The organism is Accumulibacter sp. (assembly GCF_029255145.1).
Classification (GTDB): Bacteria; Pseudomonadota; Gammaproteobacteria; order Burkholderiales; family Rhodocyclaceae; genus Accumulibacter.
In genome coordinates, this window is record NZ_JAPUVQ010000139.1 from 1 (window position 1) to 53,738 (window position 53,738).

The following is a 53,738-nucleotide window of genomic DNA, read 5'->3' on the forward strand; positions in this document are numbered from 1 at the left end:
CGTCGGCTTCTACAACAGCACCCGCCTGCACTCGAAACTCGGTTACCTGCCGCCGAATGTCTATGAACATCAAATGGCAGAAAAACAACCTATCCCGGTGTCCGAAATTACTTGACCACTACACGTGCAACTGGGTCGGGTGCGAGAGGCGATCAAGCAGAGCTACGCCGACCTGGGTTGGGCCGTGGGTACGCGTGGGAAAATCCCACCTTTTTGCACTTTCTACGATCTGCTCAAGGCCGAGGTCAAGCCGGACAGGGGGCTGATGACCCGGCTGGCAGAACTGGCGGATTACGGATTGTTCGAGGCCACTGTGGGTGCGCCGAGCCTGCTCGACAGCGCGACGCCGGCCCTGGTGCAAATCCACAGTTCGCAGAACGAAGTGCTGCAACGGGCGTTTTCCACCTTCGTGTTGCATCACCTCTACCAGTCGATGTTCCGGCGCGGCCCGCAAGACCGCATCACCCATGCTGTGATCTTCGACGAGGCGCACCGCGCGGCGCGCTTGAAGCTGATACCGACGATGGCCAAGGAATGCCGAAAGTATGGACTGTCTTTCGTCGTGGCCTCGCAGGAGGCCAAGGATTTCGATGCGTCCCTGTTTACCGCCGTGGCCAACTTCCTGGCGCTGCGGGTCAGCGAGCCCGACGCCAAATTGATGGCGAAAATCTTCGCCCCCTCGGACAAGCTGACGCTGTACACCGACCGGATCAAGCAGATGGCCAAGTTCAAGGCCTGGTTCTATTCGGAAGGGATGCGGGTGCCGATGCCTGTTGCATTGAGCACGACGCGACCCGATTGAATGCTGCCCTCACCCCGCTGTCGCAGCGCGGTCGCTATCGCCGCCGACGATACAGCAGCCAGCCATACACAGCAAGATTGACTGCCACCACCAGCGCCGCCAGTCCGAGTTGAATACCGCGTGTCAAGCCGGCCGGGTAGACGATCGGCAGCAGGTACTGCTCGACGAAGCTGCCGTCGTAACCGGCGGCACCCGCCGCTTGGCGCAGGCTGTTCTCCAGCGGCGTCAGCGGGCAAGCCCAGCCGCTCGCTTCGATGACCGCGCCCCAGCATGCGGCCGGGATGTGCACCAGCGCCAGCTTAGGCCAGCGTAGCGCCGCGAAGCCCCCGAGAATGACGAAGGCGACGAACAGCAGATGCAGCGCGACGACCGCGTCGGCCAGCAAGCGGTAGATCATGCGGACCTCGCCGGCCGCCGGTCAGGCGGGCAAACGCTGCTGGTCGTCGAGCGCCAACAGCAGGCGGGTGCGCTCGGTACGCGCAACCTGCTGCCAGGAAAGACCGGTCAGCGCGCCTTCGAGAGCCCACAGCAGGTTCAGGCTGGCCCGGTCGCTGACGGCCTTGACCCGGAGGTAGGCGACAACTGTGCCGACCTCGCGCAGCTGCTCGACCGAATCGATGCCCGCCAGAGCCAGCATCGCGGTCGACTTCGGGCCGAGATTCGGCAATCCGCCGATGGTCTTGATCGGGGTCATCGCGACAGCCTCCTGCGCCTTCGGCGCCAGCGTGGAAATGGCCGTACCAGAAAACGATCGGGAAGCCGGCCCGCGGCGGATAGTATCGCCGCCAGTGCTCGCCCGGTCAAACACCCAGACCGGCTGGAGCCGCTTCAGCAGTTGTCGGTGAAAACCCGGATCAGCCGCCGTGCCTTCTTGGTTGGTCGACCGCGCAGATCACTGCCCGGTGCCGGCGCGAGGCGCCTCGCCTCTTGTTGCGCGGCGCGTCGCTGGTGGCTCTCGACGGTCTCTTCGTAGAGCCGCTGCGCCTCGACCGCCGGCCGGCGTTGCGCGTTGAGGCCACGCACGACGATCTTCCAGACGGTGTCGCCGACGCCGATTTCGAGCTCGTCGCCCGGACGCAGTTCGCGGGCGGCCTTGACCGTGTGCCCGGCAAGTTTGACGTGGCCGGCGGCGACCGCCTGCGCCGCCAGCGAGCGCGTCTTGTAGAAGCGTGCCGTCCACAGCCACTTGTCGATCCGCATGCTGGCCAGCGCGGCTTGCCCGATCTGTTCCACGGCCACTCGCTCACTCCCTCACCGGCCGTTTGCCGAGCTTGCGCTGCAGCGTGCGGCGGTGCATTTTCAGCGCCCGCGCGGTCGCCGAGACATTGCCCTGGTGCTCGGCCAGGACGCGCTGGATGTGTTCCCACTCAAGCCGGTCGATCGACAGCGGCGAGCCGGCAACGGGCGTCGCCGAGTCGCCGTCACTGCTCTTGTTGAGCGCGGCAACGACCTGGTCGGCATCGCAGGGCTTGGCCAGGTAGTGAATGGCGCCAAGTTTGATCGCCTCGATCGCGGTGGCGATGCTGGCGTAGCCGGTAAGCATCACGACCCGCGTGTTGGGGTCCAGCTCGATCAGTTTCTCGATCAAGACCAGTCCTGATTCGCCGGGCATTTTGAGGTCGACCACGGCGTACTCGGGAGGCTGCTGCTGGGCCTTGACCATCGCCGCATCGACCGCGCCGGCAACGGTGACCGCGTAACCACGGCGTTCAAGGGCGCGCGCCAGGACGCGGCGGAACACGTCGTCGTCGTCGACCAGCAGCAGCGTCGATCGCTCGTCGTCAGGAGGCTGTGTACCTGGTTCAGGCGTTGCCGTCATGCGTTCGGGCCTTCAGTCGGGTGAGCGGGAGGGTGACGCGCGTGCAGGCGCCGCCACGTGGGTCGTCACGGTTGAAGAGTTCGACCTTACCGCCAAAACGCTCGAGCGTCGCGTTGCTCAGAAACAGGCCGATGCCAATGCCGGCGGTACGCTGCGGCTGATCTGTCGTGTGATCCGTCTTGGTCGTGAAAAAGGCCTCGCCAAGGCGCCGTCGAGCCTCGGCAGCCAGCCCTGGGCCGCGATCGAGGATCTCGATTCGGCAACTTTCCGTAGTCCAGCAGGCAGCGAAGCTCAGCGCTTCGCCGCTGGCGCCGTGGGCGTCGGCGGCGTTGTCGAGCAGGTTCAGGATCGCTTGTGCCAGCGTCCGGTCGGCGACGATCGACGGCGCCGGCTGCTCGCCCTGCAGCGCCACGCCGAGCAGCGCGTGCGGCCGGATCAGTTGCCATTCGTCAAGCAAACGGTGCAGGTAGGCGTCGAGCGCCAGCGGGCGCAGGCTTTTGTCGCGGCTGTGGTCGGTCGAGGCGAGGAGCTGCGAGATCGTCTGCTTGCAGCGATCGACCTGTGCCCGCAACAGCTGCAGGTCTTCGGTCAACTCCGGATTGTCGCGATGGTTCAACTCGATCTCGCGGATCACCACGGCCATCGTTCCCAGCGGCGTTCCCAGCTGGTGCGCGGCGCCGGCGGCAAGCGTGCCCAGCGAGAGAATCTGCTCGTCGCGCAGCACCGCTTCGCGGGCGCCAGCGAGTTCGCGTTCGCGATCCTTGAGGGCGGCGGCCATGCGCGTCAGGAAGAAGGCCACGACGACGACGCTGATTGCGAAGTTCAGCCACATCCCGAGGACGTGCAGGGCAAAGCCGCTGCCATGTCCGGCGTGTTCGGTCGCGTCGCCGGTGGCGCGCGCAAGCAGCGCGTCGAACTGCGCCAGATCGCCCTGCGGCGGCGGCAGCGGCAATTTCCAGAAGACCAGGAAGGTGTAGACGGCCAACGTCAGTCCGGCCATCGCCCAGGCGTGCCGGGCCGGCAGCATCGCCGCCGCCAGCATCGGCGGCAACAGGAACAGCGAAACGAATGGGTTGGCCGAACCACCGGCAAAGTACAGCAGCACGCCCAGAGCGCCGACATCGATCGCCAGATGCAGGAAGACTTCGCGTTCGCTGACCGGGCCACCACGTTCCAGGCGCCATTGGGTGCGCAGATTGACCGCGGCGAGCAGCGCGATGACCGCCGCCATCGGTACGACCTCGAGCGGGATCTTGAGCCAGGCCACCGCCAGCACCAGGACCACGGACTGAGTCAGCACCTCGATCCGGCGCAGCGCGACCAGCCGCACGAGCGGATTCGCGGTACCCGGCCAGAAAGCCTGTGGCTGCTCGTGATCCGTTCGCGACATCGGTCGATGCAGTCCCTTGAAGCAGTCGAAAGCCGCCATAGTACCCTGTGGGCAAGATCCTGGCCGGGTCTGCGGCAATCTGTCGCGAGTGGATCAGGGCGATCGGCAAGCGTCCGGTTTGCGGTACATTTTTTCCGCAGAAAGTTCCGCCAACCCATTCCGATGCGAATGATTCTCATGTATATTGAGAGGGTGGTCGATCGGGTCTTAGCCGGTTGCCGCCGCGCTGACGGCGGCAGAGTTTCGCGAGCCAGGTTCTCGCGGTTTTTTTTGGGCGTTTTCACAGGCGTGCACCTGAAACGGCACGCCGGGGAAGGGCGTAGCTGTCATGAAGCCAATGGAATTGATTACCCTGTTCGAACTGCCGCAGGGGCAGGAAGGTACCGTCAGCACCGGTGCTCTTGCCGGCAGCGGCGACGCTGCCGATCGCGAACTGGCTCTACGGCTGGTCGAGGTCGGTTTTGTCGACGGCGAACGTGTGCGGGTCGTTGCGCGCGGATTTCCGGGCGGCGAACCGTTGGCGGTGCGGGTCGGCAGCACAATGTTCGCTCTGCGCAAGTTCGAAGCCGAACGGGTGCTGGTTGCGCCGCTGCGTGCCGGCACGGTGGAAAGCGCGTGAACACCGCCACTGCCACGAATGTGATGCCTTCGATGAATACCACGATCCCGGCAGGTGCAGCACTGAGCCTGGTTCTGCTCGGCAACCCGAACTGCGGCAAGACCGCCCTGTTCAACCTGCTGACCGGCAGCCGGCAGAAGGTCGCCAACTATCCTGGCGTGACCGTCGACCGCAAGGAGGGGCAACTGACGACCCCCGCAGGCAAGCGCTTCCGGATCCTCGATCTGCCTGGCGCCTACAGTCTCAACGCCGTCAGCATCGACGAGGAGATTACCCGCGACGTGGTCCTCGGTACGCTGGCCGGCGAACAGCGCCCCGACCTGATCGTCTGCGTCAGCGACGCCACCAACCTCAAGCTCAACCTGCGCCTCGTGCTGGAAGTGAGGCGCCTGGGGCTGCCGATGATGCTGGCGCTGAACATGACCGACTTGGCCAGCAAACGCGGCATCGAAATCGACGTAGCCGCCCTGGAGCGCGAGTTGGGCATGCGGGTGGTCAACACCATCGCCGTCCAGCGCGGTGGCGCCAGCGCCTTGATCGAGCAGCTTGAAGGCAAGCTGCCCGACGGTCCGCAACGCGCCGTCGACTGGCTGCCGCCGGATGTCGCCGACGTCGCCGCCACGCAGCGCGAAGTGCGGCGGATCCTGGCCACCTGCATCCGCGAACCGGCAATCGACACCCGCTTCGACGAGCGGATCGATCGCATCGTGCTGCACCCGGTCTGGGGAATGCTCGTCCTCGCGGCAACCCTGTTCCTGATGTTCCAGGCGGTGTTCAGCTGGGCCGCGCCACCGATGGAGCTGATCAAGGCCGGTGTCGAGGCTTTCGGCGCCCTGCTCGCGGCGCATCTGCCCGAGGGACTGCTGCGCAGCCTGCTGGTCGATGGCGTCGTCGCCGGCGTCGGCAGCGTACTGGTTTTCCTGCCGCAGATCCTGATCCTGTTCCTGTTCATCCTGGCCCTCGAGGATTCCGGTTACCTGCCGCGCGCGGCCTTCCTGCTCGACCGTTTGATGGGCACCGTCGGTTTGTCGGGGCGATCGTTCATTCCGCTGCTGTCGAGTTTTGCCTGCGCGGTCCCCGGGATCATGGCGGCACGCACCATCACCAACTGGCGCGACCGGCTGGCGACGATCATGATCGCCCCGCTGATGACCTGTTCGGCGCGCCTGCCGGTGTACGCGCTGATCATCGGCGCCTTCATTCCGCAGACGACGGTGGCTGGCGTCTTCAATCTGCAGGGGCTGGTGCTGTTCATCCTCTACGTCGCCGGCGTGGTCAGCGCGATGGCCGTTGCCGGCGCGCTCAAGCTGACCGTCGCCAAGGGCCTGCAGCATCCGCTGATGCTCGAACTGCCATCGTACCGGTGGCCACATGGCCGCAATCTGGTGCTTGGGCTGATCGAACGCGCCCGGATCTTCATCCGGCGGGTCGGCAACATCATCCTGGCGCTGATGATCGTCCTGTGGTTCCTGTCGACCTTTCCAGCGGCACCCGACGGCGCCATCGGCCCGGCGATCCAGTACAGCTATGCCGGCATGCTCGGGCATGCGCTGGAAGTCATTTTTGCGCCGATCGGCTTCAACTGGCAGATCTCGATCGCCCTGGTCCCCGGCATGGCAGCGCGGGAAGTCGCCGTCGGCGCGCTCGGCACGGTCTATGCGCTGTCGGCCGCTGGCGATGACCTGTCGGCGCAGCTGGCACCGATGCTGGCTGCCGGGTGGTCACTACCGACCGCGTTCTCGCTGCTGGCGTGGTACGTTTTCTCGCCGCAGTGCCTGTCGACGCTGGCGGTGGTCAAACGCGAAACCAATTCGTGGCGCTACCCGCTGCTGATGGCCGGTTATCTGTTCGCGCTGGCCTACGGTGCGGCGTTCATCACCTACCGTGTGGCGCTGCTTTTCGTCGGAGGTGGCCATGCTTGAGGAGTTGCTGGTCTTCGGCGTGGTCGCCTGCGCCGCCACTGTCGTGATCTGGCGACTGCTGCCTGGCATCTTGCGCGACACGCTTGGCGAACGTTGTGCGACGCTGGCGCAGCGTGTAGGTTATGCGACAGCCGACCCCGAAGCCGCGCACCGAAGAGCCTCCGCCAGCAAGAGCCAAGGCTGCGGCGGCTGCACCGGTTGTTCGACCAATCCGACGCCACCCCGGGTGGCGGTCATCTCGCTGAAAGAAAAATAGGATGTGGATGGCAAAACAAGCGCTCGGAGCCGCGCGCGGCGTCATGCTGCTCGCCTCGCTGATCGCCCAACCCATCGCCGCGCGTGCTGCAGCAGCTGACGGTAGAGCCGAAGCGGCCGATTCGCTGGAAAGCGAAACCGCACCCGCAGACGATAGCGCGGCGGCCGATGGCGCCCCGGACTGGCGCGAAACGACCCTCGGCGCCGACTGGGGCGGTGCCCGCAAGCGGCTGTACGATGCCGGCGTGCAAATCGACGCGCTGTACACCGCCGACTACCTGCGCAACAACGGCGGCGGCCTGCAGAGCGGTGGCGCGGCCATGGGTCACCTCGACCTGATCGTCCAGCTCGACGGTCGGAAACTTGTCGGCTGGCAAGGCGGCTCGGCCTACCTGCAAGTGATCGGCAACAGCGGCGGGCGGGTCAATCTGAACTACGTCGGCAGCCTGATGGGCGTCGACAACTTCGAAGCGCCGGTCAACCGCAGCGGCATCTTCCAGGCCTGGCTGCAGCAATCGTTTCTGGACGACAAGGCCTCGCTGCGGGTCGGCCTGTACCCGATCGATTCCGAATTCTACGTCACCGAATCGTCGGGCGTGTTTCTCCACCCGTCGTTCGGGATGGCTGCCGAGGCCGCCGATTCCGGCACCCTGGCCGGTCCGTCGATCTATGCGACGAGCACCTATGGCGCCCGCCTGCGGGTCGACCCCGACCCCGCCTGGTACGCCATGCTGGCGGTCACCCGGGGAGTGTCGAGCGATCGCGTCGCGACCGCCGGACCAAACCTCAGCTGGCAGCAGGGCAGCGGCAGCATGACCATTGGCGAAGTCGGCCTCAGTCCGGCCAAAGCGGGCTGGCTTGCCGACCAAGCGGCGTCGACCGAGCGCCAGGACGACGGCTTCGCAGCGACCAGCAAGCTGGCGCTGGGTGCGTGGCGCTTTACGCCGCAATTTCCGGAACTGGTGGCGACCAATGCCGCCGGCGACCCCCTGCTGACAACCCACTGGGGCGCTTACCTGCTCGGCGAGCAAACCGTCTATCGCGAAGCGGGATCGAATCGGAACCTGACGGCCTTCGTCCGCTACGGAATCACCGACGGCAAGACCAACAACATCGACTACTCGGTCAGCGCCGGTGTCAACTACCGCGGACTGTTCGCCAGCCGCGAGAACGACAGCTTCGGGGTTGCCGCTACGCGTGCGCACGTCGGGCCGCAAGGGCGAACCCTGTTGTCCGAAGGCGCCGGCGCGCGGCTGTCGTCGTCGGCCGAAACAGCGGTGGAAATCACCTATCGGGCGCTACTCGCACCCGGGGTGGTCGTGCAGCCGGTCATTCAGCGCATCTTCAACCCGGGTCTCTACCTGCCGAACACGACCGTCGCCGGCGCCCGTCTGCAGCTGGCACTCTGATCGTCCGCTGCTGCGTGCCGGCAGCTTCCTAAACCAGCGACACGGCTTCCCCGGCCTGCTCGGAAACCAGCCGGGACAGCGCGATCATCAGCTCTTCGCCGCCACGGGTATCCTGCCAGCTGCTGCCGTCCCAGTGGTAGTGGAAACCGCCGGAGCGCGCCGCCACCCAGACTTCGCGGGCCGCGTCGTGTCGATTGACGATGATCTTGCTGCCGTCGGCAAACTCGATTTCGAGCACGCTGTCGCTGATCATCTCGAAGTCCAGATCGGCTGCGCTACGCTCCAGCCCGGCTTCGATGTGCTGCAGCGCCGCGTTGGCGAGCGCGTTGAATTCGCTATCATTCATCCTGTGCTACCATTTTTCGTTTTGGCACCCTGACCTATGCGGCAATATCCTGTGCTGGCCTTGCTGGCGACGATCGCGCTTGGCGCCTGTGGCACCAAGGGATCGCTGCGGCTCCCTCCGAAACCGGTGAGCGCAAGCGTGCCGGCCACCGCGGACGCCGACGTCGTGCCCCCTTCGACCAATCCGTCGACCAACTATCCGGCGCCGGCTGCGGACGATTCTAGCACGGCCGGGGAGCCAGCCCGATGAGCGCCTTTAGCCGCCACGGCGGCGTGCTGCACGCCGAGTCGGTCGCGCTGACCGACGTCGCCGCAGAGTTCGGCACGCCGTGTTGGGTCTACTCCCGACAGGCGCTGGAGAGTGCGCTCGACGAGTTCCAGCGCGAACTGCGCGGCCTTGACGCGCTCGTCTGCTATGCTGTCAAGGCCAACTCCAACCTGGCAGTGCTCGACGTTCTCGCCCGCCGTGGCGCCGGCTTCGACATCGTTTCGGCAGGCGAACTCAAGCGCGTACTGGCCATCGGCGCCGACCCGCAGCGGATCGTCTTTTCGGGCGTCGGCAAGTCGGCGGCAGAGATGGAGCTGGCTCTGACCACCGGCATTCTATGCTTCAACGTCGAATCGGCGGCCGAACTCGAGCGTCTGAATGGCGTCGCCGCGAAGCTTGGCAAGAAAGCGCCGATCAGCCTGCGAGTCAATCCCGACGTCGACGCCGGAACACACCCCTATATCTCGACCGGCCTCAAGGAGAACAAGTTCGGCGTCGCTTACGACGAGGCTCGCGCTCTGTACCGACGGGCGGCCGGCCTGGCCAACGTGGAGATCAGTGGCATCGACTGCCACATCGGCTCGCAACTGCTCGACCCGGCGCCGTTTGCCGAAGCGCTCGACAAGCTGCTGGCGCTGATCGACCAGCTCGCCGCCGACGGTATCGCCGTCCATCACGTCGACCTCGGCGGTGGCCTCGGCATCCGCTATCGCGACAGCGACGCGCTCACCACCGTCGAGGCCTACCTGCAGCCGCTGCTGGCAAAGCTCAAGGGACGGTCGCTGCGCATCCTGCTCGAACCCGGACGGCGCGTGGTCGGCAACGCCGGTCTGCTGTTGACTCGGGTCGAGTACCTGAAACCGGGTGAAGTGAAGAATTTTGCGATCGTCGACGCCGCGATGAACGACCTTGCCCGCCCGGCGCTGTACGGCTCCTGGCACGACATCGTTCCGGTCGTAAGCCGGCAGGGTGCGCCGACCACCTGGGAAATCGTCGGTCCGGTCTGCGAATCGGGCGATTTTCTCGGCCACGGCCGCGAGCTGACGCTGGCCGACGGCGACCTGCTGGCGATCCTGTCGGCCGGCGCCTACAGCATGGCCATGAGTTCGAACTACAACACCCGGCCGCGCGCCGCCGAAGTGATGGTCGATGGCACGCAAGCGCACCTGGTTCGCCGCCGCGAAACCGTCGAGGAACTCTACGCGCTGGAGCAGCGCCTTCCCTGAACAACGACGGCCGCCCTGCGGCGGCCGTCCGGGGTACTGAGGCGCTCTCTGCGAGTTACACCGGTGCGACGACTGGGCGCTACTTGACGACCAGCAGGCTATCGTCCCACTTGGCGTGTTTTTCGAAACCGAGCAGATTGGCGATCGTCGCCGCGATGTTCGAGAGGCCGGCGGTGGGCGTCTGCTGCAGACCCAGCCTGCCGCCGCTGACGTTGTCGTAAAGGATGAACGGCACCGGATTCAGGGTGTGCGCGGTCTTGGCCTTGAATGAGCCGTCGATGTTTTTCGCCGGTTGTTTGGTCTTCTTGTCGATTTCGTACATCTCGTCGGCGTTGCCGTGGTCGGCGGTGATCAGCGCCACGCCGCCCAGCGCGTCGATGACCGGCAGGATCCGCGCCAGTTGCAGGTCCACCGCCTCGATGGCCATCGTCGCCGCCCGGAAACTGCCGGTGTGGCCGACCATGTCACCGTTGGCGAAGTTGCAGCGCAAAGTCCGGTACTGGCCACTCTGCAGCGCGGCGATCATCGCGTCGGCGATCTCGGCGGCCTTCATCCACGGCCGCTGTTCGAAGGGAACCACGTCGCTCAGCACCTCCTGATAGGTCTCGCCGTCGAACTTGTTCGAGCGGTTGCCGTTCCAGAAATACGTCACGTGCCCGAATTTCTGCGTCTCGGAGCAGGCGAACTGGGTGATTCCGGCCTTGGCAAACCATTCGCCCATGGTATCGAGAATCGCCGGTGGATCGACCAGAAAGCGCTTGGGGAGCTTCAGGTCGCCGTCGTACTGCAACATGCCGGCGTAGGTCACCTTCGGCACGCGCAGCCGATCGAACTTGTCGAAAGCCGCTTCTTCGAAAGCGCGCGTGATTTCGATCGAGCGGTCACCGCGGAAGTTGAAGAAGACTACCGAATCGCCGTCCTCGATGGTCCCGACCGGCTGGCCGTCGTTGCCGATCACGAACGGCGGCAGGTCTTGATCGATGGTTCCCGGAAACTTGACGCGCAGCGCCTCGACGGCAGCCGAAGCGCTGCCGTACTGCTCACCTTGGCCGAGGACGTGCGTTTGCCAGCCGTTCTCGACCATCTTCCAGTTCGCCTCGTAGCGGTCCATGGTGATCTTCATCCGGCCGCCACCCGAGGCAATGCGGGCGTCGAAGCCGCCGACGCTGACTTCGGCCAGAAAGGCCTCGAAGGGCAGCACATAGTCGAGCGCGCTGGTCTCCGGAACGTCGCGTCCATCAAGCAGGATATGCACCCGCACGGCCTGCACTCCTTCGTCCCTGGCGCGAACGATCATCGCCCGCAGGTGGTCGATGTGGCTATGCACGTTGCCGTCGGAAAAAAGGCCCAGAAAATGCAGCACGCCGCGCCCGGCCTTGGCGCCGGCGACGACCTGTTGCCACGCCGCCCCCTGCCAGATCGACCCGGCAGCGATGGCGTCGGCGACCAGCGAGGCGCCCTGGCTGTAAACCTGTCCGGCGCCGATGGCGTTATGGCCGACTTCGGAGTTACCCATGTCGTCGTCGGACGGCATGCCGACAGCGATGCCATGCGCGCGCAGGCTGATGTTCGGGTAATTGGCAAACAGGCGATCGAGCGTGGGCTTCCTGGCGGCAGCGATGGCGCTGCCGAGGTCGGACCTGGCAATCCCGTAGCCGTCCATGACGATCGTGACGATAGGGCCCTGAATTCCAGGGAAAGAGGCAGATTTCTGCAACATGATGGGTTCCTGGGGAGTGGAGAGATCAGAAGGAAGGCCGCGAGGAATGAACGTGCAGCGGCGACGCTTGCAGTATACCGCAAGCGGGAGTAGCCGGCTCCGGAACGAAATGGCATTTTAAAACGGATACTTGGAGATAGCCGCTGAATCCAGCCCGGGGATTTCAGGGCGGCCAGGTGGGCCGGGTTGGCAGCGATCGGAGCGCAGCGGCGACGGCCTCGGGCCGATGCACGGCCGCTCAGTGTTGCTGGAGCCGGACTCTGGAGCGCAGCTTGTACCGGGAGCGGGAACGCTTGACCTTGGTCTGTTGGCTGCCGGCGCTGACCCGGTGGGACCGTGACCGCTTCCTGGTCTGCGCAGTAGCGATCATCAGCGCGATCTTGCCGATCACCAGCATCAAGACCACCACCCAGACCAGCGGATAGCGGAGCATGGCGACGACGGTGTTGAGCAACTCGCCCAACAGATTGGCACCCTGCGGCGGCAACTCCTGCTGCGAGCGTTCAGCGTCCAGTTCGGCAACTCGGCGCTCAAGGGAGCCGCCGGTGTCCCGAGTGAGTGCCAGCGTGGTGTCGCCGTGGCCAAGCAACACCGCTCCGTCGCGCGAGGTAAGGTGAAAACCGGCCAGGCCAGCCAGCGAGAAAGTGACCCGGCCGTCGTCGTCGACGCGCGCATCGAGCGCCTCGCGGACCACCTCCGCCAGCGATTCCTCCATCTTCAGGGCCGCCGCGGCGAGGTCCCCGTCGAGTTCCAGGCCAGTCTGCTGGTCGGTACGCGCTGCCCGTGGCGCCGATGAAGCCGCTGCTCCCGCATCGCTCTGGCGATTCACGTTGAGCACTGAACGCAGCACCCTGGCCAGCGGATCGCGTTGCTCGACGCCGGTCAAGCTCGCGTCCCGGTCGCCACCAGGCCGTTCTGCCACAAACAATGAAGCTGATGACTCCTGCTCGACGCCACGCGAAGCGTCTCCAGGCCAGGCGGCACGGCGGTCGTCACTGCCCGCAGACGGCAAGGCGCTGGCTACGCCGTCGTCGCCTAGCTGACGCGGTTCGGCCAGCGCAGGGGTCTCGGCCAGTGCTTCACGGCGGCCGCTGGTGTCGCTGCGCTGTCGCTGCTCATCGTGGTCGATGGGGTGTGCTGCGACGCTGGCCGCAAGTAGCATCATTGGCAGCAAGCCGAGCAATACGCACCGGCGTTTGAAATATCCAAGCATGCGAGCAATCCAGGACGACCAAGTCTGGGAAGCAATAATTGAACCAAGCTAAATAATAGCTTCCAGTCAGCTGGTTAGTGCCAAAGACGAAGAAAACATCTGGCGACTGTCAATTTTTCCGACAGCAGCACGCCGGGCAACGCCGCCGTAGGCGGAGTTTGCGCCTCGCGGGCCAAAGCCGCAACGCGATGCGCGCCCTGCTCCTCGCCGGTCCTGCCGGTTCGCCGTCCGGATTCTCGCGGGGGCGAAAATACCAGCCACAAAGGTGGCGAGCCCGCTGCACTATAATGTAGCGGGCGAACGATGCGACCCCGGGAAAACAAAATGATCCGTAGCAGATGGCGGCAAGAAAGAACCGATCCGGGCGATCGGCTGTGGTGAGCGTGCTCGACCACAGCGCCCGCGGTGCTGGCCGCCTCCGGCGGCTCGACGGTCGGGCAACGGAATGAGCGAGCCACCCGAGCACAACGACTGGCATCACATCGCCGCAGACGAGGCGGCGTCACGTCTGGCCGCCTGCTGCGACGACGGCCTTGCCGAAGGCGAGGTGCTCGCTCGTCGCGCCGTGCACGGTGAGAACCGGATTACCGCAAGACCGGGCAAAGGACCCGTGCTGCGCTTTGCCCTGCAGTTCGTCCAGCCACTGGTCGTGGTGCTGCTGCTAGCCGGCGTGGTCACCGCTTTCCTCGGCGAGTGGGTCGATTCCGGGGTGATCTTTGGCGTCACCCTGGTCAACGCGGTAATCGGCTTCATCCAGGAGGGCCGCGCCGAGAATGCGCTGGCGGCGCTGGCGCGCTCGGTCAGTAGCGAGGTGACGGTGCTGCGCGGCGGCGGCAAGCAGCGTTTGCCATCGACCGAACTGGTTCCTGGCGACGTGGTGCTGTTGGCCGCTGGCGACAAGGTTCCGGCCGACCTGCGACTGTTCCGCGCCAAAGAGTTGCAGGCCATCGAATCCGCCTTGACCGGCGAATCGACGGCGGTCGCCAAGCACGGCGACGTGCTGCCGAAGGAAACCGTCCTTGCCGAGCGCAGCAACATGGCGTACGCCGGTACGGTGATGATCACCGGTCGCGGTGCAGGGGTCGTGGTGGCGACCGGCGACCGCACCGAAACCGGTCGCATCTCGCGGCTGATTGCCGAGGCCCCGGATCTGACCACGCCGCTGACGCGCAAGATGGCGGTGTTCAGCAACTGGCTGCTGATCGCTATCGGCCTGCTCGCGGTGCTCACCTTTGCCGTCGGCATGTGGCGCGGTTCGTCGGCCTTCGAGATGTTCATGGCCGCGGTGGCACTGGCCGTCGGGGCGATCCCCGAAGGGCTGCCGGCGGCGATGACCATCACCCTGGCCATTGGTGTGTCGCGGATGGCCAGGAAACGCGCGATCATCCGCAAGTTGCCGGCGGTCGAAACGCTCGGCAGCACGACGGTCATCTGTTCGGACAAGACCGGCACCCTGACCGAGAACCAGATGACCGTCCGCGAGCTGTACGCTGGTGGCGTGCAGCTCGCGGTCAGCGGTAGCGGTTACTCGCCGGACGGTCAGCTTGGCAGCGGCGAGCAGATCGCCGGCGCGGCGCGTGAATGCCTGCTGGCCGGCGTGCTCTGCAACGACGCCGGGCTGACCAGCGACAACGGGCGCTGGGAGGTCGTCGGCGACCCTACCGAAGGCGCGCTGCTGGTCGTCGCGCGCAAGGCTGGGCTCGACGAGCGCAGCGTCCTCAAGACCTGCCCCCGCCTCGACGAAATCCCCTTCGATTCGGCACGACAGTACATGGCGACCTTGCACCAGATCGAAGGACGGCAGGTGGTCTATTTCAAGGGTGCGCTGGAGCAGTTGCTGCCGCGCTCGGTGCGCATGCTCGACGCTGACGGTCAGACGGTGCCGCTGCGCCAGGACGAGGTCGCCAGCGCCGCCCGCGAGATGGCTGGCGAAGGCTTGCGGGTTCTGGCGATGGCCCGTCTGGTCGGCGGCCCGGCAGCAGTGCTGGACCAGAGCAGCGCGGATGCCGGCCTGGAGTTCATCGGGCTGGTGGGGATGATCGACCCACCGCGCCCGCAAGCCCTTGCCGCGGTCAATACCTGTCACGCCGCCGGCATCGCGGTCAAGATGATCACCGGCGACCATGCCGTCACGGCACTGTCGATCGCCCGCCAACTGGCTATCGCCCAGGCCGGCGAGAGTGCGCTTACCGGCGCCGAACTGGCGGTACTCGACGACCAGCGTTTGTGCGAGGTTGTCAGGACGGTCAACGTCTTTGCCCGCGTCGAGCCCGAACAGAAGCTGCGACTGGTGCGTGCGCTGCAGACCAATGGCGAGGTGGTGGCGATGACCGGCGACGGCGTCAACGACGCGCCAGCGCTGAAGCAGGCCGACATCGGGATCGCGATGGGGATGGCCGGCACCGAAGTGGCCAAGGATGCAGCCGACATGGTGCTCACCGACGACGATTTCGCGGCCATCGAGGCGGCGGTCGAGGAAGGGCGGGGAGTCTACGACAACCTGGTGAAGTTCATTACCTGGACGCTGCCGACCAACTTCGGCGAGGGCCTGGTGATCCTGGCGGCCGTTGTCGCCGGAGTCACCTTGCCGATCACGCCGCTGCAGATTCTGTGGATCAACATGACCACCGCGGTGTTCCTCGGGCTGATGCTGGCCTTCGAGCCGATCGAGGCAAACGTCATGCAGCGCAAACCGCGCCAGCCGGGTACGCCGATTCTCGACCGGGCGCTGGTCTGGCGGATCGTGCTGGTCAGCCTGCTGCTGCTTGCCGGTTCCTTCGGGCTCTTCCTGCGCGAAATCGCGCTCGGGCAGCCGTTGGCCGAAGCGCGCACCGTCGCCCTCAACGTCTTCGTCGTCGTCGAGGCGATGTATCTCTTCAACTGCCGTTCGCTGACGCGCTCCGCACTGCACGTCGGCCTGTTCGCCAATCCTGCGGTGTGGTACGGCGTCGTGATGATGGCCGTCCTGCAGGCCCTATTGACCTACCTGCCGTTGCTCAACCGACTGTTTGCGACGGCGCCAATCGGCGTCCGCCAGTGGCTGGAGATTTTCGCGGTCGGCGTACTGGCCTACCTCATCGTCGGGATCGAGAAGCGCCTGCGGGAGCACCGATGACGCAGGCGGCGACAAGGGGCGAACGCGAGCAATGCTCGACCAGGCGGTCCGAACTCGCGAGCCGGTGCCAGCAGCGCCTCCAGGCGCTCAGCCCGATCGGCGCCCAGGGGTGGGGCGACGATCTCGCAGGGCCGCTCGCGTTCGCCGGGCAGCGGCATGGCGAGGACGACGTTTGCCCGACTCTCGCCGCAAGCGCTGATCGTTCGTTCGGGGAATGCCTCAGGCTGGCGCCATCACGTCCGCCTGCAACGGGCTTGGGCTGGGTGCCACTTGCTGTCGCGGGCGACAGCTCGCCTCACGTTGCAAGCGCAGGCGCTTCAGCCGAATGGCCGCACGCCAAACAGCCAGGCGTGCGCCCAGAACGCGAACACCGCCCAGGCCACCGCGCCCACCGCCACCGTGGCGACGCTGCCGGTCAGGGTACCCGCCGGATAGACGGTGCCAGCGGCGCGATCGCGCTGCCTTGACGAGCGGAAATCGAGCACGGACCAGACCAGCAAGCTGCCGAAAAGTACCAGGTCGGCCAGCGTGTGGTTGGCCAGCAGGTGCGCCAGCGCCCAGACCTTGACGGCCAGCACCATCGGATGGTGCACGCGTGCCTTGATGCCGTTCTGCGGCACATACGCGCCGGCCAGCAGGATGAACGACGGCAGCATCAGGAGCGCCGCGAGATGGCGCGTTCCGATCATCGGAGTCCACAGCTGCACGGGATCAAGCCGTGCCTGCCCGTAACCCCAGACCAGCAGCCCGAAGCCGAGCAGAGAGAGCAGGGAGTAGCCGCCCTTCCAGGCGTTCACGCCGATGCGCGTACGCACCTGGCTGCGCCAGCCATCGGCGAAAATGCGCAGCGAATGCACACCGAGAAAGATCACCAGGCCGAGGACAAGAGTAATCATGACTGGCCCACCACACTCTCCTGCGTCATCAGCAGATCAAAGAAAGCGCTCGCCGCCGGGGACAGCGTGCTGTTGCGCTTGGTGATCATGCAGACCTTGCGTTTGATTACCGGTCTGACGAGCGGGAGGCGGCAAAGGCCATGGTCCGCGCCTTCTTCGAGCGTCGCCGCAGGGAGGATGGCAACGCCGACCCCGGCGGCGACCAGGCCGACCGCGGTCGACCGATGGCGGACCTCGAAGCCGTTGGCATCGGCGATCCGGATGCGATTGGCCTGATGAATCAGCGCGTAACGGCGCATTGATTCCGGCAGTCTGCGCGAAGTCATGGTCGGGATGCAGGCGAGGGTGAATTTTCCGCCACCCTGCCTGGACGTGTCCTTGAGTCGCCCGACGACGCGCGTGACGTCGTCGACGATTCCCTTCGCTTACGGCATGAAATCGCGTCCGGCCGCGGTTCGAGCAGCCGCAGGTCGGGATAGGCTTCCAGCTTCTGCAGGCGGCGCGTCAGCGCCGTCTGTGTTACATGCAGGTATTCAGCCGCCTTGCTGAAGCCGCCAAGCTCGGCAATGGCAACGAAGGCCTGGATGCCATCGAAATCGATCTTCACCTGCGCCGCCTCCTGTTACAACTCTTAACTCTTGCCGATCATCCACGCTTCGACCTGTGTGAGTATCGCATCAATAGAGCAATTCATGGCATTTCCGTATTGCTGATCCGCTTCCTACGATGCAACCAGACCAAGACAACGAGTGGTTTCAGGAGACATACGGATGGAAAGCAACGAGCAGGACAGTCGTGGCGCCGGTCCGATCTCCGGCATTGGCGCCGCTGGCGACAGCAACCGGACCTTCCTGGCTGGGGGTACGCCACAAGTTCCAAGTCGATTCCGTCCATTTGGCCGGACCGGCTCACGGCGATTGCGCGCTGCCTTTCGCATGTCGCCGTGCGCAGTTCGCGACCGACATTGACCGGGCAACGCATGCCGAGGCCGTTGCGGTTGCCAAGTCGACCTGAACGCCGGCAAGACAACCAGCGTCGCAGCGAGCTCGGTGCCGGAGACGTCTTCTGAGCGGAACGCTGCGAGTTGATCCAGCCCAGACTGCGGCCGCGGTCGAGGGTTCGTTGGCAGCAAAGCCGAAGAAGTTGGGGGGCGCCTTGGAACGGTGCCAACGGCGAGGCGTGGCAGAGCCCTCTCGCAGGCGCTCTCGCACGGGTTTTGCACGGGGCTCAGCTGGCGTTGAACGCGCTGTCTTGCTACCGTGGAGGCCTCCATCACGGTGCCACGAAATGCAAATCTGGGTTGATGCCGACGCCTGCCCCGGCGTGATCAAGGAAATTCTCTTTCGCGCCGCACAGCGCACCGGGATCATCACCACCCTGATCGCCAACCAGACGCTGCGCGTGCCACCGTCGCCTTACATCCGTTGTCTGCAGGTGCCGGCCGGTTTCGATGTCGCCGACACGCGCATCGTGGACGAGCTGCAAGCTGGCGACCTGGTGATAACCGCTGACATCCCGTTGGCCGCGCAGGTCGTCGACCGCGGCGCGCACGCCTTGAATCCGCGCGGTGATCTGTATTCCCGCGAAAACATCAGCGAACGCCTGGACATGCGCAATTTCATGGAAGAGCTGCGCGGCAGCGGTGTCAACCTCTCCGGGCCGGCGGCTTTCAGCCAGCGCGACCGGCAAGCGTTCGCAGCGCAGCTTGACCGCTTCCTGGCCAGGCGCGAGCCATAGGCTGCCGGTGTCGCCGCGGCGCTTGGCGCAACTTCCCCATAGTCTGTCGCCGTGACCGATCGGCTACGCGATCGGAGAGAGTCGGGTGGCGAGAATGAATTTGGGGGGTCGGCAGCCATTGGCTCTTGGCGCCGCTGTTGGCGGCAACCAGGGGCGACCCGCTGCCGGGCCCGGCCTCCTTGCGCGACTCCGATCAAGAGCTTTCGAGAGCTCAGAATCCTTCGCGCGATAGGGGCGGGTCCGGCGGCTCAGCCTGATTCACCGCCAGCACGGCTGCGTCGGCGCGACCGCGGTGGAACAACACCGCAATCCTCTGGCCTGGCTCGAGGGTCTGGCTGTCGCGGATGAGCTGCCCCTGGTCGTCGGCGACAACGCTGTAGCCGCGCGCCAGGACCGCCTGCGGGTTGAGGTGCGCCAGGCCGTGGTGCAGGCGGTCCAGGTCGGCGGCCTTGTGTTGCCGGATTTCGTGCCAGGCGCTGCGCAGTCGCGGCGCCAGCGCCGCCAGCCGGCTGGCCTGGCGCCCCGGATCGGGGCGGTTGAGCAGCAGCCGGCGGCCGAAGCTGGCGAGCTCGCCGCGCGCTTGCGCGCTGACCAGCCGCTGGCCGGCAGCGAGCCGCCGCTGCAGATTGCGCAGGCGCTCGCGCTGAGCGGCGAGAGCCTGTGCCGGATGTAGCAGGCGGCGCGCCAGCCAGTCGAGCTGTTGGCTCCGCTGGTTGAGGAGCTGCTCGACCCGGCGGCGCAGCGTCGTTTCGCTGGCCGCCAGACGCGCTAGCAGGGCAGCTCGTTCGGGTGCCGCCAGCTCGGCCGCGGCGGTTGGTGTCGGCGCCCGCTGATCGGCGGCAAAGTCGGCGATGCTGAAGTCGCTTTCGTGGCCGACACCGCAAATCACCGGCAGCCCGCAGGCACGAATCGCCCGTGCCACGAGCTCGTCGTTGAAAGCCCACAGGTCCTCGATGCTGCCGCCACCACGGCAGACGATCAGCAGATCGCACTCGTGGCGCTCGCCGGCGCAGCGAATGGCGGCGGCGATCTGGGCGGCTGCGCCTTCTCCCTGCACCGGCGTCGGATAGAGCACGATGCTGACCTGCGGGGCGCGGCGTGCGAGGGTGCTCAGGACGTCGCGCAGGGCGGCCGCTTGCGTCGAGGTGACGACGCCAACCCGGCGCGGAAACGCGGGCAAGGCGCGCTTGATCTCGCTGGCGAAAAGTCCTTCGCGTTCAAGCTTTTCCTTGAGGCGAAGGAATTGCTCGTAGAGTCGGCCGACGCCACCGCGGCGCGCAGCCTCGACGTTTAGCTGAAATTCGCCGCGTGCTTCGTAGAGTGTGACCAGTACGCGCGCCTCGATCTGCAGGCCGTTTTCCAGGCGCCAGCCGAGGACCTGAGCGCGGCTGCGGAACATCACGCAGCGAACTTGCGCGGCGCTGTCCTTGAGCGAGAAATAAACGTGTCCCGAAGGCGCATGGCTGAGGTTGGACACCTCGCCAGCGACCCAGCACAGCGGAAAGGACGATTCTAGTCTTTCGCGCGCCAGGCGATTGAGCAGCGAAACAGGAATCACCGCGCTGGTCGGGGAGTCGGCTGCGAAGCCGGGTCTGGCGGGGGCGGGATTTGACATCCGCGAATTCTACATGGCTGCTGCCGGTACCCGCACTTCGGGTTGGCTTCTCGCGCCAGCGATCGCGCCGACGCAGTGACCCGCAGCCGGCTTGGCGGCGGTGACTGACCATCTTCCTGTGGTGGCCGCACGTTTCGCTGGCACGCGGAAAAAGTTCTTGTGGACAGGCAGTTTGGCGGCCGTGCCAACAGGCTGCCAGCCGCTTTATCCACAGCTCCTGTGGATTGGCAGAGCGCCGGAGGCCGCGCCAGCACTTGCCGCAATCGCCGTCGCAGGCTAAAGTTCCCCCCTTGAAAATATCCCGGGGTACACCGTGTTTTCCATCCTTCAGGCTGCTGGTTGGCCGATCTGGCCCTTGCTGCTGGCGTCGATCCTCGCTGTTGCGCTGATCATCGAGCGCTCGGTGGCGCTGCGCAGCGCCAAAGTCGTTCCGCCGGGCCTGCTGCAGCGAGTGGTCGCCGAGTTCAGGCAGAACGGCGCCAGTACCGCGATGATCGCCGATCTCGAGGCGCATTCGCCGCTCGGTCGGGTGCTGGCGGCTGGTTTGCGCAACGAGAGCAGTTCGCGCGAGATCATGAAAGAGGCGATCGAGGAGACCGGCAGCGTCGTTTCGCACGACCTCGAGCGTTACCTGACGACGCTGGGCACGATCGCCTCGATCAGCCCGCTGATGGGATTGTTCGGCACCGTCGTCGGGATGATCGAGATCTTCGCGTCGCAGGCGCCGAGTGGCAGCAACCCCTTGCAGCTCGCGCATGGTATTTCGGTGGCCCTGTACAACACCGGTTTCGGGCTCTTGATCGCCATTCCAAGCATGATCTTCTGGCGGCATTTCCGCGCCCTGGTTTCCAGCTTCGTCATCGAGATGCAGCATCAGGCAGTGCGTCTGGTCGAGGTTCTGCACGGCGAACGCAAGTCCTGAGGAGCGGACGATGAACTTTCGCCGTGTTCGCGCCAGTGACGTCCCGGAGATCAACCTGATTCCGTTCATTGACGTGCTGTTGGTGATCATCATCTTTCTGATGCTGACGACCACCTATGCCAAGTTTTCCGGTCTCGAGATCAACCTGCCGACCGCTGATGCCAGCAAGCAGACGGAGCAACCGAACGAGGTCAACGTGACCGTGACCCCTGCCGGTGAGGTGCTGGTCAACAAGGCGCCGCTGGGCAAGGTCAGTGTTCAGGCGATCAGCGAAGCGTTGCGGCGCGCGGTCGGAGACGCCAAGGACCCGGTGGTGGTGATCAATGCCGATGCCAAGGCGACGCACCAGAGCGTCGTCGATATCATGCAGGCGGCGCAGGCCGCAGGCTATCCGCGCATTTCCTTCGCCACCCAATCACCGCGCTGATGGCTGCTGGCGGTGTCGCGCAGTGCCTGCCGCAGCGCTGGTACGAGCGGCGACTGGCTGCGGTGCTGTGGCCATTGCTACCTCTCTCGTTGCTTTTCGGGGTGCTGGTCTGGCTACGGCGCTGGCTGTACCGCTGCGGTGTGCTGCGTTCGTATCGCCTGCCGGTGCCGGTGGTCGTCGTCGGCAACCTGACCGTCGGCGGCAGCGGCAAGACCCCATTGGTGCTGTGGCTGGTGCGCTGTCTGCGCGAGCACGGTTGGCAACCGGGGATCATCAGTCGCGGCTACGGCGGCAGCGACGAGAGCGTGCGAGCGGTCGTGGCCGGCTCCGCCTCTGCGGAGGTGGGTGATGAACCGCTGTTGCTGGCCCGGCGCAGCGGCGCGCCGGTTTACGTCGGCCGCGACCGTGCCGCGGCAGGGCAAGCTCTGCTGGCTGCGCACCCCGAATGCGATGTGATCGTCTCCGACGACGGCCTGCAGCACTATCGCCTGCAGCGCTCGGTCGAACTGGCGGTCTTCGACGGGCGCGGCACCGGCAACGGCTGGCTGTTGCCGGCCGGGCCTTTGCGCGAGCCGTTGCCGCGGCTGGCGGGCGTGACCGCGGTGGTATGGAACGGCCGTCCGGAGCGGTCGCCGTTGGGCGCCGCCGGGGACTTGCCGCAGTTCGACATGCAGTTGATCGGCCAGCGCTTTGTCGCCTGCAGCGGCGAGTCACGCAGTTGCGATGCCGATTCCTTGCGGGGCCGGCCACTGCACGCCATCGCCGGGATCGGCGACCCCGGCCGTTTCTTTCGGCAGCTCAGGGATCTAGGGCTCGCTTTCGAAGCGCATCCATTTCCCGATCACCACCCGTATGACACGGCCGATCTGGCTTTCGCCGACAACGCCGTGCTGCTGATGACCGAGAAAGATGCGGTAAAATGCGCGGCGATTGCGAGCGGCGAGGCCTGGGTGCTGCCGGTCGAGGCGGTGGTCGGCACTCCCCCGGGTCGTGCCGCTCTGTTCGAGACAATTCTGGAGAAACTGCATGGACGCACGCCTGCTTGACATTCTCGTCTGCCCGATCTGCAAGGCTAATCTCGAATACCGCAAGGCCGAATCGGAACTGATCTGCAAACCCTGCCGTCTGGCGTTCCCGATTCGCGATGGCATTCCGATCATGCTCCAGGACGAAGCGCGCCAGCTGACTGCCGACTTGCTCTGACGTCCGGCGCCGCGATGCAAGCCGTGCTGCAATTCAAGGTGGTCATCCCCGCGCGCTACGCGTCGACGCGCTTGCCGGGCAAGCCGCTGCTCGACCTTGGTGGCAAACCGATGGTCGTGCGCGTTGCCGAGCGCGCGCTGCTCGCCGGCGCCGACGAGGTGCTGGTGGCCACCGACCATCCGGAGGTGCTGGCGGCTGCCGAACGGCACGGGCTGCGCGCATTGCTGACCCGCAGCGATCACGCCACCGGTACCGACCGTCTGGCCGAGGTGGCCGCGGTCGCCGGCTGGGACGATGACACGATGGTGGTCAACGTGCAGGGCGACGAGCCATTGATCGATCCCGCACTGATCGCCCGGACGGCCGCGCAGCTGGCCGAGAGTGGTGCCGAGATCGCCACGGTGGCGCATCCGCTGGCCGATGCGGCGGACTTCTTCAACCCCAACATTGTCAAGGTGGTGCGTAATGCCGTCGGCGACGCGCTCTATTTTTCGCGTGCACCGATCCCCTACGCGCGTGACCATTTTGCCCGCGAAGCCGGTGGCGAGACGCTGCCGGCCGCCATGCCCGCGTATCGGCACGTCGGGCTGTACGCCTATCGGGCGCACTTCCTGCGTCGCTATTCCGGGCTGACCCCTTCGCCGCTGGAAGGTATTGAAGCGCTTGAACAACTACGCGCCCTATGGCACGGATTCCGGATCAGTGTGGCGATTGTCGACCACCTGCCGGCAGCGGGGGTCGACACCCCGGACGATGCGCGCCGGTTGCAGGAGTGGTTCAAAAAGGTTTGACCGTGCGTGCGTTTGCGGGTACCGTGCGGCGTGTCAAGCACGACATGGTGCTGCCTGGGTCCTGTAGATTAAGCGCAAGTGTCTGAACTTCTGGATAATTTGTTCGATTTGACTATCAACGAAGGCGACGCATGAAACTCATCCTGCTAGGTGCGCCGGGGGCCGGAAAAGGCACCCAGGCGCAGTTCATTTGTGAGCAGTACGGTATTCCACAGATTTCCACCGGCGACATGCTGCGGGCTGCGGTGAAAGCCGGTACGCCACTCGGGGTGGAAGCGAAGAAGGTCATGGACGGGGGTGGCCTGGTGTCCGACGAAATCATTATTGGCCTGGTTCATGATCGGCTGCAGCAGGATGACTGCCGCGGCGGCTACCTCTTCGACGGTTTCCCGAGAACCCTGCCGCAAGCCGAGGCGATGAAGGTCGCTGGCGTGGCGCTCGACTACGTGCTCGAAATTGACGTGGCCGACAAGGAAATAATCGAGCGCATGAGCGGGCGTCGCGTTCATCCGGCTTCCGGGCGTACCTATCACGTTCGCTTCAACGCCCCCAGGGTCGCAGACCGGGACGATGTCACCGGCGAGACCCTGATCCAGCGCGGCGATGACCAGGAAGAGACAGTCAGAAAGCGCCTGGAAATCTATCATTCGCAGACCAGGCCTCTGCTTGAGTACTATCGCAGGTGGGCCGCCACCGGCGATCCGCTGGCGCCGAAGTGCCGCCGAATCGCCGGCGTCGGAAGCGTCGAAGAGATCAGGACGGCGGCTTTCGATGCGCTGCGCTAGGCGCTGGCAATGACTGCAGGGGGGCGGGCGGGATTTCCCGGTGCCTCACGCATCGACGTCGCCGCTCGGACTTTGTCGATAGTTCTTCTGGGGACCGCGTTGAGGCCGCCGCCCAGGCGCGTGACCGGTCTGTGCTGCACTGGCAAGGGCCTGTGTTCGCCGCCTGAGTTGCGTCGCTGGCCGCCGCTCGCGTAGTCACCGGGCGGGGACCAGAGCGGTTGCGGTTGGACTCGCTGTACGTCGTGCCCCGAACCGCTCGGGGATGCTTTGGGGTTCAGCGTTTGGGGTTCGGGGGCGTGGCAAGCGTGCGGGTGAGGTGCTTACAAGCTCGGCCTGATTCGTATAGAGTAGCTGACAGGGGTAAATCCGGCCCGCAGGGTGTCACCCACGGGACTGCGAAATTTTAGAGAGGGAGGTTGCTTATGTCGTCGTATCTGGTGTTCGCGCTGGTATGCGCGGTCATTGCAGTGCTTTATGGGGCTGCAATGACGAAATGGATTCTCGCGTTGCCAGCTGGCAACCCACGCATGCAGGAAATAGCCAAGGCCATTCAGGAGGGTGCGTCGGCTTATCTCGCCAAGCAGTACACGACGATTGCCATCGTCGGGGCGGTGCTCTTCGTGGTGATCTGGCTGGCTCTCGGCAAGGCGATGGCCATCGGCTTCCTGATCGGAGCGGTTCTCTCGGGAGCTACCGGCTTCATCGGGATGAACGTCTCGGTTCGCGCCAACGTGCGCACGGCTGAAGCCGCGCGAAACGGCATTGCCGCAGCGCTCGATGTGGCCTTCAAGGGTGGCGCGATCACCGGCATGCTGGTTGTCGGTCTGGGCCTGCTCGGGGTGGCGGGTTACTACGCCGTGCTGCGGGGAGCTGGCGGTGATTTCCAGCACGCGGTCGAACCGCTGGTTGGCCTGGCTTTCGGCGGCTCGCTGATCTCGATCTTTGCGCGACTGGGTGGCGGGATCTTCACCAAGGGCGCCGACGTCGGCGCCGACCTGGTTGGCAAGGTCGAGGCCGGAATTCCCGAGGACGACCCGCGCAACCCGGCGGTGATCGCCGACAACGTCGGCGACAACGTCGGTGACTGCGCCGGCATGGCGGCCGACCTCTTCGAGACCTACGCGGTGACCGTGGTGGCGACGATGGTCCTCGGCGCGATGATGCTCAAGGGCGTTGCCGGCGCCAACGACAACCTGATCATCTACCCGCTGGTCCTCGGCGGCGTATCGATCATTGCTTCGATCATTGGCTGCTTCTTCGTCAAGGCCAACGACGGCGGCAAGATCATGAACGCCCTCTACCGCGGCTTGGCGGTCGCCGGCGCGCTGGCCCTGGTCGCCTTCTATCCGGTGACCACCATGCTTCTGGGTGACGGGGTGACGCTCGCCGACGGCAAGCTGGTCAGTTCGGGGAGCATCTTCGGGGCGGCGGCGGTCGGTCTGGTGCTGACCGGACTGCTGGTGTGGATCACCGAGTACTATACCGGCACCGACTTTGCGCCGGTCAAGCGGGTTGCCGAAGCATCGACCACCGGTCACGGTACCAACATCATCGCCGGTCTGGCTGTTTCGATGAAGGCGTGTGCGCTGCCAGTGCTTTCCGTGTGCGCCGCGATCTACATCACCTTTGCTCTGGCTGGCCTGTACGGTATTGCCATCGCCGCGACCTCGATGCTGTCCATGACCGGGATCATCGTCGCGCTCGACGCCTACGGTCCGATCACCGACAACGCTGGTGGCATCGCCGAAATGTCCGGTCTGCCGAAATCGGTCCGTGACGTGACCGACCCGCTCGACGCCGTCGGCAACACCACCAAAGCGGTGACCAAGGGCTACGCCATCGGCTCCGCCGGTCTGGCGGCACTGGTGCTCTTCGCCGACTACACCCATGCCCTGGAAACCAACTTCGGTGGCAGCCTGCGCTTCGACCTCTCGGACCACATGGTGATCATCGGCCTGTTTCTCGGCGGCCTGATTCCCTACCTCTTCGCCGCCATGGCAATGGAGGCGGTGGGCCGCGCGGCCGGCGCGGTGGTTATCGAGGTGCGCCGGCAGTTCAAGGAAATCAAGGGCATCATGGAAGGCAAGGCGAAGCCGGATTACTCCCGCGCGGTCGGCATGCTGACCGCCGCGGCGATCCGCGAGATGATCGTTCCGTCGCTGCTGCCGGTGCTGGTGCCGGTGGTCGTCGGGCTGCTGCTTGGACCGAAGGCGCTGGGTGGCCTGCTGATGGGAACGATCATCACCGGCCTGTTCGTCGCCATCTCGATGACCACCGGTGGTGGTGCCTGGGATAACGCCAAGAAGTACATCGAGGACGGCCACTTCGGCGGCAAAGGCTCCGACGCCCACAAGGCGTCGGTGACCGGCGATACCGTCGGCGACCCGTACAAGGATACGGCTGGCCCGGCGGTCAACCCCTTGATCAAGATCATCAACATCGTCGCTTTGATGATCGTTCCCCTGATGGTTCCCGCGGGTGGCGTCAAACCAGCCGACGCCGCACACGCGGCAGCCGCGCCGGCGACCGCCATGGCGGCGCTACCGGCCGCCAAGATGCACTTCGAATCGGGCTCGGCGGCACTGCCGGCCGATGCGGCGGCGACGCTTGAACTGGTGGTCGTCTACGCCAAGGCCAACCCGAATGCGAAGCTGGTCATTGCCGGCTTCCACGACGATAGCGGCAGCCCGGAGGCCAATGCCGATCTGGCGAAGAACCGCGCGATGGCCGTCGCCGAGGCGCTGAAGAACGTCGGCATTGCCGAGGCGCGTATCGAGATGAAGAAACCGGCGCTGACGGTCGGCTCCGGCGATCCTGCCGACGCGCGTCGCGTCGAGGTCAGCGTGCAGTAGCGAGCGCAGTCAACGGGCGGGTTGTGATGCCCGCTGTATGCAAAGGGCCGCTGATGCGGCCCTTTTCTTTGCCCGTTGCAGGTCTACCCGGCGGCGATCAGCGCCGGATTGAGCGTGTAGGTTCCGCTCAGGCTCGCCTGTGCCAGGACGTGTCCCTGCATTGCTGCGCGGAGCTGCTGGCCGGTCAGCGTACCGGCGACGTCCAGCTGGGCTACGTCGAGAGCGAAAATCGTAAACACGTAATGGTGGACGATCTCGTCGTTCCACGGTGGGCAAGGGCCGTCGTAGCCGTAATAGTCGCCACGCATGTCATGGTCCCCGGCAAACCAGCTGGTGTAGTCGTTGACGCCCTGGCGCGAGTCGTGCGGGGCGTGCGGACCAGGCTTGCCACGGGGCGTGACGTCGTTGGAAAACTCGCCTTCGCCGATTTCGCTCAGGCTTGCGGGGAGATCGAACAGCACCCAGTGAAAGAAGTCCAGGCGCGGCAGTGATGCGGGTACCGTGCGGTCCTCCTGATTGACGTCGTCACCCTGGCTCGGGACGTCCGGGTCGTGACAGATCAGCGCAAAAGACCGTGTGCCGGCCGGCGTGTCGCTCCACGCCAGTTGCGGGTTGCGATTGCTGCCCAGGCCGACATGGTACTCGGGGTCGACGATGCCAAAGGCAAAGTCGCCGGGGATTTGCTGGCCGTCTTTGAAGCTATGGGTGGTCAATTTCATCGCTGCTCCTCTCCTGATTGATTACTCGGCCGCACTGCGCCTGAAGTCGCGGACGCGAAAGCCGACGACCCATAGTGTAGCGAAGTAAACCGCCGCACCGATAGCGATGACCAGCGAAAGACGCAGCAGGCGTTCGCCCAGTTTCCAGCTCAGCCAGGCGTTCGCGTCACCGGTGGTGAACCACAGCGTCGCACCCATCGCCGCCATGGCCAGCGCCAGCCGGCCGTAGAACAGAAACCAGCCGGCTTGCGGGGTGTAGACGCCTTGCCGCCGCAAGCCAAGGTACAGCAAGCCGGCGTTCAGGGACGCCGCCAGGCCGATGGATAGCGCCAGTCCGGCATGCTGCAGGGAGCCGATCAGGAGCAGGTTCATGATTTGCGTGGCGGCCAGCGAGAGCAGAGCGATCTTGACCGGCGTGCGCACGTTCTGGCGGGCGTAGAAACCCGGGGCAAGCACTTTCACCAGGATCAGGCCGAGCAGGCCGACGCTGTAGGCGAGCAGCGCGTTGCGGGTCATCAACACGTCGGTAACGGTGAACGCGCCGTGGTAGAACAGCGTCGTGATCAGTGGCACGGCGAGAATCGCCAGCGCCAGAGCGGCCGGGGCGGCGAGCAGGAAAGTCAGCCGCAAGCCCCAGTCGAGCAGTTGGGAGTACTCGTCGTGTTGCTCGCCGGCGTGGTACCTGGCCAGTGAGGGGAGGAGAACGGTCCCCAGAGCTGCGCCGAGCATGCCGGCCGGAAACTCCATCAGGCGATCGGCGTAATAGAGCCAGGAGACGCTGCCGGTGGTCAGGAACGACGCAAAGACGGTGTTCAGCAAGAGGCTCACCTGCGCCACCGAAACGCCGAGGACGGCAGGCCCCATCAGCCGGAAGATTCGCCGTACGCCGTCGTCGCGCAGGGTCAGCGAGAAGCGTGGCAGCATGCCGATGCGCCGCAGGGCCGGGAGCTGGAACGCCAGTTGCAGGGCTCCGCCGAGAAAAACCGCCCAGCCCAGAGCCATGATCGGCGGGTCGAAATGCGGCGCGGCATAAAGCGCCATGAGAATGAACGAGACGTTGAGCAGCACCGGCGTGAAAGCGGGTACGGCAAAGCGGCTCCAGGTGTTGAGTACGCCGCCGGCCAGCGCAACCAGTGACATGAACAGGATGTACGGGAAGGTGATGCGTGTCAGCTGGACGGTCAGCGCGAACTTTTCGGGGTCGTCGGTGAAGCCCGGCGCGGAAATGTAGACCAGCAGCGACGCGGCGGCCATTCCCAGGAGCGTCACCGCCAGGACGACGAGAAACAGCAGGCTGACGACGCGGTCGACCAGCTGCCGGGTTTCGTCAATGCCGCGCCTGTTCTTGTATTCGCCGAGCACTGGTACGAAGGCTTGCGAGAAGGCGCCTTCGGCAAACAGGCGGCGCAACAGGTTGGGCAGCTTGAAGGCGACGAAGAAAGCGTCGGTCAGCATCCCGGCACCAAAGGTCCGGGCGATCACGAAGTCGCGCACAAAGCCGAGCACGCGCGACAGCAGGGTCATGCTGCTGACGGTGGCGAGCGTCTTGAGGAGGTTCATTGCGGGTCCGGGCGGCGCCACCGGGGCGCGAAGCCCGTCATCTTAGCGCCTGAACGCCGGCCGGCAAAACGCCGTGCGACCGACCTGCAGGGATTTGCGTGTCCGGGGTCCGCCAGGCGGCCGGTGCTGGCAGGAAAAGAGAGTCCAGCGCGGCAGATGGGAGCCGTGCAAGGTCGATCGACCCGCTCCCAACCAGACCCGAAAACCTTGTCGGACGCCTGCGCTCTACTGCTGCCGACCTACGGGGTTTTCTTTTCCTCGGCGTTGATCGTGACACCGCGCTGCTGGAGCGCACTCACCACCACCTGGGCGTTCTTGTTGCCGGCGCTGGCGAGCTTCTGCGTGCCCGCTGCCAGCGAGTCGAGCTGGGCACGCATTTTCTTGGCGTTCTGGTAGGTTGCTTCCTGATTGTCACGCAGGCTCGCCAGCTGCCCGCGCTCCTGGTACAGGTGGCTCGCCTGGAAACCGAACCAGACCACCAGCGCCAGGGCGATCAACAACACCGGGACGAAATAGCTTGAAGGTTTCTGTTCATCCATCCCGATCACCGTGCCGGGCCAGTTTGCGGAGTGGCGCTGAAAGTGATCCCCTGCGAAGCCAGCAATTCGCGCAAGGCGGCGTCGTTATCCCTGGCCGCCAGGTCAGCCAGTGACTTGATCAAGGACTGGTAGAGCGGCTCCAGCTGCAAGCTTTGCTGGATGAACTGGCCACGGCTGGCCAGTTCGTTCTGCGCCTGCCGGTTGCCGCTGAACATCAGCGAGTCGACAATCGCCAGAAACAGCGCGAGCGCGCCCAGCAGCACCAGGGCGCGATATTGCGTGGTGGTCAATCGAGTACTCCCGAGAAGAGTGCGGGTCAAAAACACCCCGTCGCCGGGGGCCAAAGCGAGGCGGGTTCCCCTTCGAGGAACCCGCTTTAGGCTTTAGTTTAGCATCCCGCGGCGACGCTGGATGACGATCATCGCCAGCGCGATGGTCAGCAGCAGCAAGGTGCCAGGCTCGGGAACCTGTGGGCCGCCGGCTTGGACCGTGGCGAGGACCGAGAGCACGATGTCGTCGAAGGCGGCGCTGAAGCCGCTGCCGTTGTGCGCCAGCGCCTTGAGCACGATGGTGTCGCTGAAGTCGCCGACGGTCTGCGTATCGAGCGAGATCTGCAGGCCACCTTGCGAAGCCCCCGCCGCCAGATTGGCAAAAGACACAAAGCCGCTCGCCAGGAAGTCGCTGAGCGCGAGAGCGTAGGCGCCATCGAGCAGGTCAGCGGGACCAGTGACGTCGTTGGCGAGTTGCAGGAAGGCGGTGGCCACGCCGCTGCCTTCGGTAAGCGTGCCGAAGTCGAGCACGAAGCTGAAGCCGACGCCGGTCAGCGAGCCCTTGCCGCCCGTTTTCAGGAAGTTCGGATTGGCATAGTTGTTGACCTGCGCCTGCAGCGTCACGGCCGCATCGCCGAGGTCCAGGTCGGCCATTTCCGGGTTGTGGCTGGCAAACTGCAGGTTGGCCGCGCTACTGGTGAACACGCCGGCGTTGGCGGTATTCAGGCTCACTTGCAGGCTGCTGCTGTCGGTCTGGCCGGCCGCCAGGCCGCTGACGTTGCCACTGCCGCCGAACGGCCCAACCGGCATGTTGATGAAGCTGCCCTGCAGGGTGTCGTTGAGGGCGACCGTCGGTGCGGCGTTGCTCACTGAAATGCTCTTCGCGGCGACGACGTCGCCCTTGTGCACGATGCCGAAGTCGACCAGCGCCGTATTGACCTTGGCGATCGCCTTCTCGTACACGTTCCCGGCCAGGCTGACCAGCTGGTTGCCGACCGAAACGTCGCTGGCGCCGGTAGTGCCCGCACCCGTCGATTCGAAGTTCACCTGGGTGTTGCCACCGAAGCTGCCGGCGGTGCCGGTATTCAGCGCGACCTGCAGGCTGCTGGCGTCCGTTCCCTGCGCAGCGAGGTTGGCGATACTGCCGCTGGTCGAGAAACCGGCCGGGGCGGCGCCCGCAAAGCCCGCCTTGAGGCCTTCGGTGTAGATATCCGGACTCTGGTTGCTGACGCTGATCGCCGCCGTCGGTGGCGCGTCGCCGCGCCGTGCCGCAAGCGTGACGGTGGTCGTATTCAGCTTGGGGTCGGCGAGCCGGTAGACCGCACCCTGCACCGCGACATCCTGCGAAGCGAGGGTCATCTGGCAGTTCGGCGCGCAGTTGCCGACGTTATTGGCGTCGGAGACGAAAGCGATGGTGGCGGTGCCGCCGATCGCCCCGGCGCTGGCGGTGCTCATTCCGACGCTCAGGCTGTTGGCATCGGTCGCGCCCGGTGCCAGCAGGTTGAAGCTGCCGCTGGCGGTGATCGGGGCGTTGCCGCTGATGGTCGCGTTGAGCGCCGCCTGCGCGTTGCCGGTCGCCTGGTTGCTGACGCTGACTAGGGCGCTCGGCGACGCCGACCCGATCCGCACGTTGCCGAGATTGATCGGCTGCCCGGTGTTGATTACCGGGCTGGCCTGGTCGATGATGTTGCCGGTCGCTTCGATGGTGCCGACGACGCCGAAGTTCTCCGAACCGACGGCCAGCGTCCCGAGATTGTTGCTCACCCCGTTGACCGCGCCGGCGCTGACGTAGTTGACCGCGATGTGGCCATTGACGACGGCCGCCGCACTGGTGTTTACGCCAACCGACATGGTCCCGTTGCCGGCGTTGCTGTTGCTGCCGGCGAGGATGCCGTTGAGGCTGCCGACGCCAGTGATCAGCCCGGCGCCGGTACCGCCCGAGCTGCCGAAGCTGGCGTTCAGGTCTTCGACGAAACCGGTTGCGCCGCTTGCGGTGTTGCGAATGGTCAGGTTCTGGTTGACGATCTGGCCCACCTGAACGGTGCCGAAGTTCAGCGAGGCAGTCTGGATCGCGCCAGCGGCAAGCTGGTAGACATTGCCGTTGACGCTGACTACCTGGCTGCCGACGCTGGCGGGGTCGAGACCGTTGCTGACGCCATTGACCTTGCCGGCGGTCTGGTAGGCCAGCGTCACCGTGCCGACCTTGGCGCCGGCCGAACTGGTGTCGACCTGGGCCCCCATGGTGTTGCTGTTGCTGCTGCCGGCCAGCAGGCCGTTGATGTTGCCGCCGCTGATTCCGGCCTGCCCACTGCTGCCCGAGAAGCTGGCGTTCAGGTCTTCGGAGAAGCTGCCCGCGGGAGCAGCGTTGGTGACCGTGAAGAACTTTGCCAGCGACCCGCCGACGCGCTGGTTAGCTACCTGCACCGGCGACGATGCCTGTCCTACCGCGGCGTTGTACGCTGCCGCGCCACCGGCGAGGACGATGTTCAGCTTCTGGTCGGCGATGTTGTCGAAGTTGCTGCGCAGGTTCAGAACCTGACCGTTGAGCGGTGCGAGGGCGCCGGCGTTGGCGGCGGTGAAGGTCACCGCCTGATCACCGGTGTTGCTGCCCGGCGCGCCGGTATTGTAGTTGCCGGCGGTGACGCCGGTGCCGCTGAGGCGGGCGTCGGTCAGGTTGCCGCCGTTGACGCTGGTCTGGACGGCGCCACGCAGCGACGGACCGGTGGTGCCGGTGTTGGCAATCTGGTAATTGAAAGTGGTCGCGCCGACGCGCACGTTGCTGATGGTCAGTGTCGCGTTGGCGGTGTTGCCGTTGGTCACGTCGACGCCGGTGATGGCCTGCGCGGCGTTGCCACCAGCGAGGATCTGGCCAGCGCCCGAGACGCCGGCGCGGCGGTTGAAGGCGTTGCCGCTGCCGGCAACGACGCTGGTGTAGTCGGTGTTGATGGTCAGGTTCTGGGTGCCGATGTTCAGCGTCGAGCCGGCAGCGCCCATCACCAGCTTGCCTTGGGAATTGGGGGTATTGGCCAGGTTCATCACGCCGTTCGAATCGACCTGCAGCGTGCCCGTTCCTGTCAAGGCATTCTGGATGGTTAGCGTGCCGTTCTGTGCGCGCATCGTGCCGTTGTTGGTCAGCGCGCCAGAGATGTTGACGAAGATCGTGCCGCCGCCATCGGCGTTGATCGTGCCGTTGTTGGTCAGTGTCGCGGCGCCGCCGACGAAGGCCTGCTGGCCGATGGTGCCGTTCTGCCCGCGCACGGTCATACCCGGGCCGATGACGAGGTTGCCGGCCTCGACATTGAGTCGATTGGCGCCGCTGCCGTCGGCGAAGACGATGCTGCCGGTGCCGCCGATGGTCTGGTTGCCCTGCGGCGCCAGAATGCTGTTGTTGCCGATGTTGATCGTGCCATTGAGCGACATGCCGCCGGCCGAGACACGTTCGATGCCGGTGGCCGAAGCCATGTCCAGAACGCCATTGAGGGTGACCGCGTTGAGGAAGTTGTTGCTGCTGTTGCTGGCGACAAACTTGCCGCTGCCGTTCAGTGCACCACCGGTGAGCGAGGCGCCATTGAACAACACCGTGCTGCCGATGTCGGCGAACAGAGTGCCAGTAGTGTTGTCGTAGCCGCCACCCGCGTTCAAGGTCAGCTGACCGCCGTTGCGGGCTTCCATTGTCGCCTGGTTGATGACTTGTCCGCTGACTCCGACGGCGATGCTGCGACCGGCGATGTCGGCCGAGATCAGGCCCTGGTTGGTCAGCGTCGCAGCACCGCCGACAAAGCTCTGCGGGCCGATGGCGCCGTTGCCGCCGCGGACGGTGATGCCCGCAGCCAGCGTCAGGTTGCCGGCCTCGACGTTGAGGCGGTTGCTGGCATTGCTGTCGGCAAAGACGATGGTCCCGCTACCGCCGATGGTCTGGTTGCCCTGCGGCGCGAAGATGCTGTTGTTGCCAATGTTGATCGATGCACCGTTTAGGGTCAGGCCGCCGGCGACACGTTCGATACCGGTCGCACTCGCCAGGTCGAGCGTTCCCGCGAGCGTGACGCCGCTGAGGAAGTTGTTGCCGCTGTTGCTGGCGCGGAACGAACCGGGACCGGTGAGGTTCATGTCGCCGCTGATCGTCACCCCGTTTTGCGCGACCACGCTGCCTGCGCCAGCGAGGATCTGGCTGCCGGTGTTGCCGGTGATCGCCGAGTTCAGGTTAAGCGTGCCGCCGTTGAGCGCGGCCAGCGTGCCGTTGTTGGTGGTCAGGCCGCTGACGCCGACGGTGATCGCGCCGCCGGCGACATCGGCCTGGATGGTGCCGTTGTTGGTCAGGGTGGCGGCGCCGCCGACGAAACTCTGGGCACCGATGAAGCCCGTCTGCCCGCGTACGGTAATTCCCGAACCGACGACCAGATTCCCGGCTTCGACATTGAGACGGTTGCTGGCATTGTTGTCGGCAAAGACAATGGTGCCCGTGCCACCGAGGGTTTGGTTCCCCTGTGGCGCCAAGATGCTGTTGTTGCCGATGTTGATCGTCGCAGCGTTAAAGGTCAGGCCGTTGACCACCCGCTCGATTCCCGTCGCTGAGGCCAGGTCGAGGGTACCGCTGAAGTTGACCGTGTCGAGGAAATTGTTGCCGCTGTTGGACGGCCGGAACGAGCCGCTGCCGACGGCGTTCACCGTACCGCTGACGGTGACGCCATTCTGCGCGACGACGCTGCCGACGCCGGCCAGAATCTGGCTGCCGACATTGCCGGCCACTGCCGAGTTGAGGTTGAGGGCGCCGCCGTTCAGTGCCGCCAGCGTGCCGTTGTTGGTGGTCAGCCCGGTCACGGAAAGTGTGACTGCGCCGCCGGCGACATCGGCCTGGATGGTGCCGTTGTTGGTCAACGTGGCGGCGCCGCCGACGAAGCTCTGGGCACCGATGAAGCCTGTCTGCCCTCTTACCGTGACGCTGGAGCCGATCACCAGATTGCCGGCCTCGACGTTCAGCCGATTGCTGGCGTTGGCGTCGGCGAAGACGATGCTGCCGGTACCGCCGATGGTCTGGTTGCCCTGCGGCGCGAGGATGCTGCTGTTGCCGATGTTGATCGTCCCGTTGAGGGTCATGCCGCCGGCGGTGATACGTTCGATACCGGTGCTTGAGGCGATGTCCAGAAGCCCGTCGAGGGTGGCACCGTTGAGAAAATTGTTGCTGTTGTTGGTGGCGACGAGCTTGCCGGTACCGCTGGTTCCCAGGGTGCCGCCGGTGATTGACGAGGCGTTCAGCAGCACCGTGCTGCCGTTGAGCGCGGAGATCTGACCCAGCGCGCCCTGGCTGACGCCGACGCTCTGGATGTTCAGGGTAGCGCCATTGCGCGCTTCGAGCAGGTTGTTGTTGGTGACCCCGCCGCCTCCCGCACTGGCCAGGGTGATCTGACCACCGGCGACATCGGCCGAGATGGTGCCGTTGTTGACCAGTGTGTTGGCGCCGCCGATGAAGCTTTGCCCACTGCCAATGGTGCCGTTCTGGCCGCGGATCGCCACGCCGGCCGCCAGCGTCGTGGTGCCGGCGCCTTCTAGCTGGATGCGGTTGCCGGCCGCGCTACCGAAGCTGAGGGTACCGGTACCGGCGACGTTCTGGGTGCCCTCGAAGGTCAGCAGACTGGCCGAGTTGATATTCACCACGCCTGGCCCGCCGAGCGTCAGACCATTGACGATGCGCTCGATGCCGGTGTTGCTGGCGAGGTCCAGGCGGCCGTTCAAGGCGACACCGCTGAGGAAATTGTTGCCGTTGTTGAAGGCGACCAGCGCGCCGCTGCCGGTGGTGTTGATCGTGCCGCCGGTGATCGTGCTGCCGAACTGGTTGAGCACGCTGTCGGCGCTGATGTTGATTACCCCGCCGGTGTTGTTGATGTTGTGGCCGGCGGCGACCTGTAGCGCTGCGTTGTTGGGGTTGGGTCCGGCGCCGACATTGATGGTGCCCGTGTTGGTGGTGCTGCCTCCGCCGGCCAGGGTCAGCAGGAATGCATCGATATTGACGCCACCGCTGTTGGTCAGGTTCAGGATCGACTGTGCGGTGTTGACGGTCACTACCTTGCCGCCGGCGATGATCGCCGTATCGGGGCCACCGGTCGGCACGATGCCGCACGACCAGTCGCTGGCGGTGCTCCAGTTTCCTGTCGCCGGGTTCCAGGTGCAGTTGGCCGCGAGGGCTTGCTGCGCAGGAAAGGCGAGCAGGATCGCGAGAAGGGCCGGTTTGAGACTTGAAGTCGGTTGGTGGGCACGCATGGGTCTCTCCTGGGGTCACGAACGGGACGACGACAGCACTCGGCGCCATACTACAAGACAGAACGACTCTATAGGTTTGGGTAAAGCAAAAATTATGCCGGTTAGTGCACAACACTCTCATTGCAGTCCTTTTCTGCGCATGTTCAACCAGTTGGCTGAACAAGCCGGGGACTTCGGCGATGCCAGCAGCCGATCTGCGGGGCGCTGTGGCACAAAGCCTGTAAAGGTTTTCCGTGATGCAAATGCACTATTGGTGAGGCGCCGCCTTGTCGTGCACAATGCGTCGCATGTTGATGCTTGACGCGCATGCGCTGAACAAGGTGATCCTGGGTTTTTACCGTGAGGGGCGCGAGGTGCCGCTGGCCAGTTTTCAGGAGTGGGCGCTGGAGCAGATCCAGTCGCTGATTGCCTTCGAGTCAGCGTGGTGGGGCAACGCGGCGGCGGACCCGCCCGAACTGCACGAAATCCATCTTCACAATTGCGACCAGGGCATCCTGGACGAATACCCGCATTACCTCGAACAGGATTTCTTTCGCGCGGCCTTGATCGCCTCGCCGGGGGTCTCGGTCAACATGAGCGACCTGACGACACGGGCGCGCTACGTGCGGACACCGCTATATCGGGAACTGGGGCGGCGCTTCAAGGTGGAGTGGTCGCTGGGAACGCTGCTGATCGAGCCGACTTCGTCGCTATACGAGTTCCTGACGGTCTGGCGGCACGACCGTAAGCGTCCGTTTTCGGAAGCCGAGCGCCAGACCAAGGAGCTGCTGATGCCGCACCTCGCGGAAACGCACCGCACCGTGCGGCTGCGCCACGTACTTAAAGTTCCAGGCCCGCCGAACAGGGAGTGGGCTTTGGTTGACATTCGAGGCTTCCTGCGCGAAGCGTCGCCGGCTTTCGTCAGCCGCCTGCGGCAACAGTGGCCGGCGTGGAGCGGCAGCCGCCTGCCGGAGCCGCTGGCGTCGCTGGTCGGGGCGGGCCCGGTCGATGCGGCGGCTGCGGCGCAATTCGATGTCACCGACTGCGGGCAATTGCGTTACCTCTCTGGAAAGTCGGCAGGAGCTCTCGGGCAGCTGTCGGCGCGCGAGCGCGAAATCGCCGTCCGCTATGCGCGCGGCGAAACCTATTCGGCAATCGCCGCCGCCTTGTCGCTGTCGCCACCGACCGTGCGCAATCACATCGCGCACTGCTTTCGCAAGCTGGCGGTGAACAACAAGGTCGAGCTGGTGCGGCGACTGGAGGCCAAAGAGTGACCAGCGTGTAACCGGAGCGTGACCTGACTTCTGGCTGCTCTTGCGTCGCTGCGCTGCTGTTTGTCGTGCTTGCTCGCCTGCCGCCGCTCTTGGCGGCTGCCAGCCGTTCCGCTCCCTGTGGAACGAACAGGCCTCGTCGGCCGCCTTCCGCAGACAATCGCCGTCACGCCTCCGACAGGGTATCGAGCCAGTTCAGGGTGGCTTCCTCAACCTGCGTACGCAGCGCCCGCGACGAGAAGGTGTGATCCGCATCGGCAAGGTCGACCCGTCGCAGTCTGGCGGCTTCGAGCAGGCCCGACCAGCCAGGATCGCCGGCAGCGAACTCGAGAAACTCCTTCGCCGTGTAGTCCTGGCCGCTGAGGACCAGCAGCAGCTGCCCGGGGAACTGCTGCCAGCCTTCCGCCATGCGATCCTGGAAAGCGCGCGCCGCGTCAGCCTTGCCACGGGCAGCCGAGCGACGCGCCGCCAGCGCGTCCCCGAGCAGCCCGGAGATCGCTTTCAGGACCTGCATCCTGCCGCTGAGCAGTTTGCGCCAGAACTCGCCCTGCAGCAGACGCTGGCCGTAATAATGCTTGATATGCGTCTGTGCCAGGCTGGCTTCGGAGCGCACCCATGGGTTGAGCAAGGCCAGCCCGGCGACCCGTGGATCAGCGGTGGCCTGAACGTATAACAGGGCCGCCGACGCCGCATCGCACAGCCCCCAGAGGACTATCCGCTGCACCGCTGGGCAGGCGCGCTGCAACGCGTCGATGGCGGCGCCGATGTCCGCCGAGACTTCCTCGAAGCTGCGCATCGCGCCACTGGCGTCACCCATGCCGCGGTAGTCGAAGCGCATTGCCGGGTATCCGGCGGCGGCCAGCCGGCGCGACAGCAACAGGAACTGCCGGTGACTCCCGGCCCGGTATTGCGGACCGCCGACGACAATCAGCACCCCGCAAGCGGCGTGGCGGTCGCCGTTGGCGGTATCTTCCTCGACGCCTGCTCCGCTCGCCGGCGACGGCTGTGACACTCTGGATCTGGCGCCGGTGTCGCGATGCCTCGCGTGCAGTGCTTGCGGCCAGGCAACGATCGCCGGCAGGAGTTCGCCGGCACAGGGGAGCAGCAGAGCCTCCTCGACGACATTCATCGCGGGCCGCTGGCGGAGATCGCCTGGATACTAGCCTCGAGCAGCGCCGGGCACTCGCTGATTTCGGTGGTCTGCCAGAATGGGGGGCCGCTCACCGCCGTCCCGCGGGCTTGTTGCCCGGCCGCCAGCCACTGCGTCAGGCGCGCGACGGCGGCCGGCGACAGGCCGGGATCGGGCCGGCTGGAAATTTCGAGCCATTCGACACGGCCGGTGCGGGGGGGAAGCAGCAACTCTGCCTGCTCGAGCCCACTGGCCAATAAAGGCGACAGCAGATAGCCGGCGACCTCCACCGCCTCACCTTGCCGCAGTTGGCTGCGCAGCCGCTCCATGACGCCCTTGCCATCGCTGGCGAGCATCTCGGCGGCCATCTTCAGGCGCAGAAACTGCTGCAGGAACTGCTTTCCCGATACGACCGGCTGCCAGAAGAGCAGGTTGACCGGACGCTCCAGCCGCTGCGCCGTCTCGTTGGCCAGCAGGCAGCCGGCGCGTTGACCCCATAACCACAGTGGTGCAGCCGTCCGCTGCTGCAGCCAGTCGCAGGCGAGCCTGACGTCTGCCAACCAGGCCTCCCAGGTGGCATCGCCGAAATCGCCCGCACTGTCGCCACAGCCCAGCAGGTCGATCTGCAGCACGGCATAGCCAGCGGCGGCCATCGCTCTCGCCTGCAGGGCTGCCATGCGCCGGGACTTGTTGAGTTCCTCGGCAAAGGGGTGCACGTAAACGACGGCGCCGCGCGGCGTCGCCAGGGCGTCCGGCATGTGCAGCAGGGCAAAGCGCTGGCCGGTCGAGGCTGGCAGGAAGAAGGCTTCAAGCGACACGACGGTACTCAGATCGGTACTCAGATGGCCAGTTTGCCTTGCACGAAGTCGACCAGCGAAGCCAGCGAAGCAAATACCGTGCCATCGATCTCGTCGTCATCGACGGTAAACCCGAAACGCTCCTCCAGGGTAGTGATCAGCGCCACCACGGCCATTGAATCGAGTTCCGGAAGCGCTCCGAGTAGTGGGGTGTCCGGGGTAAATCGGCCGGCTCGGCCCTTGAGGCTCAGGACCTCGTCAAGAACCGCGACCACCTCGCTGTTGATGTCCATCTCGTCTCCTGTAACGGGAATTCTCCCGGATGCCGCACGCCCGCCCCGCTGGCGGTGGCCGAATGAGCCGCGATTATACCGAGTCGCTGCCTTGCCCTCCGTGAGATCGGTCACGGCGACGCGGCAGTGGCCGACCCTGATCGTTCGGTGGCTTGTTGCTCAGGCTGGCAGGTGCGAGACTGCGATCTCTCGCCGAGCAATCGGAACTGTGCTGGCGGCTCAGGCGCTGGCCGCCACGGCAACGGCGCAAGCCCGCCTCTGGAACGTAGTGGAGTTAAACATGGCTGACCCTGCCCCCCTGGCAAGCACCGGCTTGCCCTCTTTTGAAAGCAAGATCGTTCCGCCGGAGCAACTCGCCGATCGCGTCGTCGGGGTGGCGCGGCCGCTGGTGTTCAGCAATGGTTGCTTCGACATCGTACACCGCGGCCACGTAACGCTGCTGGCTCAGGCCCGCAGCCTCGGTGCGGCGCTGATCGTCGCGGTCAACTCGGACGCCTCGGTCAAACGCCTCGGCAAGGGTGACGATCGTCCGGTGAATTCGCTGGCTGACCGTCTGGCGTTGATCGCTGCCCTGGAAGCGGTGACTCTGGTGACCTGGTTCGATGAGGATACGCCGCTGCAGCGGATTCTGGATTGCCGGCCTGAGGTGCTGGTCAAGGGAGGCGACTGGCCGGTCGAGCAGATCGTCGGTAACCGCGAAGTGCGCGGCTGGGGTGGCCGCGTCTGGTCATTGCCGTTCATCCACCAGACCTCGACCAGCGCTTTGCTCGACAAGATCCGGCGGCTGTAGCGCGGCTCGGGTGGCGCCTTGTTGTCGAGGCCGCTGCCACCGGTGCGTCAGGTGGCGCCCAGGGCGTTCTTCAGCGAGGCCAGGTCGTCGGCCGACTCGGCGAGCAGCGTGGTGATCGCATCGGCGTCGAACAGTTGCGACAGCAGCGTCGTATCCACCCGATCGGCGAGTTCCGGATCGCGCCACGGATGTTCCAGGTTGGCCAGCTTGTTGGCGACCAGCAGGACGTCGGCCAACGTCTTCAGGCTTTCCACCGGACGGTCGGTCTCGTGCGTTTGAACAACCAGCAGCAGTTCCTCGGGTAGCCCCATCGCGGCCAGCAGGGCGTGCCCGATCTCGGCGTGCCATTGCACCAGCAACTGGTGCAATTCGCTCGGCTCGGCGATCAGTTCCGGGAACGAGGCCGCCCGTGAGAGCAGGTAGAAGACGCCGATGTCGTGAATCAGCCCGGCAAACATTGCCTCGTCCGGAGCGACGCGGGTCGCCTTGCGCGCGAGGAGGCGGCTCAGCGCCGCGACGTGCATGGTGTGCTGCCAAAGGCGCCGCGACACGGCCGCGAATGGCGCCATCTTCTTCGAGGCGAGGAGTTGCTCCATGGCCACCGCGAACGAGACGCTGCGCACCGCTTCCATGCCGGTCCGGGCGATCGCCGCATTGACATCGACGATCGCGCGTCCGGAGCGGTTCAGCGTTACCGAGTTGGCCAGGCGGATGATCCTGGTGCTCATCAAGGGCTCGGCGCCGACCAGGGTCGCCAGCTCCTCGATCGTCAGATCGGGCTTCTTGAGCGCCGTCCTGACCCGGAAGGTGATGTCCAGGAAGGTCGGGAAGTTGACCACTTCGCCGGAGAGGTCGCGGGCGATGTCTTGCAGGATGCGGAAGCTGATGTCGTTGGCCATTGGTTTCGGGTCTCATGCACGATTGACGACCGCACCAGGCCTGCCGCCTGGCCAGCCGGGAGCAGTCATTGCTGCCTGCCTTTCAAAAGATCCTTGAGGTTGGCGAAGGGCTGCGCCGTCGCTAACGGCCTGTTCGCCGAGCCCGACGAGTTGATGCCGGCCTGGCGGGCGGCTTCGGCGTCAAGTTGCCGCGAGTGTTCGTTATCGTGGCAGTAGAGGCAGAGCAACTCCCAGTTGCTGCCGTCGCTCGGGTTGTTGTCGTGATTGTGGTCACGGTGATGAACGGTCAACTCGCGCAGGTTCTGGTGGGTGAACTCGCGGCTGCAGCGTCCACAGATCCACGGGTAGATCTTCAAGGCCTGTTCGCGATAGCCGGCCTCACGGGTCTGCCGGTGGCGGACGGCGTCGGCGATCAGGCGATCGGTGCGGGCACTCTTGGCGTTGTTGCCGGGATTGTCTATGGCCATTTGTGGGTCTCCTGATGGAACGTGTGTCGGGTTTCTTCCGCTGCGGCGATGCTCGCAGGCTAGACGCGCAGCGCGATCAGTGGCACGCGCATCTCGTTACTGCTGATGCCGCCGTGGACGCCGAGCATCGTGTAGCGCTTTTCTTCCGGCAGCCAGTCCTTGATCGTCCAGTTGTCCTTCATCAGCAGCGTGTAGTCGCCGACTCGCGTCGACAGGCGTGGATGGTAGGGTGCAGGCCCGAACCAGCCGGCGGCGATCAGCTGGTCGCTGCGGTAGAGATGACAGGCGCGGCCGAAATGGCGGCGTACGTAGGCCTCGAAAGCCGGTCGATTGGCAGCTGCGACGTAGCAGTAGGCGACGCGACGCTCGCCGCACAGCGGCCGCAGCAGGAGTGCCGCGAGTTGCGGATGGTCGTCGAGATCAATCACTCGCCGGCCCGGCGAATCGATGAAGCCGTGATCGGCGGTGACCAGCAGCCAGCTGTCGCTGCCGCGCAGCTGGCGCACCAGCTCGCCGAAATGGGCGTCGAAGCCGGCCAGTGCCTGTAGCGCTTGCCGGCTGTCGGTTCCGTAGTGGTGCGAACAGGCGTCGAGGTCGGGATAGTAGGCATAGACGTAGCGCGGCGCGACTGCTTCCTGCAGCACAGCGGCGATGCCGGCGAACATTCCGGGCAGTGTCCGGTAGGCCATGCTCTGCGCGCCGCGCGAGTGCCAGGCGTTGAAGGTGCTGCCGGCAATGCTTTGCGGCGCGACCACCCAGGACTCGCGGTCGAGCGTCTGAAAGAGCGACGGATGCTCGAACAGCCGGGGCGGCAACTGCTCGGGGAGCAGGCGCGGCGGACCGGTACGCGGCGTCAGCGGCAGGATGGCCAGCGTCTGGTCGATTTCGTCGAGGTGCATGTGCCAGCCGGTCAGGCCGTGCTGCGCCGGGGCCAGGCCGGTCATGAAGGTGGTGATTGCGCTGGCGGTCGTCGACGGGAACACCGAGGTCATGCTGCCGAGCAGGTGGCCCTGCAGCCGCGGGCTGACGCCGTGGCGGCTGAGGGTGCGCAGGCCGAGCCCATCGATCACTATCAGCAAGACATGCCGCGCCCTGGCCAACTGCGCCGCCGACAGCAGATGCAGCTGAGGGTAGCGGGCATGCGTACTGCCGCAGGCGCTGGCGATACTCTGCATCAGATTGACGATACCGCCGCCGCTGTAGTCCGGGACCAGGGTCGAACTCATGATCGAATCATTCTACGCCAAGCGATCGCGGACCGTGACGCGGCCCGGGTTGATCGACGAGAGGGCCGCTGGCGTCGTGGCGTCCGACGGGGTAATCAGCGCCTGGCCGTCGGCGTCGCCGCCGGCGGGTCGGGGCGGTCGGTGACGTAGCCGCCCGGGGCATCCTCAATGACCTTGAGCGCGTGGTCACCGGGGTGCCGCGCGCCGACCAGGGTGTTGCCGTCGGGCTGCGCCAGCAGCCATTGCAGCCAGTCGTCCCACCATGACCCGGGATGGCGAACGGCGTTGCTCAGGAAGTCGTCGGCGTTCTCGGGGAGGGCTTCGCTGGTCCAGTAGTCATGGCGCCCGGCTGACGGCGGATTGACGACGCCGCCGATGTGGCCGGAGCCGCCGAGAACAAACCGGGCTGGCCCACGCGGCAGGTGGGCACCGCGGTAGCAGCTCTTCCACGGCGAAATATGGTCTTCGATGGTCGCCAGGAAGTAGCACGGCAGGCTGATCCGGGAGACGTCGATGTCTACGCCGGCCAGGGCGATGCCGCCTTTCTGCACCAGCCGGTTGGCCCGGTAGAAGTTGTCCACGAAGAAGCGCTGCAGCGTCGCCGGCGTGCGCGTCGCGTCGGCGTTCCAGAACAGCAGTTCGCTCGGGAAGGGATCCTTGCCGAGCAGGTACTGGTTGACCACGAAAGACCAGATCAGGTCGTTGGCGTGCAGCATCGTCGAAGTGGCCGCGGCTGCCCGACTGTCGGGGTCGCCGTTGGCGGCCAGCGGCCCGGTGGCGCCGAGGTCGCGGTGCTGGCTGGCAAGGGCGCCGGGTTCGGCCAGTTCGCCGGGCTCCGAAAAGTCGATCAGGGTGGTCAGGAAGGTCGCCGACGCCGCACGCTGGTCGCGCCGGGCGGCCATCCAGGCGAGGGTGGCGACCAACAGCGTGCCGCCGAGGCAGTAGGCGAGGAGATCGATCTTCTTCTCGCCGGTTGCCTGTTCGACAGCGTCGATCGCCGCCAGCGTTCCCTCGACCAGGTAGTCTTCGAAGCTCTTGTGCGACAGCTGCTGGTTGGTGTTCGCCCAGCTGATGATGAAGGTCGTGAAGCCCTGCCTGGTAATCCACTTGACGAAGGAATTGTCCTCGCGCAGGTCAAGCAGGTAGTACTTGTTGATCCACGGAGGAACGATCAGCAAGGGTTTCCGGCACTGGTGGGTGCCTGCCGGCTGGTACTGGATCAACTGCAGCAGCTCGTTCTGGAAGACCACCTTGCCCGGCGTCGCCGCCAGGTCCTTGCCGAGGCGGAAAGCGCTGCTCCCGGCAATCGGCGCGCGCGGCTTGCCGTCGCCGCTTTCCAGGTCCTTGAGCAGGTTCTTCAGGCCCTTGAGCAAGTTCTTGCCCTTGCTCCTGGCGGTTTCGCGCAGCACTTCCGGGTTGGTCAGCGCGAAGTTGGTCGGCGAGAGGGCGTCGATGCACTGGCGGGTGAGCTGATTCACCCTGCGCTGCGTCGCGTCGTCGAGTCCTTCCGCCCTGGCCACGGTCTGGTGCAGGTGGCGAGCGCTGATCAGGTAGGACTGCTTGATGAAGTCGAACAGGAAGTTCTCCTCCCAGGCCTCGTCGGTGAAGCGCTGGTCGCTCTGGTCGGGGCTGGCCACCGCGGCGCAGGGAACGCCCATCAGTCGCAGGGTGGTCTGCTGCCACAGCCGGAAATGGTCGCGCATCATCGCCATCTGTGCCTGCGCCAGGCGGTAGGGGCTGGCCAATAGCCGCGCCGAGAGATCCATGAAGGCCCTGGCGCCCTCGAGTTCGTCGCTGGGAAACCAGATGCCTTTCCTGGCCGTCTTCTTGATGTGCTGACGCAGCAGCCGTGAGGCGCGCTGCGCGACCTCGACGTAGCTGTTGGCCAGCTCCGCGGGCTCGGGCAGCGACCGTTTCAGCCCAACCTCCCGCGCCGGCGAGACCATCACCGGCCGCCAGTGCCGGGTGCCCCGGCGGTGCCCCGCATGCTGACAAAGCGGATCAGGCCGTGCTGGTCCTCGATACGCCGCAGCCGGCCGGCGTGTTCGAGCCGGTTGAGATGGGCGATCGCTTCGCCCATGGCGAACATCGTCTGATGCGTGTCGAGATCCCTGGGGAAGAGGGTGATCAGCAACTCTGCGGCGCTGCGCGGACTGACGCACGCTTCTTCGAGAACCAGCAAGCGCTCGTCGTGGTGCGCGTGCAGGGCATTGACCCGTTGCTCGATACCGTGGAAGGGCAGGCCATGCGAAGGCAGCACCAGCGTTTCGAGAGGCAGTTCACGGTAGCGGTCGATCGAATGCAGGAAGTCGGCCAGTGAATCGGCCATCGGAGTGACCGCAAAGACGCTGATGTTGGTCGAAATCTTGGGCAGCAGCATGTCGCCGGAAATCAGCACCCCGAGGTCGGGGCTGTACAGCGCGGCGTGTTCGGGTGAGTGGCCGAAGCCGACGCGGACGCGCCAACGATGCTCGCCAATGGTCAGCTCGTCGCCGGCAAACAGGCGCTGGTAAGTGGTCGGCAGCGTCGGTACGCCGCGGTTGTAGCCACCGCTGCGGCGTTCGAGCGCCGTACAGCGCTCGGCGTCGAGGCCGTGCGCGCGAAACTGCCGAAGCATCGGCTGATTGCCATGGCCGCCGACTTCGTGCCAGACGGCGTGCGCCGTCAGGTACTCGCCGAGCGTCATGTGCACCGGCGCGCCGGTCTGTTCCTGCAGCCAGGCCGCAAGACCGAGATGGTCGGGGTGGAAATGGGTGACGATGATCCGCGAGATGCGCCCGCCGTGCGCGGTCGTCGCCAGCCGCGAAAGGATTTTCTGCCAGCACTCCTTGACCGTATCGAGGGCAAAACCGGTGTCGACGATGGTCCAGCCGGCGTCGTCCTCGAGCAGCCAGAGGTTGATGTGGTTCAGCGCAAAGGGCAGCGGCATGCGCAGCCAGTGGATGCCGGGAGCGACCTCGAAGGTCTCTCCGGCGGCGGGCGGGGCAGCAAACGGGTAGTCGGGCAGCATTCTTCGATGGATTGTAAAAACGTCTGAAATCTATTAACTTGCCGGCGCAGGGGGGTGGCTATTGCCGGCCTCTGCAGCGAAGCATTCTACACGGATACACCTCATCCGCTTCCGGACAGCGCCGCCGTGGAACAGCAAAGCACAACCTTCAGCATTTCCGATCTGGCGCGCGAGTTCCAGATCACGCCGCGGACGATACGTTTCTACGAGGATCAGGGCCTGCTGTCGCCGCGCCGCGAAGGGCGAACCCGCGTCTTCACGCGCCGCGACCGGACGCGCCTGAAGCTCGCTCTGCGTGGCAAGCGGCTCGGCTTCAGCCTGGCCGAGATCGCCTACCTGATCGGGATGTACGACACGGCACGCGACCAGAACACCCAATTGACCGAGTTCCTCAACGGCCTGCAACAGCGCAAGGCGGCGCTGTTGCAGCAGCGCGAGGACATCGAAGCGGTATTGAAGGACGTCTGCGAGTTTGAACAGCAATGCCGGGAGCTGTTGTCGGCGCGCGCCGCAAGTCAAGCGGCGAACGCGGACGAGGTCGCGTTATCGGGCCGGCAAAAATAGTTGACGTTTACGTCAACGTCAATTTAAATGGTGGCCATGCACAGAGTCCAGGATCCCGATTTTGCCGAACGCGTCCGCGCCAGCTTCGAGCGCCAGCCGGCGATGCGGCTGATTGGCGCCAGCATGCCGGTGATCGAGCCTGGCTACACCGAGATCCACCTGCCGCATGCGCCGGAAATCACGCAGCAGCACGGCTACATCCATGGCGGGGTGGTCGGCATGATCGCCGATTCGGCGGCCGGCTTCGCCGCCAGTACGCTGACCACGGCCGAGACCGGCGTGTTGACCGTCGAGTACAAGCTCAACCTGCTGGCGCCGGCTGACGGCCAGTTGCTGATCGCCGAGGGTTCGGTGGTCCGCTACGGACGGACGCTGATCGTCACGCGGGCCGAGGTGTTTGCGGTGCACCACGGCCGGAAGATACTGTGTGCGCTGATGCAGCAGACGATCATGGCCGTACACGGCAAGCACGAACATCCGCGCTAGACCCCACCCAAGGAGCGAGAGAGATGGAATATCCGAGCCTCGGTTTTGCCCATGGCGAAACCATCGACATGCTGCGCGAGAGCGTTCGCAGCTTTGCCGCCGACGAGATCGCACCGCGTGCCGAAGCCATCGACCGCGACAACCTGTTCCCCGCCGATCTGTGGAAGAAGTTCGGCGACATGGGCTTGCTCGGGATGACCGTCGAAGAGGAGTATGGTGGCACCGGCCTCGGCTATCTCGCGCACATCGTCGCCATGGAGGAGATTTCGCGCGCTTCGGCGAGCGTCGCGCTGTCCTACGGTGCGCACTCGAACCTCTGCGTCAATCAGATTCGCCGTAACGGCAACGCCGCCCAGCGCGAGAAATACCTGCCCAGGCTGATCTCCGGCGAGCACGTCGGCGCGCTGGCGATGTCCGAAGCCAACGCCGGTTCGGACGTCGTCAGCATGAAGCTGCGCGCCGAACCCAGAGGCGACCGCTTCGTCCTCAACGGGGGCAAGATGTGGATCACCAACGGCGGAGACGCCGATGTTCTGGTGGTCTATGCCAAGACCGACATCGCCGCCGGCGCCAGAGGAATCAGCGCGCTGATCGTCGAGAAAGGAATGAAGGGCTTCTCCTGCGGTTCCAAGCTCGACAAGCTGGGAATGCGTGGGTCGAACACCTACCCACTGTTCTTCGACGACTGCGAAGTGCCGGCGGAGAATGTCCTCGGCCAGCTCAACGGCGGCGTTCGCGTGCTGATGAGCGGCCTCGACTACGAGCGTGCGGTCCTCGCCGGCGGCCCACTGGGGATCATGGCCGCGGCAATGGACCTGACGCTGCCCTACCTGCACGATCGCCAGCAGTTTGGCCAGTCGATCGGCGAATTTCAGTTGATGCAGGGCAAGGTCGCAGACATGTACACCACCTTCAACGTTTGCCGCGCCTACGTCTATGCCGTCGGTCAGGCCTGCGATCGCGGCGAGACGACGCGCAAGGACGCTGCCGGCGCGATTCTCTACGCCGCCGAAAAGGCCACCTGGATGGCCGGCGAGGCGATCCAGACGCTCGGCGGCAATGGCTACATCAACGAGTATCCGGCGGGCCGCCTGTGGCGCGACGCCAAGCTTTACGAGATCGGCGCCGGAACCTCCGAAATCCGCCGCATGCTGATCGGCCGCGAACTATTTACCGACACCCTGTAAAGCGCCCTAAACTGGACGCGGCGTCGCGGCGGCCCGGTTCCGACTGCGCGCCATATACAGGCCACCAACTCATTTTGTGACTCTTTTCTTGGGATGATCATGACCGCCACTTTGCACACCCTCGGCGTTGACGACACGAAAGCCCTCGAACACGTTCGTCAGTTCTTTCGCAACTACGCAGCCTGGCTGGGCGTCGACCTGTCATTCCAGGGGTTTGAAGAAGAGATGGCTTCGCTGCCCGGCGCCTACGCAGCGCCGGCCGGCCGCCTGTTCTACGCCGAGCGCAACGGCCAGCCGGCCGGTTGTGTCGGCCTTCGACCCTTCTCGGCGGGTTTGTGCGAGATGAAGCGGCTGTACGTCGAACCCAAGCACCGCGGCTTCGAACTGGGTCGCGATCTGGCTCTGGCGGCGATCAAGGCGGCCAAGGAAATCGGTTATCGGAAGCTGCTCCTGGACACCCTGCCGGCAATGCGCGTGGCGGTGAAGCTGTACCGCGAACTGGGCTTCAAGGAAGCGCCGGCCTACTACCAGACACCGCTGGAAGGAACCATGTTTCTCGCTCTCGACCTGGAGAACTGGTCCGAGGAAGAGGTCGCCAACGAGAACCTGTTTCATCTCTTCGACTTCAACCGCGCCTGGTCGGGTCGCATGCAGGAGGGCGACCCGGAGTATTTCCGCAGGTTGTCGCAACTGCAGACGCCGGAATACCTGTGGATCGGCTGCTCGGATTCGCGGGTGCCGGCCAACGAGATCGTTGGTCTGCTGCCAGGCGAGATCTTCGTTCATCGCAACGTCGCCAATGTCGTCGTCCATACCGATCTCAACTGCCTGTCGGTGATCCAGTTTGCGGTCGATGCGCTCAAGGTCAGACACGTCATGGTCGTCGGGCACTACGGCTGCGGTGGCGTCAAGGCAGCGCTCAATCGTGACCGGGTGGGGCTGGTCGATATCTGGCTGCGGCACGTGCGCGACGTGCACGACAAGCATCTGGCGCAGGTCGATTGCCTGCCGCCGGAGCGGCGCCACGATCGCCTGTGCGAGCTCAACGTCCTCGAACAGGTGGCCAACGTCTGCCAGACCTTTGTCATTCAGGATGCCTGGCAGCGCGGTCAGCCGCTGACCGTGCACGGCTGGATCTACGGCCTGGCGGATGGCCTGATGCGCGACCTGGGGTTCACCGTACACCGCACCGAAGACCTGCTGCCGAGCTACCTAGCCGCGCTGGAAGCGCTCGAGTCCTGAGTGGCGGCGTCCTTGCCGGCCGTGTCGGAGGCTGCGGTCGCCTCACCGGCGACCTACGCCAAGCTGCTGGCGACCGCCTTGCTCTGGGGAGCGACCTGGATCGCGGCGCGTGTGGCGGTCAGCGAAGCGTCGCCGCTGGCTGTCGCCAGCTGGCGTTTCCTGCTCGCGGCGCTGGTTCTCGGAACGCTGCTGGTGGTCCGTGAAGGCTGGCCGCGATGGTCGCTCGACGAGTGGCTGACGCTCGCCGCGCTGGGCGCCAGCGGGATTTTCTTCTACAACGTCTGCTTTCTTTACGGCATGACCATGATCCAGGCCGGCCGCGGCGCACTGGTCGTGGCGCTGACGCCGGCGCTGATTGCCGCCAGCGACTGGCTGCTGTTCAATGCGCCGATGTCGCCGGGCAAGGCCGGCGGGATCGGTCTGGCGGCCTTCGGCTGCGTGCTGGTGGTCACCAACGGCGACCCCTACCGGCTATTCGCCGGCGAGGTCGGCCTTGGCGAATGGCTGATCGTCGGCTGTGCCGCGCTGTGGGCGATCTACACCTTCGTCGGGCGGCGGGGCACGCGCTCGCTGTCGCCGCTGGCGATGACCTTCGGCGCCAGCGTCACTGGCTGGTTGATGCTGACCCTGGCGGCGCTGCTGCAGGGTTCGCTGTTCGCGATGGCGGCAACCACCTGGCGTGGCTGGAGTGCGATCGTCTTCCTCGGATTGTTTGGCACGGCGCTGGCTTTCACCTGGTACGCCGAAGCCGTGCAGCGCATCGGCGCGACACGCTCGGCGGCATTCATCAATCTGGTGCCGGTCAGCGCCGTCATTCTCGGTGCCCTGGTGCTCGGCGAGCGGCTCGATGTCGCGGTGCTGGCCGGCGGCGCGCTGGTGATCACCGGCGTTTTCATCACCAATCGAGCTGGCGCGCGACTGGCCGCCGCTACCTACCGCAAGGAGAACACCGCATGATCTTGACTCAGGAACAGGAAATGATTCGTGACTCGCTGCGCGATTTCGCGCAGGAGCGTCTGGCGCCCTTCGCCGGCGAGTGGGACCGCAACCACACCTTCCCGGCCGACGCGCTGCGCGAGCTTGGCGAACTCGGCGCGCTCGGGATGGTCGTTCCCGAACAATGGGGTGGCGCCGGCATGGACTACATGTCGCTGGTGCTGGTGATCGAGGAAATCGCCGCTGGCGACGGCGCCACTTCGACGATTGTCAGCGTCCAGAACTCGCTGGCCTGCGGGATCACCATGAAGTACGGCACCGACGAGCAGAAGGAAACCTGGCTGAAGCCGCTGGCCCGTGGCGAAATGCTCGGCTGCTTTTGCCTCACCGAGCCGCATACCGGCTCCGACGCCGCGGCGATTACCACCCGCGCCGACCGCGATGGCGATCATTTCGTCCTCAACGGCGTCAAGCAGTTCATCACCACCGGCAAGTACGGGCAGGTGGCGATCGTTTTCGCGGTCACCGACAAGGCCGCCGGCAAGAAGGGCATCTCGTGCTTCCTGGTGCCGACCGACACGCCCGGCTACATCGTCGCCCGCATCGAAGAGAAGATGGGCCAGCGCGCCTCCGATACCGCGCAGATCCTGTTCGAGAACTGTCGCATTCCGGCGTCGTGCCTGCTCGGCAGCGAAGGCGATGGCTACCGGATCGCCCTGTCGAACCTCGAAGCCGGCCGGATCGGCATCGCCGCGCAATCGGTCGGCATGGCGCGCGCCGCCTTCGAAGTGGCAGTGCAGTACGCCAAGGACCGCGAAACCTTCGGCAAGCCGATCATCGAACATCAGGCGGTGAGTTTCCGCCTCGCCGACATGGCCACCCAGATCGACGCCGCGCGGCTGCTGGTCTGGCGTGCTGCAACCTTCAAGGACGCCGGCAAGCCTTGCCTCAAGGAGGCGTCGATGGCCAAGATGTTCGCCTCCGAAATGGCCGAAAAAGTCTGTTCGGATGCCATCCAGATTCTCGGCGGCTACGGCTACGTCAGCGACTTCCCGGTCGAGCGGATCTACCGCGACGTGCGCGTCTGTCAGATCTACGAGGGCGCCAACGACATCCAGCGGCTGGTGATCGGCCGCGCGGTTGCCGACGCATGAGCCAGTACGCGCTACGGCCGGAGGCCAATACCGACTGGCTCAACGCCCTCTCACCGGGGCATCTGCCTGGCTGGCTGGGGATGGAAGTGCTGGCCATCGAAGCCGGCCGGCTGCGCGCCAGCCTGCTGATCCGCCCCGAGATGCTGGCGCCGAACGGCTTTCTGCACGCCGCGACGGTCGTTGCCCTGGCCGACACCGCCGCCGGTTACGCGACCTTTGCGCATCTGCCGGTCGGCGCCGAGGGTTTCACGACCATCGAGTTGAAGACCAATTTTTTCGGAACGCTGACCGAAGGGCTGTTGCTGTGCGAAGCTACGGCGGTGCACTGCGGTCGCACGACGCAGGTCTGGGATGCCGAAGTGAGCAGCGAAGACGGTCGCCGCCTGGCCTTGTTCCGGTGTACACAGATGGTCCTGTGGCCGAGGGCCGCTCCGGCACCGGCGGGCCCCTGACGCCGGCGCGAAGTACACTAGCATTCGACCAATGGGGGATCCGCATGGCTCAGGACTTCTTTCCGCTGCCAAACGACTTGCCGGCGCCGATCGACGACGGTGCGGCAGCACACCTGACGGGTTGTGCTCTGCCCGATCTGGTCCTGCAGAGCACCGATGGTTCGTCGGTCAACCTGGCCGGGCTGCGCGGCCGGTGGGTGGTCTATGTCTATCCGATGACCGGGCGGCCGGGCGTCGCCTTGCCTGACGGCTGGGACGGGATCCCGGGCGCGCGCGGCTGCACGCCGCAGGCCTGCGGTTTTCGCGACCACTTCGACGAACTTGCAGCGCTGGGTACCGGTATCTTCGGGCTAAGCTCTCAGACCACCGAATATCAGCGCGAAGTGCGCGATCGCTTGCACTTGCCGTTCGAACTGCTCAGCGACAGCGCGCTGCGACTGGCGACGGTGCTCGGGTTACCGAGCTTCGAGGTGGCGGGAATGAACCTGTTCAAACGGGTAACGCTGATTGCCAACAATGGGGGAATCGCAAAGGCGTTCTACCCGGTCTTTCCGCCGGATCGAAATGCCGACGAGGTTGTGCGCTGGCTGCGAGAGAATGACTGAGCTTGAACTTTCATCGAGCCGCGGGGATCACCCGGGTAGAACTCCGAATGGCGCGCTCGGCGGGAGTTGGACAGCACTGCCTGGCCAGGCATGGAAGGGATTTCCCGGCAGCGAAACTCGGTTCTCCGACACAGCCGCCCCGAATACATCCAGTCGTTTGGGCAACCCAGAGTCTCTCGGCGACTGCCATCTGCATGGTCAACCGCGACAGGATGGGAGACGCACCATGAGCCGAGATCAGGATCCACGGCAGCGCTGGTGGCTATCCTTCGGCTACGGTGGCAAGAAGGCGCCCAAGGAAACGTGGCGCTACTGGCCAACGAAGAATAGAAAGGAGTGGGTTGTCTCCACGCCGCAAGAACTTGTCGAGTCCATGCACAAGGACAAAGGCGTCTGGTATGAGGGCACGAAGATTGCGAGCGGAGCGACTCAGTGGCAAGCGATTTAGAGCGCCCTAGCAGCCTGTCGGACTTTCCCGGCGCCAGATCCATATATGATATAATCATGCCTCTTCGAACCATCGAGTCGTCGCATGTCAAACTTTATCGTCGCTGACCGCCAGACGGCCTATCTGCTAC

At 65.4% G+C, this 53,738-nt stretch carries 52 protein-coding genes; 27 read left to right on the forward strand and 25 right to left on the reverse strand.

Annotated elements, in window-relative coordinates:
• The first annotated feature begins 124 nt into the window (after nt 1-124).
• Complete coding sequence (locus Q1L50_RS16925; RefSeq protein WP_300340981.1) at nt 125-802, forward strand: type IV secretory system conjugative DNA transfer family protein; 678 nt, start codon at nt 125-127, stop codon at nt 800-802.
• Nucleotides 803-836: 34 nt separating this feature from the next.
• On the opposite strand, the gene Q1L50_RS16930 is transcribed toward Q1L50_RS16925, so the two are convergent.
• From Q1L50_RS16930 to Q1L50_RS16950, 5 genes are all read right to left on the reverse strand, one after another.
• Nucleotides 837-1,199 carry a DUF2784 domain-containing protein gene (locus tag Q1L50_RS16930; RefSeq protein WP_300340983.1) on the reverse strand — a complete coding sequence of 121 codons (363 nt, stop codon included), beginning with the start codon at nt 1,197-1,199 and terminating at the stop codon, nt 837-839.
• Nucleotides 1,200-1,220: 21 nt separating this feature from the next.
• Nucleotides 1,221-1,496, reverse strand: a complete 276-nt coding sequence (locus Q1L50_RS16935) for a TfoX/Sxy family protein (protein ID WP_300340986.1) — start codon at nt 1,494-1,496, stop codon at nt 1,221-1,223.
• A gap of 134 nt (nt 1,497-1,630) precedes the next feature.
• A complete protein-coding gene (locus Q1L50_RS16940) occupies nt 1,631-2,002 on the reverse strand; it encodes an RNA-binding S4 domain-containing protein (RefSeq protein WP_300341117.1) in 372 nt (123 codons plus the stop codon).
• A gap of 43 nt (nt 2,003-2,045) precedes the next feature.
• Nucleotides 2,046-2,621, reverse strand: coding sequence for a response regulator transcription factor (locus Q1L50_RS16945; protein ID WP_300340989.1), 576 nt, complete (start codon nt 2,619-2,621; stop codon nt 2,046-2,048).
• Nucleotides 2,605-4,011 (reverse strand): ATP-binding protein, encoded by a 1,407-nt coding sequence (locus Q1L50_RS16950; protein ID WP_300340991.1) that lies wholly within the window; start codon nt 4,009-4,011, stop codon nt 2,605-2,607. The genes Q1L50_RS16945 and Q1L50_RS16950 overlap by 17 nt, the downstream gene beginning before the upstream one ends.
• 337 nt (nt 4,012-4,348) lie before the next feature.
• On the opposite strand from Q1L50_RS16950, the gene Q1L50_RS16955 reads away from it, so the two are divergent.
• The 4 genes from Q1L50_RS16955 to Q1L50_RS16970 are packed head-to-tail and all read left to right on the forward strand — an operon-like array spanning nt 4,349 to nt 8,216.
• Nucleotides 4,349-4,630: a FeoA family protein gene (locus Q1L50_RS16955; RefSeq protein ID WP_300340994.1), complete on the forward strand. Its 282-nt coding sequence runs from the start codon at nt 4,349-4,351 to the stop codon at nt 4,628-4,630.
• A 23-nt stretch (nt 4,631-4,653) separates the two neighbouring features.
• Nucleotides 4,654-6,552, forward strand: coding sequence for a ferrous iron transporter B (locus tag Q1L50_RS16960; protein WP_300341120.1), 1,899 nt, complete (start codon nt 4,654-4,656; stop codon nt 6,550-6,552).
• Nucleotides 6,545-6,808, forward strand: a complete 264-nt coding sequence (locus Q1L50_RS16965) for a DUF6587 family protein (protein WP_300340997.1) — start codon at nt 6,545-6,547, stop codon at nt 6,806-6,808. Before Q1L50_RS16960 ends, Q1L50_RS16965 begins: the two co-directional genes overlap by 8 nt.
• A gap of 7 nt (nt 6,809-6,815) precedes the next feature.
• Nucleotides 6,816-8,216, forward strand: coding sequence for a carbohydrate porin (locus Q1L50_RS16970; protein WP_300341000.1), 1,401 nt, complete (start codon nt 6,816-6,818; stop codon nt 8,214-8,216).
• 28 nt (nt 8,217-8,244) lie between these two features.
• Here Q1L50_RS16970 and cyaY read toward each other — a convergent pair whose 3' ends face one another.
• Nucleotides 8,245-8,562: an iron donor protein CyaY gene (gene cyaY / locus Q1L50_RS16975; RefSeq protein WP_300341003.1), complete on the reverse strand. Its 318-nt coding sequence runs from the start codon at nt 8,560-8,562 to the stop codon at nt 8,245-8,247.
• 36 nt (nt 8,563-8,598) lie between these two features.
• Here cyaY and Q1L50_RS16980 point away from each other — a divergent pair, with 36 nt between their 5' ends.
• Entirely contained in the window at nt 8,599-8,811 is a 213-nt protein-coding gene (locus Q1L50_RS16980; protein WP_300341004.1) for a lipoprotein, read from the forward strand.
• Complete coding sequence (gene lysA / locus Q1L50_RS16985) at nt 8,808-10,055, forward strand: diaminopimelate decarboxylase (RefSeq protein WP_300341007.1); 1,248 nt, start codon at nt 8,808-8,810, stop codon at nt 10,053-10,055. The genes Q1L50_RS16980 and lysA overlap by 4 nt, the downstream gene beginning before the upstream one ends.
• A 79-nt stretch (nt 10,056-10,134) precedes the next feature.
• Here lysA and gpmI read toward each other — a convergent pair whose 3' ends face one another.
• On the reverse strand, nt 10,135-11,775 hold the full coding sequence (gene gpmI, locus Q1L50_RS16990) for a 2,3-bisphosphoglycerate-independent phosphoglycerate mutase (protein ID WP_300341010.1): 1,641 nt from the start codon (nt 11,773-11,775) through the stop codon (nt 10,135-10,137).
• A 238-nt stretch (nt 11,776-12,013) separates the two neighbouring features.
• Nucleotides 12,014-12,940 carry a hypothetical protein gene (locus tag Q1L50_RS16995; RefSeq protein WP_300341013.1) on the reverse strand — a complete coding sequence of 309 codons (927 nt, stop codon included), beginning with the start codon at nt 12,938-12,940 and terminating at the stop codon, nt 12,014-12,016.
• A gap of 493 nt (nt 12,941-13,433) precedes the next feature.
• Here Q1L50_RS16995 and Q1L50_RS17000 point away from each other — a divergent pair, with 493 nt between their 5' ends.
• Nucleotides 13,434-16,103 carry a cation-transporting P-type ATPase gene (locus Q1L50_RS17000; protein ID WP_300341015.1) on the forward strand — a complete coding sequence of 890 codons (2,670 nt, stop codon included), beginning with the start codon at nt 13,434-13,436 and terminating at the stop codon, nt 16,101-16,103.
• A 317-nt stretch (nt 16,104-16,420) separates the two neighbouring features.
• Here the strand turns inward: Q1L50_RS17000 and Q1L50_RS17005 are convergent, their stop codons facing one another.
• Genes Q1L50_RS17005 through Q1L50_RS17015 form a run of 3 tightly spaced genes read right to left on the reverse strand, consistent with a single transcriptional unit; the run spans nt 16,421 to nt 17,606 of the window.
• Nucleotides 16,421-16,999, reverse strand: coding sequence for an NnrU family protein (locus Q1L50_RS17005; protein WP_300341018.1), 579 nt, complete (start codon nt 16,997-16,999; stop codon nt 16,421-16,423).
• Nucleotides 16,996-17,325, reverse strand: a complete 330-nt coding sequence (locus Q1L50_RS17010; protein WP_300341020.1) for a LysR substrate-binding domain-containing protein — start codon at nt 17,323-17,325, stop codon at nt 16,996-16,998. Before Q1L50_RS17010 ends, Q1L50_RS17005 begins: the two co-directional genes overlap by 4 nt.
• Entirely contained in the window at nt 17,322-17,606 is a 285-nt protein-coding gene (locus Q1L50_RS17015; protein WP_300341023.1) for a LysR family transcriptional regulator, read from the reverse strand. Before Q1L50_RS17015 ends, Q1L50_RS17010 begins: the two co-directional genes overlap by 4 nt.
• Nucleotides 17,607-18,286: 680 nt before the next feature.
• On the opposite strand from Q1L50_RS17015, the gene Q1L50_RS17020 reads away from it, so the two are divergent.
• Complete coding sequence (locus Q1L50_RS17020) at nt 18,287-18,736, forward strand: YaiI/YqxD family protein (RefSeq protein ID WP_300341026.1); 450 nt, start codon at nt 18,287-18,289, stop codon at nt 18,734-18,736.
• A 211-nt stretch (nt 18,737-18,947) separates the two neighbouring features.
• Here the strand turns inward: Q1L50_RS17020 and xseA are convergent, their stop codons facing one another.
• Nucleotides 18,948-20,351, reverse strand: coding sequence for an exodeoxyribonuclease VII large subunit (gene xseA / locus Q1L50_RS17025; RefSeq protein ID WP_300341028.1), 1,404 nt, complete (start codon nt 20,349-20,351; stop codon nt 18,948-18,950).
• A gap of 313 nt (nt 20,352-20,664) precedes the next feature.
• On the opposite strand from xseA, the gene Q1L50_RS17030 reads away from it, so the two are divergent.
• The 7 genes from Q1L50_RS17030 (at nt 20,665) to Q1L50_RS17060 (ending at nt 27,331) form a co-directional block, all read left to right on the forward strand.
• On the forward strand, nt 20,665-21,273 hold the full coding sequence (locus Q1L50_RS17030) for a MotA/TolQ/ExbB proton channel family protein (RefSeq protein WP_300341031.1): 609 nt from the start codon (nt 20,665-20,667) through the stop codon (nt 21,271-21,273).
• Between the two features lie 10 nt (nt 21,274-21,283).
• A complete protein-coding gene (locus Q1L50_RS17035; protein WP_300341033.1) occupies nt 21,284-21,700 on the forward strand; it encodes a biopolymer transporter ExbD in 417 nt (138 codons plus the stop codon).
• Nucleotides 21,700-22,746, forward strand: coding sequence for a tetraacyldisaccharide 4'-kinase (gene lpxK, locus Q1L50_RS17040; protein WP_300341035.1), 1,047 nt, complete (start codon nt 21,700-21,702; stop codon nt 22,744-22,746). Before Q1L50_RS17035 ends, lpxK begins: the two co-directional genes overlap by 1 nt.
• Nucleotides 22,727-22,903, forward strand: a complete 177-nt coding sequence (locus tag Q1L50_RS17045) for a Trm112 family protein (RefSeq protein ID WP_300341037.1) — start codon at nt 22,727-22,729, stop codon at nt 22,901-22,903. The genes lpxK and Q1L50_RS17045 overlap by 20 nt, the downstream gene beginning before the upstream one ends.
• 14 nt (nt 22,904-22,917) lie before the next feature.
• Nucleotides 22,918-23,694 (forward strand): 3-deoxy-manno-octulosonate cytidylyltransferase, encoded by a 777-nt coding sequence (kdsB, locus tag Q1L50_RS17050; RefSeq protein ID WP_300341040.1) that lies wholly within the window; start codon nt 22,918-22,920, stop codon nt 23,692-23,694.
• A gap of 131 nt (nt 23,695-23,825) precedes the next feature.
• Nucleotides 23,826-24,479: an adenylate kinase gene (gene adk / locus Q1L50_RS17055; RefSeq protein WP_300341043.1), complete on the forward strand. Its 654-nt coding sequence runs from the start codon at nt 23,826-23,828 to the stop codon at nt 24,477-24,479.
• A gap of 422 nt (nt 24,480-24,901) precedes the next feature.
• Nucleotides 24,902-27,331: a sodium-translocating pyrophosphatase gene (locus Q1L50_RS17060; protein WP_300341045.1), complete on the forward strand. Its 2,430-nt coding sequence runs from the start codon at nt 24,902-24,904 to the stop codon at nt 27,329-27,331.
• Between the two features lie 83 nt (nt 27,332-27,414).
• Here Q1L50_RS17060 and Q1L50_RS17065 read toward each other — a convergent pair whose 3' ends face one another.
• The 5 genes from Q1L50_RS17065 to Q1L50_RS17085 all read right to left on the reverse strand — a co-directional run bounded on the left by Q1L50_RS17065 (nt 27,415) and on the right by Q1L50_RS17085 (nt 36,673).
• Nucleotides 27,415-28,050 (reverse strand): YbhB/YbcL family Raf kinase inhibitor-like protein, encoded by a 636-nt coding sequence (locus Q1L50_RS17065; RefSeq protein WP_300341048.1) that lies wholly within the window; start codon nt 28,048-28,050, stop codon nt 27,415-27,417.
• A gap of 21 nt (nt 28,051-28,071) precedes the next feature.
• Complete coding sequence (gene murJ, locus Q1L50_RS17070; RefSeq protein ID WP_300341051.1) at nt 28,072-29,610, reverse strand: murein biosynthesis integral membrane protein MurJ; 1,539 nt, start codon at nt 29,608-29,610, stop codon at nt 28,072-28,074.
• A 239-nt stretch (nt 29,611-29,849) separates the two neighbouring features.
• The gene (locus Q1L50_RS17075; RefSeq protein WP_300341054.1) at nt 29,850-30,149 is read right to left on the reverse strand and encodes a hypothetical protein; all 300 of its coding nucleotides are present in this window, start codon (nt 30,147-30,149) and stop codon (nt 29,850-29,852) included.
• A gap of 5 nt (nt 30,150-30,154) precedes the next feature.
• On the reverse strand, nt 30,155-30,439 hold the full coding sequence (locus Q1L50_RS17080; RefSeq protein ID WP_300341056.1) for a hypothetical protein: 285 nt from the start codon (nt 30,437-30,439) through the stop codon (nt 30,155-30,157).
• Nucleotides 30,440-30,532: 93 nt separating this feature from the next.
• Complete coding sequence (locus Q1L50_RS17085) at nt 30,533-36,673, reverse strand: choice-of-anchor D domain-containing protein (protein ID WP_300341059.1); 6,141 nt, start codon at nt 36,671-36,673, stop codon at nt 30,533-30,535.
• A gap of 287 nt (nt 36,674-36,960) precedes the next feature.
• Here Q1L50_RS17085 and Q1L50_RS17090 point away from each other — a divergent pair, with 287 nt between their 5' ends.
• Complete coding sequence (locus Q1L50_RS17090) at nt 36,961-37,926, forward strand: helix-turn-helix transcriptional regulator (RefSeq protein ID WP_300341062.1); 966 nt, start codon at nt 36,961-36,963, stop codon at nt 37,924-37,926.
• Between the two features lie 163 nt (nt 37,927-38,089).
• Here the strand turns inward: Q1L50_RS17090 and Q1L50_RS17095 are convergent, their stop codons facing one another.
• Genes Q1L50_RS17095 through Q1L50_RS17105 form a run of 3 tightly spaced genes read right to left on the reverse strand, consistent with a single transcriptional unit; the run spans nt 38,090 to nt 40,142 of the window.
• On the reverse strand, nt 38,090-39,052 hold the full coding sequence (locus Q1L50_RS17095; RefSeq protein ID WP_300341065.1) for a hydrolase 1, exosortase A system-associated: 963 nt from the start codon (nt 39,050-39,052) through the stop codon (nt 38,090-38,092).
• Nucleotides 39,049-39,870 (reverse strand): hydrolase 2, exosortase A system-associated, encoded by an 822-nt coding sequence (locus Q1L50_RS17100; RefSeq protein ID WP_300341067.1) that lies wholly within the window; start codon nt 39,868-39,870, stop codon nt 39,049-39,051. Before Q1L50_RS17100 ends, Q1L50_RS17095 begins: the two co-directional genes overlap by 4 nt.
• 20 nt (nt 39,871-39,890) lie before the next feature.
• Nucleotides 39,891-40,142 (reverse strand): acyl carrier protein, encoded by a 252-nt coding sequence (locus Q1L50_RS17105; RefSeq protein ID WP_300341070.1) that lies wholly within the window; start codon nt 40,140-40,142, stop codon nt 39,891-39,893.
• A 280-nt stretch (nt 40,143-40,422) separates the two neighbouring features.
• Between Q1L50_RS17105 and Q1L50_RS17110 the strand changes: the two genes are divergently transcribed.
• Nucleotides 40,423-40,932: an adenylyltransferase/cytidyltransferase family protein gene (locus tag Q1L50_RS17110; protein ID WP_300341072.1), complete on the forward strand. Its 510-nt coding sequence runs from the start codon at nt 40,423-40,425 to the stop codon at nt 40,930-40,932.
• Between the two features lie 47 nt (nt 40,933-40,979).
• On the opposite strand, the gene Q1L50_RS17115 is transcribed toward Q1L50_RS17110, so the two are convergent.
• From Q1L50_RS17115 to Q1L50_RS17135, 5 genes are all read right to left on the reverse strand, one after another.
• Nucleotides 40,980-41,831: an HDOD domain-containing protein gene (locus Q1L50_RS17115; RefSeq protein ID WP_300341075.1), complete on the reverse strand. Its 852-nt coding sequence runs from the start codon at nt 41,829-41,831 to the stop codon at nt 40,980-40,982.
• A gap of 65 nt (nt 41,832-41,896) precedes the next feature.
• Nucleotides 41,897-42,298: a YajD family HNH nuclease gene (locus tag Q1L50_RS17120; protein WP_300341079.1), complete on the reverse strand. Its 402-nt coding sequence runs from the start codon at nt 42,296-42,298 to the stop codon at nt 41,897-41,899.
• Between the two features lie 59 nt (nt 42,299-42,357).
• Nucleotides 42,358-43,524, reverse strand: a complete 1,167-nt coding sequence (locus tag Q1L50_RS17125; protein ID WP_300341082.1) for an alkaline phosphatase family protein — start codon at nt 43,522-43,524, stop codon at nt 42,358-42,360.
• Nucleotides 43,525-43,619: 95 nt separating this feature from the next.
• Nucleotides 43,620-45,470 carry a class I poly(R)-hydroxyalkanoic acid synthase gene (phaC, locus tag Q1L50_RS17130; protein ID WP_300341085.1) on the reverse strand — a complete coding sequence of 617 codons (1,851 nt, stop codon included), beginning with the start codon at nt 45,468-45,470 and terminating at the stop codon, nt 43,620-43,622.
• Nucleotides 45,470-46,534, reverse strand: a complete 1,065-nt coding sequence (locus Q1L50_RS17135; protein WP_300341089.1) for an MBL fold metallo-hydrolase — start codon at nt 46,532-46,534, stop codon at nt 45,470-45,472. Before Q1L50_RS17135 ends, phaC begins: the two co-directional genes overlap by 1 nt.
• A 126-nt stretch (nt 46,535-46,660) precedes the next feature.
• Here Q1L50_RS17135 and Q1L50_RS17140 point away from each other — a divergent pair, with 126 nt between their 5' ends.
• The 9 genes from Q1L50_RS17140 (at nt 46,661) to Q1L50_RS17180 (ending at nt 53,608) form a co-directional block, all read left to right on the forward strand.
• Entirely contained in the window at nt 46,661-47,098 is a 438-nt protein-coding gene (locus Q1L50_RS17140) for a MerR family DNA-binding transcriptional regulator (RefSeq protein WP_300341092.1), read from the forward strand.
• Nucleotides 47,099-47,134: 36 nt separating this feature from the next.
• The gene (locus tag Q1L50_RS17145) at nt 47,135-47,584 is read left to right on the forward strand and encodes a PaaI family thioesterase (protein WP_300341095.1); all 450 of its coding nucleotides are present in this window, start codon (nt 47,135-47,137) and stop codon (nt 47,582-47,584) included.
• A gap of 23 nt (nt 47,585-47,607) precedes the next feature.
• A complete protein-coding gene (locus Q1L50_RS17150; protein ID WP_300341098.1) occupies nt 47,608-48,771 on the forward strand; it encodes an isovaleryl-CoA dehydrogenase in 1,164 nt (387 codons plus the stop codon).
• Nucleotides 48,772-48,870: 99 nt separating this feature from the next.
• Nucleotides 48,871-50,013, forward strand: a complete 1,143-nt coding sequence (gene can / locus Q1L50_RS17155) for a carbonate dehydratase (RefSeq protein ID WP_300341100.1) — start codon at nt 48,871-48,873, stop codon at nt 50,011-50,013.
• Nucleotides 50,014-50,970 (forward strand): DMT family transporter, encoded by a 957-nt coding sequence (locus Q1L50_RS17160; protein WP_300341103.1) that lies wholly within the window; start codon nt 50,014-50,016, stop codon nt 50,968-50,970.
• On the forward strand, nt 50,967-52,103 hold the full coding sequence (locus tag Q1L50_RS17165; RefSeq protein WP_300341105.1) for an acyl-CoA dehydrogenase: 1,137 nt from the start codon (nt 50,967-50,969) through the stop codon (nt 52,101-52,103). Before Q1L50_RS17160 ends, Q1L50_RS17165 begins: the two co-directional genes overlap by 4 nt.
• Nucleotides 52,100-52,555, forward strand: a complete 456-nt coding sequence (locus Q1L50_RS17170; protein WP_300341108.1) for a PaaI family thioesterase — start codon at nt 52,100-52,102, stop codon at nt 52,553-52,555. Before Q1L50_RS17165 ends, Q1L50_RS17170 begins: the two co-directional genes overlap by 4 nt.
• Before the next feature lie 44 nt (nt 52,556-52,599).
• A complete protein-coding gene (locus Q1L50_RS17175; protein ID WP_300341111.1) occupies nt 52,600-53,160 on the forward strand; it encodes a peroxiredoxin in 561 nt (186 codons plus the stop codon).
• A gap of 226 nt (nt 53,161-53,386) precedes the next feature.
• Nucleotides 53,387-53,608: a hypothetical protein gene (locus Q1L50_RS17180; RefSeq protein ID WP_300341114.1), complete on the forward strand. Its 222-nt coding sequence runs from the start codon at nt 53,387-53,389 to the stop codon at nt 53,606-53,608.
• Nucleotides 53,609-53,738 lie beyond the last annotated feature (130 nt).

Coding starts and splice junctions, on each gene's coding strand:
- Q1L50_RS16930 (WP_300340983.1), bottom strand. CDS start 1,199: ATGATCTACCGCTTGCTGGCCGACGCGGTCGTCGCGCTGCATCTGCTG.
- Q1L50_RS16935 (WP_300340986.1), bottom strand. CDS start 1,496: ATGACCCCGATCAAGACCATCGGCGGATTGCCGAATCTCGGCCCGAAG.
- Q1L50_RS16940 (WP_300341117.1), bottom strand. CDS start 2,002: ATGCGGATCGACAAGTGGCTGTGGACGGCACGCTTCTACAAGACGCGC.
- Q1L50_RS16945 (WP_300340989.1), bottom strand. CDS start 2,621: ATGACGGCAACGCCTGAACCAGGTACACAGCCTCCTGACGACGAGCGA.
- Q1L50_RS16950 (WP_300340991.1), bottom strand. CDS start 4,011: ATGTCGCGAACGGATCACGAGCAGCCACAGGCTTTCTGGCCGGGTACC.
- Q1L50_RS16955 (WP_300340994.1), top strand. CDS start 4,349: ATGGAATTGATTACCCTGTTCGAACTGCCGCAGGGGCAGGAAGGTACC.
- Q1L50_RS16960 (WP_300341120.1), top strand. CDS start 4,654: ATGCCTTCGATGAATACCACGATCCCGGCAGGTGCAGCACTGAGCCTG.
- Q1L50_RS16965 (WP_300340997.1), top strand. CDS start 6,545: ATGCTTGAGGAGTTGCTGGTCTTCGGCGTGGTCGCCTGCGCCGCCACT.
- Q1L50_RS16970 (WP_300341000.1), top strand. CDS start 6,816: ATGGCAAAACAAGCGCTCGGAGCCGCGCGCGGCGTCATGCTGCTCGCC.
- cyaY (WP_300341003.1), bottom strand. CDS start 8,562: ATGAATGATAGCGAATTCAACGCGCTCGCCAACGCGGCGCTGCAGCAC.
- Q1L50_RS16980 (WP_300341004.1), top strand. CDS start 8,599: ATGCGGCAATATCCTGTGCTGGCCTTGCTGGCGACGATCGCGCTTGGC.
- lysA (WP_300341007.1), top strand. CDS start 8,808: ATGAGCGCCTTTAGCCGCCACGGCGGCGTGCTGCACGCCGAGTCGGTC.
- gpmI (WP_300341010.1), bottom strand. CDS start 11,775: ATGTTGCAGAAATCTGCCTCTTTCCCTGGAATTCAGGGCCCTATCGTC.
- Q1L50_RS16995 (WP_300341013.1), bottom strand. CDS start 12,940: ATGATGCTACTTGCGGCCAGCGTCGCAGCACACCCCATCGACCACGAT.
- Q1L50_RS17000 (WP_300341015.1), top strand. CDS start 13,434: ATGAGCGAGCCACCCGAGCACAACGACTGGCATCACATCGCCGCAGAC.
- Q1L50_RS17005 (WP_300341018.1), bottom strand. CDS start 16,999: ATGATTACTCTTGTCCTCGGCCTGGTGATCTTTCTCGGTGTGCATTCG.
- Q1L50_RS17010 (WP_300341020.1), bottom strand. CDS start 17,325: ATGACTTCGCGCAGACTGCCGGAATCAATGCGCCGTTACGCGCTGATT.
- Q1L50_RS17020 (WP_300341026.1), top strand. CDS start 18,287: ATGCAAATCTGGGTTGATGCCGACGCCTGCCCCGGCGTGATCAAGGAA.
- xseA (WP_300341028.1), bottom strand. CDS start 20,351: ATGTCAAATCCCGCCCCCGCCAGACCCGGCTTCGCAGCCGACTCCCCG.
- Q1L50_RS17035 (WP_300341033.1), top strand. CDS start 21,284: ATGAACTTTCGCCGTGTTCGCGCCAGTGACGTCCCGGAGATCAACCTG.
- lpxK (WP_300341035.1), top strand. CDS start 21,700: ATGGCTGCTGGCGGTGTCGCGCAGTGCCTGCCGCAGCGCTGGTACGAG.
- Q1L50_RS17045 (WP_300341037.1), top strand. CDS start 22,727: ATGGACGCACGCCTGCTTGACATTCTCGTCTGCCCGATCTGCAAGGCT.
- kdsB (WP_300341040.1), top strand. CDS start 22,918: ATGCAAGCCGTGCTGCAATTCAAGGTGGTCATCCCCGCGCGCTACGCG.
- adk (WP_300341043.1), top strand. CDS start 23,826: ATGAAACTCATCCTGCTAGGTGCGCCGGGGGCCGGAAAAGGCACCCAG.
- Q1L50_RS17060 (WP_300341045.1), top strand. CDS start 24,902: ATGTCGTCGTATCTGGTGTTCGCGCTGGTATGCGCGGTCATTGCAGTG.
- Q1L50_RS17065 (WP_300341048.1), bottom strand. CDS start 28,050: ATGAAATTGACCACCCATAGCTTCAAAGACGGCCAGCAAATCCCCGGC.
- murJ (WP_300341051.1), bottom strand. CDS start 29,610: ATGAACCTCCTCAAGACGCTCGCCACCGTCAGCAGCATGACCCTGCTG.
- Q1L50_RS17075 (WP_300341054.1), bottom strand. CDS start 30,149: ATGGATGAACAGAAACCTTCAAGCTATTTCGTCCCGGTGTTGTTGATC.
- Q1L50_RS17085 (WP_300341059.1), bottom strand. CDS start 36,673: ATGCGTGCCCACCAACCGACTTCAAGTCTCAAACCGGCCCTTCTCGCG.
- Q1L50_RS17090 (WP_300341062.1), top strand. CDS start 36,961: ATGTTGATGCTTGACGCGCATGCGCTGAACAAGGTGATCCTGGGTTTT.
- Q1L50_RS17095 (WP_300341065.1), bottom strand. CDS start 39,052: ATGAATGTCGTCGAGGAGGCTCTGCTGCTCCCCTGTGCCGGCGAACTC.
- Q1L50_RS17105 (WP_300341070.1), bottom strand. CDS start 40,142: ATGGACATCAACAGCGAGGTGGTCGCGGTTCTTGACGAGGTCCTGAGC.
- Q1L50_RS17110 (WP_300341072.1), top strand. CDS start 40,423: ATGGCTGACCCTGCCCCCCTGGCAAGCACCGGCTTGCCCTCTTTTGAA.
- Q1L50_RS17115 (WP_300341075.1), bottom strand. CDS start 41,831: ATGGCCAACGACATCAGCTTCCGCATCCTGCAAGACATCGCCCGCGAC.
- Q1L50_RS17120 (WP_300341079.1), bottom strand. CDS start 42,298: ATGGCCATAGACAATCCCGGCAACAACGCCAAGAGTGCCCGCACCGAT.
- Q1L50_RS17125 (WP_300341082.1), bottom strand. CDS start 43,524: ATGAGTTCGACCCTGGTCCCGGACTACAGCGGCGGCGGTATCGTCAAT.
- phaC (WP_300341085.1), bottom strand. CDS start 45,470: ATGGTCTCGCCGGCGCGGGAGGTTGGGCTGAAACGGTCGCTGCCCGAG.
- Q1L50_RS17135 (WP_300341089.1), bottom strand. CDS start 46,534: ATGCTGCCCGACTACCCGTTTGCTGCCCCGCCCGCCGCCGGAGAGACC.
- Q1L50_RS17145 (WP_300341095.1), top strand. CDS start 47,135: ATGCACAGAGTCCAGGATCCCGATTTTGCCGAACGCGTCCGCGCCAGC.
- Q1L50_RS17150 (WP_300341098.1), top strand. CDS start 47,608: ATGGAATATCCGAGCCTCGGTTTTGCCCATGGCGAAACCATCGACATG.
- can (WP_300341100.1), top strand. CDS start 48,871: ATGACCGCCACTTTGCACACCCTCGGCGTTGACGACACGAAAGCCCTC.
- Q1L50_RS17165 (WP_300341105.1), top strand. CDS start 50,967: ATGATCTTGACTCAGGAACAGGAAATGATTCGTGACTCGCTGCGCGAT.
- Q1L50_RS17170 (WP_300341108.1), top strand. CDS start 52,100: ATGAGCCAGTACGCGCTACGGCCGGAGGCCAATACCGACTGGCTCAAC.
- Q1L50_RS17175 (WP_300341111.1), top strand. CDS start 52,600: ATGGCTCAGGACTTCTTTCCGCTGCCAAACGACTTGCCGGCGCCGATC.
- Q1L50_RS17180 (WP_300341114.1), top strand. CDS start 53,387: ATGAGCCGAGATCAGGATCCACGGCAGCGCTGGTGGCTATCCTTCGGC.